We start from the raw sequence: 57671 nt of genomic DNA, 5'->3' as shown, positions 1-57671 counted from the left end.
GCAGTCCGTACCCCTTGCGTGATCGAGTCACCCAGAAAAACCAGCTTCTTCGTTCCATCCTTCTTGTAGCCCAGGAAGCTTGGAAGCACCTGCAGCTTATCCGATTCGCTGAACCCGGCGGCCGACTCCTGGGCGGCTAACGTGCCCGGCACATCGTAGCCGGAGACCAGCATTCCCTCCACATTGAAGGGGAATGACTTGCCTGCGCCAGCCGTCTTCAAGGTCCAGGTGAAGGCCAGCATATGGCCCTCCGGCAGCTCCAGAAGCGCTTCGTCGCTCCAGAACTGCTCACCCGGCTCCACTCGCCGCGACAATTCGCCGCCAAAGGTAACCGGCACCTGCGAGCCCGGCACAATGCTGCCATCCGGCGCGGCTCCGCCATCGGCAACATATGCCGCTTCGATGCTCCACTCGCCGCCCGGTTCACTGGCTATCGCATCCGCGCCCAGGTCCCAGGTCGAATCCACCGCATTGCTGTGCCAGAACTTCAGCGTCAGGCTCCCGTTCTCCCGCAGCCGGATATAGGTGCGGTACGTATGGGTGAACAGCTCCGGCGCGTTCATAATATAGTTGGCGGCTGTAGACAGCGCGGTGGCCGAGCTGAACTCCGGCTGGCTCAGTACTCCGTTTGGCCTGTTCTCCTTGTTCTCCATAGTGCAGCCCGCCTTCCCGATACTCTCTTCCCCACTATCCACCTTCCCCCAGTCCTCCTCTCCAATATTCACTGTCCCTCTACCCTCAATATTGTTCATAGTCATCGACTCCTTTATTCTGGTGCTTCTTCTATGGCTGATGGGCTGGCGGGCTTGTGGGTTGGTGCGGCTGATGCTGTACAGTAACTTAACTCGACAGTAACTTGGCAACCCTTCCAGCATTCCTTCAGCATTCCTTCAGCACTCCATTGGCGGCACTCCTTTAGCACTTCTTCAGCACTCGTTCGAAACCTCTAATGTTGCACTATCTGCAACACTGCTGCCTGTGAAACTCGCTATTTCGGTGCAATGTTGCACCAAATGCAGGAATTTCGCCGCTTATTCGCCCAAGGAAGCTGAAATGCTGCATTTTTGACAACAATTCGCCATAGCCCTGCTCCTGCTGCGGGGATTGTTGCATTTCTGGCAGCAATTAGCCCGTTGTGGCTCATCGTGTGCGCCATTGCACTCCCCATCGCCGCCAATCCCCAAAAAGCTCCCCGATCCAGGAGACTAATGTCCCCTGTCATCAGAGAGCTTGGTTACTTAAGGGCCGCCATAGGCTAAGCCAGCGTGCAGGTGTGTTAATTCGGTCTATAGTTGTGTTAATTCAGTCTTGCAGGTGTGTTAATTCGGCTATAGTTGTGTTAATTCAGTCTTGCGTGTGTGTTAATTCCGTCTATAGTTCACTTATTTCAGCGTAATCGTGAACGATACGGATTTCTCGCCCGCGCCCACGCTCACTGTAGTCTCATCTACCTGCTCCGCACCTTCCACGGAAGCGATAGCGCCGAGATCCTTCACCGCCAGGGTGAATGCTTTGCCGCTGCCTTCGGCAGTTACTTTTACAGCACTGCCGCTGCGAACCGCTTCCACCTTCAGCTCAGAAGCCCCGTGGATATCACGCACAGTCGCTGCAGCAGACTTCCCGTCCTCCAGGGAGTACAGGCCGAACTTCACGCCATCGGCAAAATCATAATCCGGACGGCTGTCCTCACTGCCCACAGCCAGCAAAGTGTTCGGCCGAACGAACAGTGGCAGGCTGAAGAAGTCATGCTTCTCCTTGCGCCATGCTCCGCCCTGTACGGTCTCACCGCTTAACAGGTGTGTCCAGCGTCCGGCCGGCAGGTAGTACTTCACTTCGCCGTTCTCCTGGAAGATCGGAGCGACCAGCAGGGAATCACCAAGCATGTACTGGCGGTCCAGCACCTCACAGGTCGGATCTTCCGGGAACTCCATCACCATGGCCCGCATCGAGGCCCAGCCTTGCTCATGTGCCTGTCCGGCTACATCATACAGGTACGGCATCAGGCTGCACTTGAGCTTGGTGAAGAAGCGGGTAACGTCCACGGCTTCATCGTCATACGCCCAAGGCACACGGTACGAGGTGCTGCCGTGCAGACGGCTGTGGCTGGAGAGCAGGCCGAAGGCCAGCCAGCGCTTGAAGACATGCGCCGGAGCGGTGTTCTCGAACCCGCCGATGTCATGGCTCCAAAAGCCGAAGCCGGACAGGCCGAGCGACAGGCCGCCGCGCAGGCTCTCTGCCATGGATTCATAGTCGGCATAGCAATCGCCGCCCCAGTGAACCGGGAACTGCTGGCCGCCAGCGGTAGCGGAGCGTGCGAACACGGCAGCTTCATTTTTGCCGAGCTTCTCTTCCAGCACCTCGAATACAACCTTGTTATACAACTGGGTATAATAGTTATGCATCTTGTAAGGGTCGGAGCCGTCAAAGTATACCACATCCGTCGGAATCCGCTCGCCGAAGTCCGTCTTGAAGCTGTCTACGCCCATATCCACCAGGTCGCGCAGGTAACCGGCATACCATTCACAAGCCGCAGGGTTCGTGAAGTCGACCAGTCCCATTCCCGCTTGCCAGAGGTCCGTCTGATAGACGTCACCGTTGGCTTTTTTGAGCAGATAACCGTTCTTCCGGCCTTCTTCAAACAGCGGGGAGCGCTGTCCGATATAGGAGTTGATCCATACGCAGATCTTCAGCCCCTTGTCGTGCAGACGCTTCAGCATCCCCACCGGGTCCGGGAACACACGGGAATCCCACTGGAAATCCGTCCATTGATATTCGCGCATCCAGAAGCAGTCAAAGTGGAACACATGCAGCGGCAGATCGCGCTCCGCCATCCCTTCCACGAAGGAGTTCACCGTAGCTTCATCGTAATCTGTAGTGAACGAAGTCGTCAGCCACAGGCCGAAGGTCCAGGCCGGAGGCAGCGCAGGCTTGCCGGTCAGGGAGGTGTATTTCGTGATGACCTCTTTAATCGTCGGTCCTTCAATCACGAAGTATTCCAGGCTCTCTCCGGCTACGCTGAACTGGGCCTTCTTCACCTTCTCAGACGCAATCTCATACGATACCAGCTCCGGCTGATTCACAAATACACCGTACCCCTTGCTCGTCACATAGAACGGAACGTTCTTGTACGCCTGCTCGGAGCTTGTACCGCCGTCTTTGTTCCACAGATCCACCACCTGGCCATTTTTGACAAAAGCCGTAAAGCGTTCGCCCAGACCATACACGAATTCGCCGACGCCTAAGTCCAGCTCTTCACGCATGAAGGTGTTGCCGTCCTGATCCGTGATGTAGGCCATCGACTTGTAACCGCTGCCGGTAATTCGCTCGTCCCCGCGGTAGAAGTCCACCGACCAGTGGGTGCCCTTGTTAATGACCACACGGAGTCCGCCGCTGATCAGCACTGTCTGCGTCTCTGTCTCCTCGATCTCCACATGATCGCCGGTTCCCTCAGTCAGCTCGAACGAAGGTCCGCGTGGAATCACGCCGTCGTTATGAATAATTTTGACTCCTACCACGCCCGGAAGCGGGGAGTGGAATTTCACCGTCAGCAGTGTGGAGTTGAGTGTCGCCGAACGTCCCGTGATGGGTGTAGTCTGCGTGATGGCGGTCAGGCCTTCCTCTGTTTTCTCTACAACATAGTTCTGCACTGCACCATTGATTGTAATTCCGTCACGAACCAGCCATAAGCCGTCTGTAAATTTCATATGTGCACTTGCCACCCTTCGATTTGGTGTATATAGTTGCATTATACCGATAATAAAAGCTCAAAACTAATAATATATAGCTTATTTATAACACTATTTTGACGTCATCAGACAAGGAGGCCCCTAATGGACCGTACCTCGCAGCGCTTGCTCAAAGAAGACCGCGAACACGGGGATGTCATGTTCCCCCTGGCTGCCTACTGGATCGACCTTCCCGCCGGAGCGCATGTCCTGGACACCCACTGGCATGAGGAAGCCGAGTTCTTCCTGCTGCTGGAAGGCGAGATTCTGTTTCAGGTAGACACCGACTATTTCACGCTTCGCCCGGGTGAGGCCGTGTTCATTGAATCAGGGGATATCCATGCCTCATACGCGCTTACGGAGACCCCCTGCCGCTTCTGCGCCCTTGTCTTCCACCCCGACCTGCTGGCCAGCGCCCAATATGATACTATCCAGCAGAGTGTTATTCTGCCGCTTCAGGAGAAACGCCAGAGCTTTCCGCGCCACCTCACCCCTTCTGTTCCCTGGCAGGCGGAGCTGCTGGTGCATCTGAACCGGATGATGAACGCGTATGAGCAACAAATGCCCGGATTCGAAGCTTTTATGAAAGGAACCCTGCTGATTATGCTCTCGCAGATTGCGCAGCCGGGGCGCTTCGTCAACCACAGCCAGTCCGAAGGCGCGGAGCCCACGAAGATTGACCGCCTGAAGCGGGTAATTCTCTATATCCAAGACAACTACCAGGAGCCGATCCGCACCCGAGACCTGTCGGGGCTGATTCCGATGAGCGAAGGGCAATTTTGCCGTTTTTTCAAAAGCATGACCCGCAAGACGCCCGTCGATTACATCAACTCCTACCGGGTCCGCCAGGCCGCAGCCCTGCTGAAGCAGGGAGACCGCAAAATCTCCGATATTGCCATGGATGTCGGCTTCGACAACGTCAGCTACTTCATCAAAGTGTTCCGCAAAGTCATGAACTGCTCGCCCTCAGAATTCCGAAAGGACGCCAGTCCCTTCACCGGGCAGAACCAGCTTTATCCGTAGGCTGGACCCCGCCCCATTCTTTTTTCCTGCTTACGGTTGCCCGGATACGTTTAAGTTAGGGTATGGATGACCACGGCACCTGCCGCTTCAGCGGTGGCCTAATGGCTCATTCCGGTGGACATGCCGTTCCCCACTAATCTACTTACAGGAGGCAGATATTCATGAATCAGCATGTAACCTTGCCAATTGAGGTACAGGACTTCTACAATGCAGTGAACCAATACCAGCCTGACGCTCTGATCGAATTGTTCGCACCCGGCGCTACCGTGAAGGATAACGGGAAGTCGGCCGAAGGCACAGAGGCTATAGCGGCTTGGGCAGAATCCGAGCTATTCTCTGCTAAGGTCCGCTTTACTATTATGGAAATTGAAGAAATCCAGGGCCGCATTGCAGTGACCGCTGAGATGGAGGGGGAGTTCAATAAGAACCGTGTTCCCGCCCCGCAGCAGTTCACCCATGAATTCAAGGTACAAGGCGGCAAAATCAGCGAGCTGATCATCACGCTTAAATAACGCCGAGCAAGTTCAAAGTATAACCATACTTTATAACTCAAAAGGCTGTCCCATAAGTCATGAATATGACTACGCGGGACAGCCTTTTAATTACATAAGATGGGTTTCAGCACTGGAGTGGACGCGGCGATGGCCACTCCGTTGTGTTCTTGTGTTCCCTGATTGCATTTTCTGCAATAGATTCCGCTCTATATTGCCCTAGAACGCATTCTATTGTATTTCATACAGTAGATTACTGGATTTAGGCTCCAGAAGGCCATTTCCGGCGAATTCTATTGTATAGAGTGCAATAGAAGCTACTTTCCCGTCGATTTCAGAGACATCTATTGCACAAAGTGCAATAGCCAAACGTTGAGCATTAGAGTATAGGCAAGTTACTTAACACTACATCCCCATTACCTGCCAGCAAGCACGGAATTCCTCCCACCGTCTTTACGAATTACAATAAAGCAGGTGCTGTCCGGCAAAGGCACCGCCTGCCCGTTATCGTCCATCATAACCACTCTGTTCTCCAGCGCCTCCGTGTAGCCCTCCTGCAGGTAATGACGCAAGACCTCTATCTTGGCCCGGTCCCCCAGCGTCTGCTGAATGAATGCGGTGTACTGCGAAGGTGTGAAGTAGCCGAACTGTTCCTGAACCTCATGAATGTAGGCTTCCTCCCCCCAGGTGTAGGTATAGAGGAATTCCATCGCATCGTTTACCGGCATCAGAACCTCGTATTCGCCCAGCTGTTCATAACGGATATTCCGTCCGGCAAAATCCTTCGCGTACCGCTCCAGCCACGCCATCCCGTCCGCCTCCAGGAACCGCACTCTGCGCCGCTCCTCCTCCGGCTCGCTCATAATCCCGTCGCGGATAATGATCGTCCCGCCATCTGCCAGTACATCGAAGGCACTGGTCAGCGCTGCCGCCACCGTGCCATGATTGAACTTCCGGCCGTCCAGCGGCACATAGGAGTATAGCTCATGCAGAATCGATGAGAAAATCACCGTGTCCACCGTGCCCGGCTCCACGTAATCCTTCAGGTTCAGCGCATCGCCCTGGAGCACCTCCCAGCGGCGGTCCTCCCGCTGCTTGCGCTGCCGCAGCGCTTCGATCACATTGCTTGCGATATCAATCCCCACTGGCACCACCTCCGGCATCCGCTCCTCAATCAGATCGAGCAGCACCCCGCCGCCGGGGCCGATGTCCAGCACCTTCCCTCCGGTAACGTAGTCCAGAATCACTGCCTTATAGTCAGCCGTATCATTCATCTGGCTTAAGTACGTATCCTCATTGTGGAAGCGGTCGAAAGCGTCCCGCCGCAGATCGAACAGGTCGAACAGCAGCAGGACCGCCCGTTCATACAGCGCTGACTTCTCGGCCTCCATACAGAACTCAATTAGCTTCTCCGCTGCTGCTGAGAACTCGAACTGGAAGAACAGCGTATCCGGCAGATGCTCCTTACCCCGCAGCCTGTGCGTAAGATGCGGGTTGCTGCCGGAAGGCTTCACGCCGCTGTAGATCTCCTCCCAGCTCAGCTCCGAGAGATACTTCTCAATAATCCGTTTCTTATAGACGTTGATCTTCTTGCTGCCCTTATAGTCATAATGAATACTGTTCATGACCGCCTCGAAGCTCAGATGGCTCAGATGGCTTAGCTGAAGCGGGCCGCTGCCGGCCACCAGACTCATGACCTTCAGGAACTGCTCCAGCGAGAAGGTCTGGAGCGCCGATTCCACATACCAGAAGGTGGCAGGCTGCAGCGGCTCCAGCGCAGCTGGGAGGAAGCCCTCCTGCACCAACCCGTCCCACTCCGTCTCGTAATCCTCCCCCTGCGCAATGGACCCGGCGCGCATTCTCCGCAGACGTTCCTTCATCGGGACTTCAGGCTGCAGATTCCCTGAAGCAATTACAGCAATCAGCTCCATGACCTGCAGGCGGACCTCCTGCCACAGCTCCGGGGATACCGCAGCAATGATGCAGTGATTCAGTGCGAACAGCAGCCGCTCCAGCTCCTCTGCGCCCAGCAGTCCCTGCTCCACCAGTGCGGACAACGGAAGATTGACGGAAGGCGGAACCTCGCCGCGGATTTGCTGTCCAATCAGCCCATGCGTCTCGATCAGCGTATGTATGACCCGTCTCTTCTCCGCAGAGCCTGCCTCGTCCTGCTTCATCCCTTCTGCATACCTCCGGTACAATTCTGCGGAGCCGATATTATGAACGAAAATATTAATACCCTCTTCCTGCCAGCTCCGCCGCTGCCGGAGAGTCCCGCCCTTAGCCGTCTCCGACCAGATCAGCGTCTCCTCAGCCAGCTCCTTGATCCAATACGACAGCGGCAGACTGTCCAGCACCCGCAGACTCCGCTCTACATAATCCAGCACCGGATTCTGCTGCGCAAGCGACTGCAGCGATTCTACCCGCTCCAGGTTCACAATCGTCTGCTCTGCCTGCACGATGTACTCCAGCCACGGATAGCCTTCTCCGGCAGGCCATTCTCCTTCACGATACGCCTCTATAGCCCGTAATGATTTCAGCATTTGCATACCTCCCTATGTAATAGCAATCTATATACAATAGCCCATGTGCTTCAGGTTTGAATCAGAGTGTCCCCGGAATGGAACAAACCGCAAGCTTCTATTATAGAAGCCTGCGGCTGCGAAGAGCTCTTGTTCAATTGTATCAGATAGTTGGCCGGGAATCAGATTCCTCTCATTTCACACCTGCCATGAATTCTCTGTAATCCTTGGCAATCTCTTTGGACAGCGTATGATGCAGATAATGTCCGCCATTGAGCGGCACCAGCTTACCGTACACGGAATCCTTCACCTGTTCCTCATGCAGCTGCATCCAGCCCTCAACATCGGTATTATTTGACTGTACGAAGAGCAGCAGCGGAAGCTCTTTGGGGAAGGTCAGCGCCTGGGCTGCTGTGAAATTCTCCTTGAAATACTTACTCTCATTCACGACAGTGTCATTGTTTGAGTTCTTGGTGGCGATCATCTTCATCTGCTGCTTGGTATGCTCGTCGAACGAAAGCCCGGCATACGGGTCGCCGCCTATCTTTTGGAACAATCTCACAATGCCGGATTTGTCGAGGAACTTAAGCGTTCCCACCGGTATTTCATCGTCCAAGCCCCCTTGGTTCGGCACACTGCTGTCGATTCCCACAAAGGCCGTCACTTCATCCTTATACTTGTTCACATAATCCAGCCCGTAGATTCCGGCGATGGAATGCCCCATGAGGGTGTAACGCTTGATTCCAAGCTGCTGCAATGCTTCATGAATCTCACTGACGATATTGTCCGAGGTCCGTTCCTTATCGGTCCGGTCACTTAAGCCATAGCCGAACGGCTCCACCACGACTACTTTGTAGTTAGGAGATAGCTCGTCTACCAGCGGTTTGAAATCAAGCGCCGGTGCCCCGGTGCCATACCCCGTCAGCAACACCACAGTCTCCTCACCCGATCCCTGGATGAGTACATTCATCTTCTTGCCATCGACTGGCACAAGCTGCCCGTACTGATCAATCTTCTTCAGCTCCGCTTTGCTGCTGATGATATTGACCACAAATACTACGGCAAAAAACAATACGATCACAATCAACAATGCCGCTATAGACTTTAGCAGGATTCTGAGTCCTTTTTTCATTATACAATCACCTGTCCTTATGAATCGGATGTACTGCCTTGATGAAGTGCTAAGGATAGTATATATAATGAAAATGTACTCTCCGTGACGGTAATATGAACGGTGGATGAACGGTGTAATAATCTAATCTGCCGGTGTATTCAGCGGCAGCGTTACAATGAAGCTTGTGCCTGCGCCTAGCTCACTCTCGACCCGGATATCGCCTTGATGAAGCAGGACGATCTGCTTCACGATGGCCAGCCCCATCCCGCTGCCGTTATACTTGTTGCTGTGGGAGCGGTCCGCCTTGAAGAAGCGTTCGAAGATCCGCTTCTGGTCCTCGGGAGCGACCCCGATGCCGGTGTCGGATACACGAACGGTTACACTTTTATTATCTTGCTTCGTATGGACACTGATTACTCCCCCATCCCCGGAGAACTTAATGCTGTTGCCCAGCAGGTTCGTCCATACCTGGCTCAACAGGTCATAATCCGCCGTCAGCGTGGCAGCCGTCAGCTGAAGATCGAAGTTGATGCGCCGGGCCGACCATTGCGGCTGAAGAGCAACAATCACGCGCCGGATCTGTTCATCCAGGCTGAAGGTGGTGAACCGGAGCTGCTGGGACTGCGATTCAAGCAGACTCAGCTTCAGCAGGCTGTCGCTCATCTTGGACATCCGTTCGGCTTCCCCGATGATGATATCGATATAGCGGCCCCGTTCACTCTCAGGAATATTCATCTGCTTCAGCGCCAGGGCATAGCCGGAGATGGAGGTCAGCGGCGACTGCACCTCATGAGATACATTCGACACGAAGTCACGGCGCATCTGCTCCAGCTGCTGCAGATCATGCGTCATCTCCTCGAAGCTGCGCGCGAGGGCGCCCAGCTCTCCCTTTTGCTTGATATTCAGCTTCACGTTGAAGTCCCCGGCTGCGATCTTGCGCGTCGCGTTGGTCAGCTTCTTAATCGGCCGGACCACGAACATGGCCGCCACCAAGATCACGAGACTCCCGGAGACCAGCGAATACACCACGAAATTCACCAGCCATTTCAGCACAAAAGCGGAGGAGGGGGGACCGACCGGCTCTACGAACAATGCTTTTTTTCCCGTATCCGTAGTTAATTGCATCCCTAGCAGGCTGATGGAGATGCCTGACGGATTGACCTGCACAATTCCGCCTGCCAACACCTGCTGCACCTGCGCTTCAGTCACGGTCTCCAGCTTCATTCCTTCTGGACCGCCATAAGACTGAACCCCGCCGTTCGCATCGTAAATCCGCACATGATAGGTCTCAAGCTGCTTCATGCCGCTTACGAACTTGTCAGCTTCCGTCAGCGGAAAGGCATCATAGATCTGTACGACATCTTGTGCGAAGCGCAGCAATTGAAACTGCAGGTTCTCGTTCAATTCATCTTTGTATATCCAGATTGCCAGATTGAAGGAGATCACTGTCCCCCCAATTACGGAGATCAGATAAGTCAGGACCACACGGGTATATAAGGACTTGATCATTCAGTAACCTCAATCCGGTATCCCAGACCGCGGACAGTCTCGATCCGAAAATCCGGCGAAGCCGCAAACCGTTCACGCAGGCGCTTGATATGTACATCTATCGTCCGGTCATCCCCCGAGTAATCAATGCCCCAGATCTGGTCGATCAGCTGCTCGCGGGTATAGACCTGCCCCGGTGTTCCGGCCAGCTTATACAGCAGCTCGAACTCTTTAAGCGGCAGGGACAGCGCTTCTGTCCCGTTCATCACCTTGTAGGTCTGCCGGTCCAGCGTTACCTCTCCGATACGGATCGTATGCGACTTGCCGATTCCCGAGCGCTTCAGCAAGGCTCTGACCCGGACCGTCAGCTCCAGCGGATCAAAGGGCTTAGTCAGATAATCATCGGTTCCCAGCTCGAATCCCTTCACCTTCTCCCAGGTCTCCCCCTTCGCCGTCAGCATTAACAGCGGCAGCTCCGGGTCTGCTCTGCGAAGCTCCTTGCATAGCGCCCAGCCGTCCATCACCGGCATCATAATATCCAGGATGACCAGATCCACATGCGTTCTGGCATAGACCGCCAGCGCCTCTTGCCCGTCTGCCGCTTCAGCGGTATCGAATCCGTCATTGCGCAGAAATAGGCAGACAAGCTCGCGGATATTCGCATCGTCGTCTGCAACAAGTATAGTAGGCATCTATTCCCTCTTTTCGTATGATCCGGCCTTATAAATATTTCTGTCTTCCCAGTAGCATCACCCTGCTGCTTTGCCGGTATGCACCGACACCATCCCCCACTCCGGCTCCGCGCTCCGGCTAGGTGCCGAACCGCTGCCGGTAGCCGCATTTACGGCACAGCTCCTCAACAGCTTCCCGGCGCGAGAAGCCATAGAACAGATTATTCGCCCGTTCCCCCTCGACAATCTCGGAGAACGGCTGCTCATGAATATTGCCGAGGTTGATCACCCCTTCGCCATCCAGACAGCACGGCACAACGGTGCCGTCTACCAGGACCGCCGCCTGGCTGCGCAGCGCATGGCAGAAGCCCTTCCCGTCATCCTCCGGCTCATGCAGCGCCGGCCACCTGAACTCGTGGTCCTGGTTCAGGTACACACGCGGGGCGATCTTCACGCCGCTGCCGGGGACGACCTTCTCCTCGATCCTGTAGCCCAGTCCAAAAGCCTCCTCCAGCAGAGCCAGCGTCTCACGGTTGCGCTCCTTCTCCAGATTCGTCCGGTTGTCCTCCGTCAGATTCCAGAGCCGGAACGAGACAATGACACCTTGGGCGGAGATCTCCCGGACGAACTGGATGATCTCTGTAAGATAACCTTCACGGTTCTCCGAGCCTGCATGGCCGTCGAAGCTGTGCAGCGAGAAGTTCATCTGCCGCAGTGCCGGCTTGCCGAGCAGCTTCGGCCCCGCTTTACGGATCAGCGTGCCGTTGGTCGTAATATTGACCTTGAAGTCCTTGGCATGTGCGGCATCCAGCAGCTCGCCCAGCTTCGGATGCAGCAGTGGCTCGCCTTTGACATGCAGATAGATATGATTGCTATGCGGTTTGATCTCATCAAGAATGGTGTTGAACGTCTCCAGCTTCATGAAATTCTTCTGCCGCTCCGTGGGCGGACAGAAGCTGCAGGCCAGGTTGCAGACGCTTGTGATCTCGATGTATACCTTTTTGAACGTCTTCAAGTTCCGCTCCCCATTTCAATATATAATGCAGGCCAGGCTGCCCGTTACGTTAGAGATCCGAAGCATACCGCAGGCCAATCTGGGCTCTCGCCTCTTCCATCAGCTCTGCCACCGCCAGGGAATTGGCGTGGCTGTTGGTCGCGCTCTCCCGCTGCCCGCTCTTCAGCAGATGAATGAACTCCTCAATCTCATAGTACATCGCCTCATACACCTGCGGGAGCGTAAGCTCCTCGACGGTTCCGTCGCGGTAGTGGATTTTGACCTGATAGGGCTGGTTAATCTTGTCGATCACCATCGTTCCATTCTCGCCCTGAATCTCAGCAGGCAGATAGGAATCGGCAATCTTGGAATGCATAACCACCGCGTCCATGTCCGGGTAACGCATGACCATACTGCCTTCCCCGTCCACCCCTGAAGCGAGCATCAGCCCAACGGCCTTGACCGAATCCGGCTTGCCGAACAACGCCACCATCGGATATAAGCAATAGATCCCCAGATCCATCAGAGAGCCGTTGGAATATTCAGGATTGAACGCGTTCAGCACCGTCCCCTGCCGGTAAGCATCATATCTCGAAGAGTATTGACAATAACCTGCGAAGTAGCGCCGGACTTGACCCAGCTTATATAAGTTATCCCGGATCACGCCAAAATTCGGCATGAACGTGGATTTCATCGCTTCCATGAACAGCACATCATTGCTGCGCGCTGCTTCAATCATCGCCTTCAGCTCCCGGCTGTTGGAGGCCGCCGGCTTCTCACAGATCACATGCTTGCCGTGGTTCAGACAGATCAATGAATGCTCCGCATGCATCGAGTTGGGGCTGGCGATATAGACCGCGTCCACCTCTGCGCTTGATACCATCGCCTCCAGATCCGTATAGATCGAAGCCCCGGCATACTTGGCGGCAAAAGCCTGTCCCTTCTCCTCTGTGCGGGAATACACGGCCGTGAGCAGAAACTCCTCATTCTCAAGTCCCGCCTGCACAAAGCGGTCTGTAATCCAGTTAGTCCCTACAACCCCGAAACGAATAGTCATGAATGATCCCGTCCTTTTTTAAATATATAAGCTATAACTGCTATTTTCTCATTCCATGATAGGTATGTCCACTTATATACCGTAATTTCCGACAAATTCCGCTAGATTTCGATTGTGAAAAAAAGCACCTGAGAATAGGCACAGGATTCACCTTCATTCGGCAACACCGCCCATCAGAGCATGGGGCCATTCGTCCAGCCTTTACCTCTGGGGGCCATGCATTATCTCACACAGAGCCACTCCACTCTAACCTACCTTGCATCCCACACAGATCCACTCTACTCTAACTTACCTTGCATCCCACACAGAGACATTCACTCCAACTTAGCCTTGCATTTCCCACAACCCAGCCTGCAATTGTACTTCGTACAATAGAATCCGGTGTAAAGCTCCCATTTTGCCATTCTGCTGTATTTCGTACAACAGAATTTGGAGTTTGCGCCTGTAGCAGGCCTCCCCCCATAAATCTGCTGTATCAAATACAACAGAATTGATTTTAGAGGTGTTTTGGGGACTTTCTATTGTACATAATGCAATCACCCGACTGGCGGAGGCAGGTTAGGCGCAGTAGCGGTGAGCAGCGCGCAATGGCAGTTAGCACTGGGCAGTTGGCAGTAGGGCATTGGGCAGTTGGCAGTTAGCACTGGGCAGTTAGGTACATGTACTATCCAGTGTCCCACATTTCGAGCGACAGCAAACAGCCCCCGCTTATCCCGGCGGGGGCTGTCTTCATCCTGCGCGGGCCCCACTGGACACGCACCTATTTTACCCGTAAAAAGCTACAAGCTGGCGCACGATCTCCGCCTTATCATGATCGACCACGACCTGATGCTGCGGCTGCTCGAACAGGGCCGAGATCTGAGCCGGGAACTCCTGCTTGATGCCGGTCAAGGCAATCGCCTCGTCGAACTTGGCCGGATGCGCTGTAGCGTAAGCAATGCTAACTTCATCAGGCGCGCTGAACTTTTCGTAGGCCGCTACGCCGCACGCCGTATGCGGGTCGAGCAGATAGCCGGATTCCTGCTGGTACTTGCTGATGATCTCCAGACACTGTGCATTCTTCACGCCCAGCGCGGAGAAATCCGCCTGTACCCGGGCCAGCAGCTCGCCGTCCACCTTAATCGCGCCCTCGCTCTGCAAGGCTGCCATGTACCCGGACAGCTTATCCGCATCCTCGTCCAGCAGATAATACAGATAGCGTTCGAAGTTGCTCGCCACCTGGATATCCATCGACGGGCTGTAGGTGCCCGTGAAGCTGCCTGGTTTGTATTCGCCGGTGACCACGAACCGTTCGAGGATGTTATTCTCATTGGTGGCGATGATCAGCTTGTGGATCGGCAGGCCCATTCGCTGCGCCAGGTAGCCTGAGAAAATATTGCCGAAGTTACCCGAAGGCACGCTGATATTGACCTTCTTCTGATCGCTTCCCGGAAGCTGCAGATAAGCATGGAAATAATAGACCGTCTGCGCCAGAATGCGCACGAAGTTAATGGAGTTAATCGCCCGCAGGTGATACCGTCCCTTGAAGTCGAGATCGGCGAACAGTTCCTTGATAATCTTCTGGCAGTCGTCGAAGTTACCCTCTACGGACAGGTTCAGCACATTGCTGTCATCTACGGTAGTCATCTGTAGCTCCTGCACCTTGCTGACCTTGCCGTGCGGATGAAGGATACAGATCTTGATGCCTTCCTTGCCGCGCACACCCTGAATCGCAGCCGCTCCGGTATCGCCGGAGGTAGCCCCGAGAATATGGATAATCTCGCCCCGCACCTTGGCAATGTAGGAATACAGCTCGCCCATGAACTGCAGCGCCACATCCTTGAAGGCAAACGTCGGCCCGTGGAACAGCTCCAGCACGTATAGAGAATCGTTTACCCGATGCAGCGGGGTGACTTCCGGAGCGCGGAAGCTGCCATAGCTGGTGTAGACCATCGAGCGCAGATCTTCATAAGGAATTTCGTCATTGGTGTAGTAGGAGAAAATCTCAAGGAACAGCTCCTGAAAGCTCAGGCTTCTCCATTCCTCCAGCTTCTCCGGGGAAATCACCGGAATCTCAGCCGGCACCATCAACCCGCCGTCATCCGCCAGCCCCATCAGAACCGTATCAATAAAGCCTCTGGCCGCTACCTTGCCTCTTGTGCTTATATACTCCATACCCGTCTCATCCTCCTGAACCCCTCTTTATTTACTGTACATAGTACCACGTTTACGCGTTAAAGTCCGCTGATTCTATAAGATTAAGGCTCACCGGGGCTATTTGCCCTGAAGCTCTTTCCAGACGGTTTTGTTGCTGTACTTCTTCTCTGTGCTGACATCCAGGCCGAACCATTCCGGGGCTATAAAGCCTTCCGCCTCCTCCAGCGAATCGAACTCAACCTCAAGCACGGTAAGCTCCAGCTGGGTATAGAGATCAATCTCCACCGTTGTACCGTTCCATACGCCTGTAATGCGGGTTTTGACCAGCGGGATCGCCTTCACAGCCTCAATCATCTGGTTATACAAGCCTGCGGAAATGAAATATTCAATCTCCTGGCGGCTGATGCCCTTGCCATCCTTGAACGTGTGCGTGTAAGTAACCTCGCCTGTGTCCAGATCCGTGATCTTCCGCACCCGCAGCTCCTGCCCGTCCTCAATCGCAAGATACGTCTGGTCAATACTGTGACGGGTCAGCACCTTCAGCTGTCCTTCTTCAATCAGCCGCTCCGGGTATTCCGGCAGCAGGAATTTGCGTTCAATCTCCATAGCCATGCTGTTTCTCTCCTCTGTGTGCGAGCTTTATGCGAGCGTTAATGTTACATATTATTTATCATCATAGGGGCGGGTCATACGCAAGTCAACCGGAGGGAACGGATTCACCGGGAAAAAAATCCTATACCTTCTGTCCGCCTAAGGCATGAATGTTATTCGCTCCCCAAGCCACGATCTCTTCAATTAACGGAACCAATTCCTGCCCGGAGGGGGTAAGGGAATACTCGACGCGCGGAGGCACCTCAGGATATTGCTCACGGTGGATAATCCCGTAGTCGATAAGATCCTTGAGACAGTTCGTTAGCGTTGTTCCGGTGATGCCGTTCAGCCTTCTTTTTAGTTCGTTATACCGGATCGGCCCCTCTTCGCTCAGTAAAGCGAGGATGGGCAGATTCCACTTCCCGCCGATGACATGAAAGGCAAAGGTGGCTGGGCACATCTGCGTTAAGTCAGCCTCATAATTCATAGGTGATCCCTCCATTAGTATATTTTATATACCAGGTATTAAAAACAATAGTACTTGTTAATCTGATGCCAGATATTATAATCATACTACAAGTAGAAACGGAGGAGGTAACCCCTTATTATGAATACAAATCCTATGATCTGTGATCTGAAGACAGGTGTATGCGGGGTAAGCGACGAGGAGCATACACAAATTATAGATTTCAATCCGCAGCAGCAGCCCAAAGTTACTCTCTATTATGCGACTGATCCGATCTGTTCACACTGCTGGGCCATCGAGCCTACCCTGAACCGGTTTATGCAACAATATGGAAAGTACTTTGATTTACAGCCTCTGATGGGCGGATTATTAGCCGGCTGGAATGGCTTCGCTGACAAGGCAAATGGAATACAGCAGCCAGCCGATGTAGCGGGTCACTGGAAGGAAGTCGGAGCGCATTACCGCATGCCCATTGACGGCACCCTATGGCTGAACAATCCGGTCATGTCCTCTTATCCGCCCTCCAGAGTATTCAAGGTGATCCAGCAGAGACATCCGGGGAAGGAACTGGCCTACTTGCGGAGCGCCAGAGAAGCCGTCTTCGTCTTCAACCGGAATATCGGAGAAGACGAGGTCCTCGCGGATATTGTGAATAGTCTGGGATTACCCGGTGATGACATCGTTCAGGCCGCAGGACTGGAAGCGGCACAGGAGCTGCTGGAGGAAGATTTCCAGAAGGTGGCCCAGCTCGGCGTACGCGGCTTCCCGACCCTTGTCATGGTCAATGAAGAGAACCAAGGCATCAAGCTCGTCGGGTCCCGTACGCTGCAAAACTACGTAGATGCCTTGCAGCAGCTTATTCCTGAGCCGCTTGCTCCTGCTGCTCTCCCGGCTATGCCTGAGCTGCTTGCGGAAGGACAACTTCTCTTCTCCAGAGAAATTGAAGCCATGTACGATATCAAGCCAGAGGATGTGGCGGCCTTCACCGCCGCTGCGCTTCCCGAGCATGCATATCGCACCGGGCAGATCCTGGGTGAGATGTTCATCGAACCGGCCTGAAAGCGGCCGTATTCAACAAAAAGCGATCCTCCGATGACGGGGGACCGCTCTTTGTTGGATTATACCGAAACATGATGCCCATATACCGAATCATGCTGCCAATGCGGACTGAGAATCCGCTATTCCGCATAAATAGCCGCTTTGGCCCTGTCATCCGGACTCAGTGGCCCCTATTCGTGCGATTTCGCCTTGAAACGGCCAGCCCGGAAGACAATAAAGTCTTCTGAGTCCGCAAGAACAGAAATCAGGTTAGTTTATGAGCAAATAAGGTCATGTCAGTCCGCAAACCGGCTGTGGGTCAGGGGAGCCACGACTCCAGAGGTGAATTCATGCTACTGCGGGATCCCCGCTGCGACGGAATCACAGTTGCGGCGGAATCACAGTTGCGGCAGAATCACAGTTGCGGCGGAATCACAGTTGCAGGCAAGTCCACGGTTACGGAAGTATCCTCATCTGCGTGAGAGTTCGTGATTAGATATAATCCGCCATCGAGCGGACTACGAGTCCTGTCGGCGCGGCAGGGGTGAAGTCTGCCCCTCCGCCGCTGCTCCCGCCCCGAATCGAGAACTCCACCGTCTTCGGCTCACCCGGCAGCAGATCGAAGTAATTATCCGAGAAGATACCCTCTTCTTCCACCGTCAGGTGCACGCCCCGCGCCAGCACATCGCTGCTTAGCGTGAAGCTCTGACCGCCGCTTCCCGGTGCCTCTGTCACCGTGATGACCGGCTTGCTCAGCGGAATATCCTTCGCCCGGGCGAAGTAATGCTCCTTGCGCTCCAGCACTTTCCGTGTCTCAGACTCCAATACCTGTCTTGTCTCCGGCTCCAGCACTTGCCTTGTCCCCGGCCCCTGCTCCACCGCCTGCCCACTCTCCAGGAGCGAAGCCGCCAGCAGCACACTGGCCGGTTCACGGCCCTCTAACACTTCGGCCAGCGGCAGTGTGAAGACCACAGCCGATGAATCCGCAGCAAGGGTTACCGGCTGTGACCATTCGCGCAGCAATAGGCCGCTGATATCATGCAGCCGCAGAACCAGCTCTGCGTCCAATGCCTCCCGCCGGTCAGACACCCCATAGACCTTGACGCTCTCCCCATCCGTGCTGTCTACAGACAGCAGCACCTCTTGGAAGCTGCGGCGCACCGTATATTGCAGCGCCTTCCAGCGCCCGTAATAATCCATGCCCGCCCAGGAGGCTACCGGCCAACAGTCATTCATCTGCCAGTACAGCGTGCCCATGCAATAAGGCTTGTTACGGCGGTGACTCTCCATAGCCATGCGGATCGCCTCGGCCTGAAGCACCTGGCTCATGTACAGGAAGCCCCGGAAATCCTTCGGCTGCGGCAGATACATATCCATATACTCCTTAATCAGCTGATTGCCCGCTCCATTCTTCTGATGGGCCAGCATGACCTTCGATTCCAGCGCCAGCTCCTCTTCCTCTGCATAGCTCAGCACCGACTTCAGCTCCGGGAAGGACTGGAAGCCGTATTCGCTCATGAAGCGGCCTACCTTGAGATTATAGTTCTCGAACGGCTCCTTGGCGTGCCAGACGCCCCAGTAGTGGATATCTCCGTCACCCATAATCCGCGTGGCATGCTGATCCTGACCACCTGTGAGTTCGCGCAGCGGCGAGGACGGCCAGTAATCCATACCCGGATGGTTCGCGGCCACAGCTTCCGGCAGAATCCGGTGGAAGATTTCCTCATAGGCAGTCCATAAGCTCTGGCGAATCTCAGCATTCAGCTTCTCCTTCCAGCCCCAGCCCATGTACTCCTCATGCTGCGACCAGGCCGAGTCAATCTCATTGTTCCCGCACCAGAGCGCGATACAAGGGTGGTTACGCAATCTGCGGACATTATATACCGCTTCTGCGCGGACATTATTCAGGAACGCCTCATCGCCCGGATACATGCTGCAGGCGAACATGAAGTCCTGCCAGACCAGCAGCCCGTATTCATCACACAGCCGGTAGAACACTTCTTCTTCATAGAAGCCGCCGCCCCACACCCGCAGCATATTCATATTGGATTCCACGGCCGTGGCAATCTCATGGCGGTAACGTTCTTCCGTAACCTCCGTAATGAAGCTGTCGTTCGGAATATGATTGGCACCCTTGGCGAAGACCGGCACCCCATTCAGCTCAAAATGGAACGACGCCCCCTGCGCATCCGGCTTACGCACCAGCTTAATGTCCCGAAGCCCCGTCGTTACCTCCGATACTGCTACAGCCTCCGCTCCTTGCAGCAGCTCTGCACGGAAAAGGTACAGCTCCGGCGTGCCCAGGCCGTTGCACCACCACAGGCGCGGGCGGTCAATCACCAGCTCAAGCTCTAGCGTCTGCTTGCCCGGAGTGAGCGTAACCGCCTTCATCCATTCCTGCCCTTCGGCACTTAACCGCAGCATCCCGCTCCACGTTTCCGGTGCGTCCGCTTCAATCACGGCTGTCAGCCGGGCCTCCTGCTCATTCACCGCATGCTGGCGAATGTACAAATCCTCAATCGCCGCAACGTTACGGCCTGTCAGCACAGCTTCCCGCCAGATCCCGCTGGTCAGGAATCGGGGACCCCAGTCCCAGCCGTAGTGATACGGCGCTTTGCGGGCAAATACGCTGATCCGCTGCTCTTGAAGACCACCTAACTCAGACTGGTCATTCGGCGCAGGCAGATTGTAGCCCAGTGCCGCCAGCTTTGGCAGATCCTCGGTCACCACCGAGCGGAAGACGATGCGGATCTCATTCTCACCCGCCCGCAGCAGCCCCTTCACATTCACGGTCCAGGACAGGAACATATTATCTGCGGACAAGGCGTGAACGCCGTTCACATACACATCGGCATACGTATCCAGCCCGGCGAACACCAGCTCCGTAACCGCCAGCGTCTGCCATATCTCTTCTAATACAAATCCGGTTCTGTATTCCCAGTCCTTTTTATCAATCCATTGCAGCTCATGTTCATTCGTTCCATAGAAGGGCTGATCGATAACGCCATTGCGCAGCAGATCCGTATGCACCGTTCCCGGTACAACAGCCGTAAGCCATTCTTCATCTCCGCAGGCTCTGAATTCCCAGTGGTTCAAGTTCTTTTGCTGTTGATTCATAAATCCTCCTAAAAGTTTTGTTTTAGCTGCCATCATTGTATTTTGTTATTTTATTGTTAGCAATAACTTAATTATAATCGGAGAAACAGAACAAATAAAGACAATAAATAATAATTGAATACATTTCTACATCAATAAATTAGCGCTATAATATTGATGTAAACGCTAACATTTTAACGAAAAGGGGACAAAACAATGAGGAATAAGTTATTATCGTTATTTTTCGTTATTATCATGATTTTCTCTTTATCCCTGACCGGCTGCGGCTCCAACAATAAAGGCAATGCCGCAAAAGCCACAGATGAACCGGCAGCAGCCACCGCCGCTCCGGAGAGCACCGGCGGAGATGCAGCGGCTGCAACCGCGGAGCCGGCAGCCCCGGGCGGAGCCGACATCAGCGGCAAGATCATCTTCCTGACCAACAGAACCGACATGATCGGCAAAGAGTATGACGAATATGTGAAACGCTTTAATGAGAAATATCCCAATATCAAAGTAGAATTTGAAGCCTCCCAGACGGACTACAACCAGCAAGCCAAGGTCCGCATGGCCAGCGGCGAGCTGCCTGACGTCATGTTCGTTCCCAATATTCCCAACTCCGACCTGCCGAAATATTTCGCCCCGCTGGATGATCTGGGACTGAACGACCAGCTCACCTTCAAAGACTTCAAGGCCTTTGACGGCCAGCTCTACGGAATCACTACCGGGAACTCCACCTCCGGTATTGTATACAACAAGAAGGCATTCTCCGATGCCGGAATTACAGAGGTTCCGAAGACCTGGGATGAATTCCTGGCTGCCTGCGAGAAGCTCAAAGCCAAAGGCGTGGTACCGCTCGCCTCCAACTTCAAGGACAAATGGCCGCTTAACGACTGGGTATACGCAGTCCCCCGCGTTATTGCCGGCAACCCTGACTTTCCTAACCAGAAGCTGACAGAGGATGCACCGTTCACCATGGACAACGGATACGGCAAATCGCTCAGCCTGCTCAGAGAGCTGAATGAGAAGGGCTATCTGGAGAAAGACATCAACTCCACCAACTGGGAGCAATCGAAGAAGGATATCGCCTCCGGCAAGTTCGCTATGTACTTCCTGGGCAACTGGGTCATCAATCAGGTGATCGGCGCCGGAACCACCTCCGACAACGTAGGCTTCTTCCCGCTTCCCTATGACAACTCAGGTACATTGACGGCTCCGCTCAGTCCTGACTTCTTTTATGCCGTAGCCAAGAACAGCAAGAATGTCGATGCCGCCAAAGCGTTCGTCAAATGGATGATTGAAGATTCCGGGTATGAGGATTTCGCCGGCTTCATCTCTCCGCTTAAGGGCAGGGAATCCAAGCTGACCCAGCTTAAGGAATTCCAGTCCACCGGCGTAGTACTGCAGGAAGGCACGGTAGACAACGCCCAGGTTACAGAAATCACCAACAAGGCGCAGCTTGACCTGCCGGCTATGGCCCAGGAATTCGTCCTGGCCAAGGACCCGCAGACGGTCTTCGACAAATGGAACAAAGCCTGGGCCAAGGCCAAGAAAGACCTCGGCTACTAAAACAATTCACCCTGCTTCCACAGGCAGCCGGACGTACCCTCTGACGTACAAATGGATTATCGCCTTCCCGGATAATCCATTTTGTCGTCAATCCCGCCGAGCTCACATGAAAGAAGGTCAACCTATTGTTCGGAACCCTATCCTACAACAAGCAGAAGACGATTATCATTGTCTCCTTCCTGCTGATTCCGCTGATCCTCCTTGGCACTTTCACATATTATCCGGCGCTCAAGCTGATCTATTACAGCTTCACGAACTGGGACGGCTACAGCCCCGAGAAGCCTTGGGTCGGCCTCGCCAATTACCGTGAGGTATTCAGTACGCCCGATATTTTCAAAGTATTCACCCATAACTTCGCTTATTTCGTCATGGGTATTCTGCAGAATCTCGCAGCGATCTATTTCGCGGTGGTCCTGAACAGCAGGCTGCGGGGCCGAAATGCTTTTCGCATCCTGCTCTTCCTGCCTTACATTATGAACGGTGTGGCCGTCGCCTTCATGTTCGGATATGTGTTCGACACGACTAACGGCTCGCTGAACTTATTCCTGAACAGCATCGGCCTGAGCGGCCTGGGACAGACCAGCTGGCTCGGCACCGAAGGACTGGTGAACTATTCGCTCGCCTCCACCGGCTTCTGGCGGTTCATGGGCTACAATATGGTCATCTACATCGCCTCGCTGCAAGCCATCCCGCGCGATATCTACGAAGCGGCCAAGATTGACGGAGCCGGCTCTCTGCAGACGCTCTGGAGAATTACCCTGCCGAATATGAAAGCCGTCATTCAGCTCAATCTGTTCCTGACCGTTACTGGTGCGCTTGAAGTGTTCGATCTGCCGTTCGTGCTGACCAAAGGCGGCCCTGCAGGCGCCAGCCAGACCTATGTACAGCGTGTGGTCGATACGGCATTTGCCTTCAATAACTACGGCCTGGCTTCGGCAATGAGCATCATCCTGCTCTTCTTCGTAGTCATTGTGCTGCTAGTCCAACAACTTGTTCTCAGCCGGGGAGGAGATAAATAGCCATGGAACCCTTCAGATTCCGTCCTAAAGACCTGTTCAAATACTTCACACTGCTGATCGGGGTATTCGTGGTATTGTTCCCGCCCTATGTCGTCATCGTCAACGCCTTCAAATCCACGGACGAGTTCAACAGCAGCAGCTCCATGGCTCTGCCGCACAGCTTCCTTAACTTTGACAACTTCATTGCTGTGTTCCAGCGCGGCGGCCTGCTCAGCGGCTTCGGCAATGTGCTCATTATCATTATAATTACATTGACCCTGAACATTCTGTTTGGCACAATGGTGGCATATGTACTCGGCCGGTTCTCCTTCAAGCTGAAGCCAGTCGTGTTCGGCGCTTATCTGATCGCCACCATCATACCGAGCATCACTACCCAGGTCGCCACCTTCGGCATCATCAAAAACATGGGTCTCTACAACACACTCGGCGCTCCCATTGTGCTCTATATCGGGGCCGATGTGATTCAAATTATTCTCTATCTGCAGTTCATCCGCAATATTCCGTTTGATCTCGACGAGAATGCCATGGTCGAAGGCGCTTCCCTGTTCAAAATCTACCGTTCGATCATCTTCCCGCTGCTCACACCGGCTACCGCTACGCTGGTTATCCTGAAAACAATCAGCATTTATAATGACATGTACATCCCATACCTCTATATGCCCAAGCAAAGTCTGGGTGTCGTTACGACGATCCTCATGCGTTTTCAGGGGGTGAATTCCGGCGAGTGGAATCTGATCTGTGCGGCGATTCTGCTGATTCTGCTGCCCACAGTCATTCTCTACTTCTTCCTGCAGCGTTATATCTTTGAAGGTGTAACGAGCGGCGCGGTAAAGTAGGGCTGTACGGAAAGGAACAACAACCGTGTTATCCTATATCCGGAGATCTCCGCGGACACTTTGGCTGTTTCTGGCCAACCTGCCCATGGAGCGCAAGCTGATTGTAGTATTTATATTTCTGATCTCCTTGCCGATCACCTATGTCAGCTACCTGTCGTCCCGCTCCACCTTCCATTCCGTACTGGTTAATGCTACCTCAAGCGCCGGGCAGGTGGCCGGCAGCGCCTCGGACACTATTGACCGGTATGTGGCTGACCTTAAGCGCTATACCGCACTTCCGCTATATAACACGGATGTCCAGTTCTATCTGGAGCAGCAGGATACCGACTGGGACAAGAATACCGGTATGTCGATGTTCCTGAGTTATTTGAGCCATACGAAGGAAGAGATCGTTGCCGTCTACCTGGTGGACAAATACGGATCGGTCTACTATGACAAGGCTTCGGGGATCAGCGAGCTGTTCCCGGCTGAACGGCTGGCGCAGTGGCAGAGCCTGACCCGGGAGGGGGTAACCCCCGTGATTCAGGGCAGGCATACGATCCGTGTGAATGCCGGTGACAGCCGCGAGGTATTCAGCGTTCTGCGGAATGTCAGCTCGGTCAGCTCCCTGCAGAAGATCGGCATCATTGTCTTCGATATTAGCATCAGCCTGTTCAAAGGCATCGTCGATCCCGTCAATGCCGTTACCCTGGGAAGCACGATGATTGTCGATGACCGGGGCGGAGTCATGTATGCCAGCCCGCAGGCAGATGGCAGCAGCCGGCTGCTGGAGGACTACACCGACCAGTTCCTGCAGAAGGTGAAGGGTCCCGAAGGGCATTTTCAGCTCTCGCTGGAGGGCAAGGAATACCTTGCGGTATACACCGTATCGCGCAGAACAGGCTGGACCACGCTGGTGTCCATTCCGCTGGAGAGGATTCTTTCTCCCGTAGCGAAGACCCGGAATGCTCAGATGCTTACGACGCTGGTCATCATTGCCTTCGCCCTGATTGTCGCCACCTTCATCTCCCACGCGCTGACGAAGCCGCTGAAATCTCTGGTCCGCCTGATGAAGCAGGTGCAGCACGGCAATCTGGATGTCTGGGTAAATCCCCGGTTCAATGATGAGATCGGCATGCTGGGCAGTCATTTTAACCGCATGATCATCCGGGTCAAAGGCCTGCTTGAGGAGGTGACACTGACGGAGAAGCGCAAGCAAAAAGCCGATATGCGTACCCTGCAGAACCAGATCAACCCGCATTTCATCTACAACACCCTGGAATCCATCCGCATGCTGGCCGAGGGCAGCGATGATCCGCGCGTGGCGAAGCTGACTTACCTGCTGGGCATACAAATGCGGTACGGGGTTGTCCGCAGCGAAGAACTAGTAACCATCCGGCAAGAGCTGGATCATACACGCAATTATCTGGATATGCTGCAGATCCGCTTCCCCGACAAGTTCAGCCTGGAGATTGAGGTGCCGGACAACCTGCTGCCCTTGCCTGTGATTAAGCTGGTCTTCCAGCCGATTGTGGAGAATGCCGTCTTTCACGGCCTGGAGCCCAAGGAAGGTCCGGGCACGATCCGAGTCACCGGCCGGGCCGAGGGGAATCAGGCTGTATTTTGCGTAGAGGATGATGGGGTAGGCATGAATAAGCATACGCTGCATACGCTGAACGACAGCTTGGCCTGCGGAGCGGACGGGGAGCGGTTCGGCATTGGCCTCAGCAATGTGAACGAGCGGCTCCGCATGGATTATGGCAGCCCGTTCGGACTGCGCGTGGAGAGCGAGGCCGGCCGGGGCACGCGGGTCATTCTGCGGATTGAGATTTTTCCCGGCCTGCATAAGGAAGAGTAACCGGAAACGGGATCTTGTAGCACACAATTTCGGGGAAAGGGGAGAGCGGCTTGCTGCGTATAATAATCGTAGATGATGAGGTCCTGATCCGCGAGGGGCTGGCCCGGATGATCAGCAGGGAGAGCCCTGAATTTCATATCATCCGTACATATGCCGACGGCAGGCATCTGCTGGATGAGCTGCCTTCCCTCCAGTTCGATGTTGTAATTACCGATATCCGCATGCCGCAGACCGGGGGCCTGGAGCTGATCCGGCTGCTTAGAGTCAGCCGCCCCCAGGTCCGTTCCCTCTTGATGAGCGGATTCGTGGAATTTGATTATGCCCGCGAAGCAATCCGCAGCTCAGCGGTCGATTATCTGCTGAAGCCGATCAATAAAGAGCAGCTGTTCGAGATTTTGTACCAGCTGGACAAGGAGCGCACGCTGCTGCGTGAGCAGGAGGAACGGCAGCGCACCGGAATGCTGCTCTCTATCCTGCATATGGCGGAGCCCCCGGGGCTGCTGCTCGCCAGCCTTCATTTGCCCGCACCTTATTTCTCGGTGCTGCTGCTTAAGGGAGACTCGCCCGAAGCCGTCCGGGCCTGTGCAGAGCATCTGCGGCAGCACAAGCCGGAGTGCTTCGATGTGCTGGAGCTGCGCCGGGGACTCCAGGCCTGGGTCTGGTACGCTGCGCAGCCGCTGACACCGGATCAGCTGCAGGAGATCCGGGAGCATCTGCACACTGCCGCCTCAGGGCATATCCTTCATGTGGGGATCAGCCGCCCCTATGCGGACGCTGCCCGGCTCGGGGATGCCTATCTGGAGGCCAGGATGGCCTGTGATCAGGGAATGTATCAATCCGGGCTGCTGTATTACGCTACGGTGGACGAGCTGATGCTGCCGGAGAAGACTAAGGCTGAGCCGGTTGCCGCTTACCGCGATCTGCTGGTCCATGATTTGCAAATCCTGAATATCGAAGGCATCCAGGCAGGACTGCACCAGCTGTTCTCGGGGCTTGCGGAAGAGCGTGTATCGCCCGCGCAGATTCCCGGCATTTGCCGGGAGATTGAAGCGCTGGCCCGCAAGGAGCTGCCGGAATTCGAGGCGGTCTACCGCAAGGGCGCTGCGCTGAGTCTGGAAGAGCAGATTGCGGACTGTATGCGGTTTGCAGATATGGAGACGCTGTTCGCAGCCTCCTTCTCAGCCGCCCTGATCAGTATCCGCGCCCAGCGTCTCGAGCTGTCCGGCACCGCTATTGAGACGGTCAAGCGCTGGATCTCGGCCCACTACAACCAGCACGCAGATCTGAATACCCTGGCGGGGATGGTCTATCTTACACCCAGCTATCTAAGCAAGCTGTTCAAGCAGGTAACCGGCCTCACGCTGACCGATTACATGATCGAAATCCGTATCCGCAAGGCCAAGCAACTGCTGAAGAATGCACCGGACCTCAAAATCCATGAAATCGGCGTTGAAGTCGGCTATCCCGATCCCGCTTATTTCAACAAGCTGTTCAAGAAGGTTGTCGGTGTAACACCGAATGAATTCAAACGAATCTCACCGGTAGAATGAGGGTGACTCCTTGGAGCCTCCAACCCGGGCTGGCAATATGTTATTTGTTATCTATATCATTGTTTGATTTTGTCGTTAAGTGTTCTTCCGTGTTCCATGCTCATGCTCCTTAATCACCTGCTCCGTCCCAAGCAGAATCAGCCTCAGGCCGAATTCAAAAGCCCCATCGGTCCCCAGCAGCTCGAACAGTCCATTCTTGAACATCCTGCGGAATAACCCAACCTCCTTCTCGTTCATGGAGTCCATCAGGCGGAGCAGTTCCTCGCCCGGAGGCTCCTGCTGTTCCTTAGCCATCATGGAGACATTACGCTCATGCTCATAATCATCCAGCACGAAGAAGAACACGAAGTTCACAAGTGTAGTGACCACCTGCACCTTCTGCGCCTCCTCAAGCGGCGTGGATTCCACGCAGTGCAGCATCCGGTTGTTAAACCGGATAATATCCGGCTCGTGGGGCAGTGTCATCATCATAAGCTGTGTGGAGCAGGAATACCGGCTGAGTACACTCCGTACCGTTACCGCAAATTCTGTCAGCTGTTCCTTCCAGTCGCCCTCCGGGCGGTGCTCCTCCAGGATGACTCTGGAGATGTGGTTGGCCAGCCGCTGGTAGAGGTTCTGTTTGCTCTTGAAATACCAATACAGCGAGGGAGCCTGAATCCCCAGCCGGTCAGCCAGACGCCGCATACTGAATTTTTCGATTCCCCCCTCCCTGAGAAGCTCCCATGAAGCTTCCAGAATCCGGTCTTCCGAGATTTGAGGTTGTGCTTTTTTCATCGCTATCCGCCCTTTTATCTAACAGTGTAAGTTTATGCTTTACAGTCTCTTAGGTTCATGATATCATCTAACACTGTAAGATTCAATCTAACGCCGTTAGATTGACAAAAATCAGTGAAAGAAGTGATCCCTAATGGATACCGAAAACCTTTATTATTTTGAAAAAGCACCCATCACCAAAGCCGTCGCCCATTTCGCCGTGCCCATGATGTTAGGCACATCCATGAACGTCATCTATTCGATTCTGAATGCCTATTTCCTGGGCACTCTCCACAATACGGCCATGCTGACCGCACTCGCCTTGACCCTGCCGCTGTTCGCCATCATCATGGCGCTGGGCAATCTGGTGGGCATAGGCAGCGGAACATATATCTCGCGGCTGCTGGGTGAGCACAAATATGACGAAGTGAAGCAAGTGTCTTCCTTCGCCTTTTACAGCAGTCTCGTGCTTGGCCTCCTCGTGATGGCCGTGGGCCTGCCGCTGATCGGCCCCATCCTGCACAGTCTGGGGGCAACGCCGGATTCCTATGGATTCACGAAGGATTATGTCACAGTCATGCTGATTGGCGCGCCGTTTGTCGTATTGTTCTTTACGCTGGAGAATATGGTCCGCTCCGAGGGTGCAGCTATCGTCTCCATGATCGGTATGATGCTCAGCGTGGTGGTTAATATCCTGCTCGATGCACTGGTTATCTTCGTGCTCCACTGGGGTGTAATTGGCGTAGCGTCGGCAACGGTTGTGGCCAACATGGTTGCGAGTGCCTACTATGCCTTCCATATGGGCTACAAAAGCCAATTCCTCACAGTCTCCTTCAAATGGTTCAAGGCCACCAAGGATATTCTCAGCAATGTGTTCAAAATCGGCGTTCCGGTCTTCATCATGAGTGTCTTTCTGGGAGCCATGTCGCTGATCTTCAATCTGTTCCTGATCGAATATGGGGATGCGGCTGTAGCCGCTTACGGGATATCCTCAAGATTGCTGCAATTCCCCGAGTTTATTCTGATGGGCTTGTGCGAGGGAGTCGTGCCGCTCATTGCCTTCTCATTCACAGCGGATAAGCTGCGCATGAAGCATACCATCGGATTCACGGTAAAAGCGATGGCCGCCATGGCTGCCGTATTCGGCATCGTCGTCTATCTGATCTCCGACCATCTGATCGGTCTGTTCACCAGAGATCCGCAAATGATTCAAATGGGCAGCTACATTCTGCATGTCACCTTCTTGTCCTTATTCATATCAGGGCTGACCACCTTATTCATGGGGATCTTCCAGGCTACCGCGCAGGGAACGGCCGCATTCGTAATGTCGATTATTCAAGGGGTCACACTGATTCCTGTGCTCTTCTTCGCCAACCGGACGAATGGCTTCCATGGAGTGGTGTGGTCGCTGGTCATTGCCGATGCCGCTGCCTTCCTGGTCGGTGCCGCCATGCTGTACGCCCTGCGGCACAAGCTCCAGCCCGAACTGGAGAGTTTGGTTCATTAAGGGGGCTTAAGCCCCTTTTGAGAAATACAAGCAGCCACAGGAAGCCCTTCCTGCGGCTGCTTTATGTTACTATGAAGGTTGTACCGAACGAATCCCATCTGCAGAAGGAGTCTGATCCGCTTGCACGCACCATCCCATCCTAACCACGACTCTCAGGACATCGAGGTCTACGATACAACCGAGCTATATGGTGAGACCGGACGGTTCCGGGTACTGCAATTCTCGGGGGAAGCTGTTCAGGGCGCACTGGATCTGGACCATCCGCGCCGGGTGATCTTCGAGTATCCCCGGGCGATGATTCATCTGATGGAGGCGGGCAATCCGCATTTCGAGCGTGTCTTCCTGATCGGACACGGGATTGGTACGATTGCCGGTTATTTCGCAGAGAAGCATTTTACGGTGGCTGAGGTGAATGCGAAGGTGGTGGAATACAGCAGAACCCGCTTTGGCTACACGCAGGATAACATCCTGATCGGTGACGGCCGCAGCCTGCTGGAAGCCGCGCCGGAACGCGGCCATGACTATATCCTGCTGGATGCCTTCACCGCTGCCGGGACGCCGCCTCATTTCACCACGCTGGAGTTCTTCCGCCTAACCCGTGCCAAGCTGAACGGACACGGCCAGATCATCATGAATCTGATGGGCCGCAGCGGCAATGACCGCTTCATCAGTGCTATTCATACCACACTCCGTGAAGTATATCCATATACCAGAACCTTCGCCCTCCCGGCAGAAGGGACCGCCGATCTGCGCAATATCCTCATGACCGCCAGCGCCCGGCCGATTCCCTATCAGTCCCGCCACATGGCCGGCTTCAGCGAGATCACTCCGGGGATCGGTCATGTGATACGGGACCGGTAATGCAGCAGGTGTGCAGGTCCAGCAGGTTCTCCAAATTCAGCAAGTGAATAAACTGATGGTTGTCTTTATAGACGGCATCCAGCACCTCTGGATGCTGGAGAATGTGATCCGGCGCCTCATCCATGTGCTCCCTTGCGAGCAGTTGCACCGCTGACACCTGATCCACCCATATCCCTACCTCCTGTCCGGATACCTCGCAGATCAGAATCCGGGAGCCGGCCGTCTGTTCACCGCTGTCCATTTCGAGCTTGGGCCGTATGTCATAGACCGGGAACAGCAATCCGCGCAGATTGATCATTCCCAGGACATGAGCCGGGGCAGACACCAGCGAATGAATCTCAGGAACAGGTACAATCTCCTTCATTTGGCGGATCGGAATCCCGAAATCCAGCTTCTCCAGCTTGAAGGTGATATATTTCTCGCTCTGACTATCCTGATCCCCTGCCGTAACTGTGTTCTCTTGGAGCAGTGCATCGTGGGCCGAGCCTGTTTCCCTTGCAATCGAGCCTATATCCAGGATATGGGCCACTCGGCCGTCGCCAAGTATGGTTGAGCCTGCGATATAAGAAACGTTGCCTATGTAACTTCCCAGTGACTTGATGACAATCTCCTGGTTGCCGATCGTCTGATCTACTACCAGACAGACCCGCTTATCCGCGAAGCCGACGATGACAACGAACAGCCGGCCGTTCACCGTATGCTCGCCTTCCTCCACTTGCAGCATATGGTGCAGACGGACAAGCGGAAGCACCTGATCGCGGAACTGGCAGACCTCCCGCCCCTGAATGGTAACAATATCCTCCGCCTTCATTCTGAATATTTCAATGACATTAATCAGCGGAATGGCAAAGGTACTGCTCCCCAGCTTAACCAGCAGGGAACGGATGATGGCAAGCGTCAGCGGGACCTTGATCGTGAATATACTCCCCTGATCAGGAACCGTCTCAATATCTATAATGCCATTTAATTTCTCTATATGTGCTTTGACAATATCCATGCCCACTCCGCGGCCGGATAAATCTGTGACCGTACGGGCTGTTGAGATGCCAGAGCGGAAAATGAGCATCACCAGCTCTTTGTCCGTCATACGCTTCACTTCATCAGTGGTGACGAAGCCTTTACGCACAGCGGCTTCTTTGACCTTGCCGGTATCAATGCCCCTGCCGTCATCGGATACCGTAATGACAATCATGTTCCCTTGATGACTTGCCCGCAGAGTAATGGTCCCTTTCCGCGGCTTGCAGAGAGCTGCACGTTCTTCCGGCAGCTCCAGCCCATGGTCCACGGCGTTGCGCAGAATATGGATCAGAGGATCGCTGATCTCCTCAATGAGGCTGCGGTCCAGCTCGGTCTCATTGCCCTCAATGATGAACTCGATCTCCTTGTTCGACTTCTGCGCCAAATCCCGGATCATCCTGGGGAAGCGGCCGAACAGATGCTCCATCGGCAGCATCCGGGTCTTCATCATCCCCTCCTGAAGATCGCTGATGACCATATTCAAATGTCCTGCGATATCATTAAGCAGATGAACATCACTGTTGTTCTTGAACTGCTCACTCAATCTGGAACGGACACTGTGCAGCCTGGTATTATCTATAATCAGCTCTCCTACCAGATTCAGCAGTCCCTCCAGCCGCTCCACATCCACACGGACAGTCTGGGCCGCATAGCCGTTATTTTTCTGAGCCTCTTTTCCTTCGGTGAAGGTGTCGAGGTTTGCTTTCGTAATAGGATCTGTATGTATAATTTCAATCTGTGAGATTTCCTGCAGACAGGCCATCATATCCTGCCGGGACTGCTGCGTAAGCAGAATATATGCAATAGTACCGGAGAACTGCGCATCCCTCTCGAGGGCTTCCAGCTCGGGGAAGGTGGCAATAACCTCGCCCGTTTCCCGCAGCTTGGCTTCTACGAGCTTCGCGCGGACATATTTCATCGGCTCCTCAGCAGCAAGTTGAATATGAACCGCCATTGCCGCAGAGCCTTGATCTATAGCTGCCTGGATCTGCTCTTTGCGGATATCATCGAAGATCATATCCGGCACAGGCCCCGCTTCTCCCTGCGGAAGCCCCTCTGCAGCAGGAGCGGGAGACTCGGCTGCTGTCTTCCGCAACTCTTTTAACCGGCGCAACAGCTCTGAGATGTCCCCTTCCTCCAGCGCACCGCTCAGAATGGATTGACGAAGCTCCTTAATGAAATCTACACAATCAAAGAGAATGTTCAATAACTCGGAGGTTACGTCCAGCTGTCTGCCCCTGAGCAGCTCTAGCACACTTTCCATCTGATGCGTCAGCCGGTTAAGCTGCTTGAAGCCCATGACTGCTGATGAGCCCTTGAGCGTATGTGCGACCCGGAAGAGCCTCTGAATAAGGTCATTCTGATACCCTTTGCTCTCCAGCATGAGCAGGGCCTCATCCAAATACCGCAGCTGCTCGTCCATTTCATCCAGAAAAACGCCCAAATACACCATATTATGAAACTCGTTCATCTCAGTTCTCCTCCCCGCCTTCATGCGTTGGCCTTCACCCTTCACCCGTCACTTAACAGACGCCCGATGTTCAGAATGCTGATCAGCTCCCCGGCACACATGCCGATCCCGTCCATGTACTGCACGCCCTGCACTTCATGCGATTCCAGAGGCGGCTCTACCTCATGAAAGGAAGCCACCTTTTCTACAGAATCCACCATAATCCCTATGGCCTCCTGCCGGTAATGCACCACAACGATCCTAGACCGGGTATCCGGTATAGATTCTGCCAGGCCAAACCGCCTGCACAGACTGACCACCGGTATAATTTTGCCGCGTAAATTAATCACGCCCTTAATAAAAGACTTGCTGTTAGGCACGGCTGTGATAGGCTCCATCTTGATAATCTCGTTAATCTCCCGGATATCGATGGCCAGCTTCTCCTGGACCAGCCGGAAGATGATGTACTGCTCCGTTCGTGCAGCCAGCATGGCTTACTCCCCCTCTACAATCTGAACACCGACACCGAGCTATTCAGTTCATCCGCCAAGGAGGCGAGCATTTGCGAGGAGGAGGCCGTCTCCTCGGCTGCTGCGGCGGATTCCTGGCTTCCGGCCGCAATGGATTCAATCGAGAGCAGCACCTCGTTCGTCTGCGCCGCCTGTTCCTCACAAGCCGCAGCGATGCCTGTAATCTGCTGGGTAGTATCATTGACGCGGGTAACGATACCATCGATCAGCCGCTCTGTACGCTCGGACAGGGCCGATACGTCACTGACAGCCTGCACACTCAGAACCGTATTCTTCTGCATCACCCGGATGATCAGGGCAATCTGTTTGGTCGCTTCACTGCTCCGTTCAGCCAGCTTGCGGACCTCATCGGCGACAACGGCGAAGCCCCGTCCCTGCTCACCGGCACGCGCTGCCTCAATCGCTGCATTGAGCGCCAGCAGATTGGTCTGCTCGGCAATCTCATCAATCACCTCGATTATTTCGCCGATCTTCTGGGAATCCTGCTCAAGCAGTTCCATCTTCTCCGACAGATTACTCATACCAAGGCCGGATTCTCTTACCGCAGTGCTTCCCTCCTCAGCACCCTGACGCGTCAGCAGCGACAGCTCCGATGCCTGCTCGGCATTCTTCGCAACCTCATCGATGCCCCGGGTCAGATCCTGAACCAGCTGATTGATATTTTGCGCCGCCTGGGCCTGGGATTGGCTGCCGCTGGCGATTTCTTCGGTGGTTGCCGATATTTCCTCAGAGGAGGCCGCGACACTTTGCGCCGCTTCGACCGTCCCGCCGATCAGCTTGCGCAGGCTGGTAATCATCTCATTGGCTGCTGCGGCCAGCCGGCCGAACTCATCCCGGTTCTTGATCGCAATCTCCTCCCTGAGGTCACCATCTGCCATGCGGACCATCGCAGCGAGCAGCTTGGACACCGGACCCACAATTCCCTGCGAGATCACGATGCCCAGCACAATGGCTGCAAGTGCCGCAAAGATGGAGATGATCAGGATCATCAATCTTCCCGTGGTATAGCTGGCAACCGTAGAGTCGATCCGTTCATCTGCACCTTCGATTACATTACTGGCGGCCAGATCGGCGGTATCCTGAGCCTTCTGCAAATCAGGCAGTGCGTCGATTAAGACGCCGTAGGCCTGCGTATTCTGATCTTTATCCAGCAGGTCATTGACTTTGGGTACGGATTGGTTATAGTTATCCACGCTCTGCTTAATGATCTCTAACGCAGCCCGTTGATCCGCATTCAGTGCGAGCTCTCCATAGACCTTCATCCGGTCAGCAATTTTGTCCTGATCCGCTTTAATAACTGCCTGAATCTCCTCCTTCACCGAATCATCGGTTTCGAGGATAAGCTTGAACAGATCACCGCGCAGCTTGTACAGCTCGGTCCGGATCTCAGCAATATTGACGAGCGCGGGGAAGTTGTAGCTCTGCATCTGTACAGAGTTACTGTTCATGCCCGCCATTTTCATAATCGATAGCCCGCTGATAAATATAAGCAACGCTACAATAACCAGAAAGCCTCCCAACAATTTGGTGCGGATGTTTAGTTTCAAATGAAGCACTCCTCAATATGTATTTTGTCGAGCCTACAAAGCTTCCCCTATTATGTATAACGTAAGGCCTCTGCGCCTATCGCCATTGGTTCCTAAGTTTCGACATAATCTTCCTGTTTTCTACAGGCCTTCTTTCCTTTATCAAGTGGAAACGGCTTTGCCGTCCTTTTAAAGGACGGTACCGTTTCAGCGAGGAATAGAAGGATAATGTATAGCGTGAAACCCATAAATTCTTATATTTGCACAAAAAAAGCAATGTACGCTTACATGCTGCGTAATCATTGCTTTTATAAAGAATCTTTTTTGCCGGTAGCTTGATATATTTGCGAGATCGCCTGTGATCTGCTATGCACACCAAGCTTCTCGTAGATTTTGGTTATGTGATTCTTGACAGTATGCGTACTGATAAACAGTTTCTCCGCAATTTGCTTGTTATTGAGGCCTGTCAGCAGACCATCCAGGATATCGTTTTCCCGGGTAGTAAAACGTACGCCTCCCTCTTGCTGCACTGCAACCGGCGGAGGAGCTATCAGTTGCTCAAAGGAACGCATAAGTGGCTCGGGCACGGGTATAGGAAGTGTTTCCTTCCATTGCCTGCCGCCCTGCTCCGTATACTTCGTGAGCATAAGCAAGACCTTCGCCAAGTACAGATGGGAACTTTCTCCTACATCCTCTTGCCCATTGTAATCCGTCAGGTAATAGTGCATATGGCGCAAAACACATACAGCAGGAATATCACCCAGGTATTTGATCAGCAGCCCTATAGGATATGGAGCAAGGAGCGCGGCCTGGCCAATCCATTCCATCTCTTCCGCAGAGTGACTTAACGGCTCCAACAAGTCCTGTGCAAGCCTTCGGATATCTGCAGCTCTGCTATGTACTACCGGCTGCTGTATCAGCAGATTATCCTGGAGCAGCCGCATGAAGTCAGTTCCGGAGGGCGTGTTCTGAGGCTGCTGGGCAAGCAGCTTGGTCACTAGCAGCACATTGGTCATATGAAAAATCGTTTCATATTCCCGCCGCTGCCCCTCATCACTGAACTGGACCGTGAATAACCCCAGCAGCCTTTGTTCAAATACCATAGGATGCTCTACCAGCTGCCAGCTCTTCCATTCCCGCCGGATCGGCTTGTTCAGCAGGTTGAACCCCGGTATCCCGTCAGCGAAATAGATCTGTTCAGCATCTTCTGCGTAGACGGTGTACAGTTCATTTGGAGCAGAAGAGGAAGAATAGATCCTCAGTCCGGCCTCGTCAGGCGTATGTAATAACAAGCACATGAACGGACTGCCTAGCTGCTGCTGGAAAAACTCAATGAACAGCTGCAGGTAATCCTCCTTATCCTGAGTAACCAGAATCCCTTGGACAATTTCTTTATAGGCATCATGCCTCTTCCTTTGACGTTCATACAGCGCTTCGCTCTCCATATGATACATGGAAGCAGCGAGCTGATGGGCCACCAGCATACCCATATCAGCCTGCTCCTCCGTCAGCTCCGGGCGGACCGGGTCTCCGGCATACAATAATCCATACAGCTTGTCCTTGTATTTGATGGGATAGCAGATTAGCACCTTTGGCCTTACCCCATGCGCAGCAAAAAAAGAAATCCGCAGATCGCGGTCAGCATTCCTCCAGTACCCCATTTGCTTGGAGAGCCCCACCTGTCCCAGAAATCCCTCACCGTAAAAAAAAGAAGCCCCCTGCAGGGAGTTATCCTTCGGCATACCGGTTGTCTCCACCACTGTGAATTGGTCCCCGTCTGCAGCATTACTGGCATAGCCCGCAAATTCCACTCCCAGAATACGTACCACAATGCCCAGTATTCCTTGCAGCCACTCCGGGCTCGCCGGGTCCAGCAGATAAATCAGATTCATAAGCTGCAGGTCATACGCAGAATATTCTCCGCCCTGCTCCCGTTCAAGCAGAGCCTGCACGGTATCAGCCAGTATATCCAATTGGCTGATAATCCTGGCGACGCCCTCCTGATCCAATACCGGTACCTTATCCAGAGCCTGAATCCAGTCCTCGCATTCTCCGGGGGGAACGGTTTCATGAATCCTGCCGGTAATCAGCTCTTTCGTACAACCGTCCACCCAGACGCCTGTCAGAATATAATAGGGCCTTTGCTTACAGATCCCGATGGAGGTAATCAGCATTTTCAGCCCGGAGCGGGTTTCATAGACAATAGTTTTCGATACATTCCTGACCTTCTCCAGCAGGTTCGCAATTGCATGTTCAGCGGTTGCACAAGGAGAACCGAACAACAGAGATGCCATCTCGGTTAAGCCGGAGGGTTCTGTTATTCGTTTGTCCGCTTGATCGGTAATAATAATTGTCAATCCGCATAATGATGCGTATGCGTCTTGCAAAGACTGCAGATTTCGGCGGAGCTTGTTCTTCATTGCTTATTCCTCGCTTTCCCCTCCAAAATTCGCCATTGCAGGACCCATTCCCTGCTTTTCCCGCTTTCCATTCTACAAACGCAGTATTATTGACCGGGAATCCGGGCAAAAATATGCGCGAATGCGAAATTAATAATCTGCTCAACTCGCCCGCCGCTCTCTGATCTCCATTCAACTGCCTTCCCGCGATATCTAGCGTGACCCAGATTATGCGGCCGCCCAATGTGATCGGTTTTTCGATTTCATTTGGTCCACGCACCCCTCGCCAGCCAAATGTAATCGGTTTTTCGATTACATTCCGCTCTCGCACCCCCCACCAGCAAAATGTGTTCGGTTTTTCGATTACATTCCGCCCACGCATCCCCGTCTAGCCATAAGAGGCAGCTTCACCTTCCTCCTCCCGCGACAAAAACACCGGCGCTGAAATTCAGCACCGGTGCCTGTGGCATTGCTCTATATACGGCTGCGGTAAGCCGTGTCCCGTCCGTGCACAATCCGTTCCCCCACCCGCGCAGCCGCTCATCTGCTCAGCTGTACCAGAATCTGCGGGTCTTTGATCTTCGTATCATCAGCGAGCAGCACGACCTTGGAGAGTACCTCCGCTGTACGCGGGTCCTCGTCCAGGAAGGGCAGGAACAACCGCCCCCGGTGCTGCGAATGCACCGGAATAATGGACAGGGCGCCCGCGGCCTGCTTGTACGCCTGGCCGCTGCCCAGATGCACAGCATACTCGCCCAGTGTACCGTCAATCCGTGCATAATTGCCGTCCAGTCGGACGTTCTCAATCTTCAGCAGCCGCAGCGATTCGCTGACGATGACCCGGCGCATCTCTACAGTCGTCAGGCTCGCTTCCGGATCGACGCCGCCGACATGGGCCACGCTAACGACCAGATCCACATCCCGCATAACCTCCGAGAACAGCACTGGCGGCACCTGATCGAGCGGCACGCCCTTGTACGTCTTCCGGTCGAAGAACTGCACTGTCTCCAATGTCGGCGCTTCGGTATCGGCCGGTGAGAACCAGTCCGCCATGGCATAGAGCCGGACGATCAGGTTCTCGGCATAGAACACCTTCTGCAGCCCTTCCTCATAGCTGACCGTCCACTGCCGCCCCTTCAGAAGGGCGACCGTCTTGCTCGGCTGCACCTGATGGCCCGCATAACGGCGGGACAGCACGCCATGGGCCAGCTCATCCTCATTCGGCAGATACAGCTCGCGGAAGACCTGCTTGAACGGCTGGCGGAGCTGACGGTCGAACAGATCCTTCTGGTACAGGCTCCATTGTCCGCTGCGGTATAGATCCAGCGGATGGGCTATCCGCAGCACAGTCTCCCCGCTCAGGGCCGTGGATTCACCCGCAGGACTTACCAGCGCCCCCTGATCCGCATCGTAATATCCCAACGCATCGCCGCTCATCAGCACCAGCTTGCTAATCAGCGGTGCCAGCACCGGATTCCGGCTCAGCCCGGCAATCTCTGCCGGCGTGAAGCCGCTGCCGGACTCCATCGACCGCTCCAGTTCAGCCCGGGCGCGCCGGAACTGCCCGGTAAGCTCGCTCTTGGCCTCCTTCAGCGCTTCAATCCACTCATGCTTCTTGAAGCGTGCGGGCACCGACTTCAGCGCCTTCCCCTTGCTGGTCACCACATAATCGCTTTGCCCTTCTTCGTCGATACTAAGCGAGACGAAGGTCTCTGCGTCCAGCTCATACGGCTCGAAGTACGCAGCATAATCATCCAGCTTGCGCGCCTCCATATCCCAGATCAGGCGGGTGACATCGGCATATCCGGCATTGCGCGCCAGGTTGCCAAGAGCAATCTGTACGGCCTGGCCTTCGCTGGCGCGGCGCTGTGCGCCGAACTTCTTGCTCTCCGCCAGGAAGCGCTGGATGAACTCATAACGCACGCGGATATCCTGCTCGCGGTCTTCTCCCAGCGGAATCAGACTATAGCTGAGCAGATGATCCTTGCCCCGCTTCTGCTCCACAGACTGCTTCATCTCTTCCAGGTTCAGCTTGCCGAGCGTGGCGTCGGCGAACAGCTGGGAACGGCGGTGGTTCGCACCGGCAGAGATGTACTTGGCACAGTCATAGAGCAGCTCGAACCGCTCTTGTCCAAGCTCCTTGTAGGCGGACTGGAACCAGTTCACATCGAAGGCGCCGTCGTTGAACTCCTGCGGCGTGATCGGCGAGTAATGCGCCACCACCGTCTCTTTTTCGGCCGAGAAGCTCTCGTTAATGTGGGCGTGGAAGTACCAGGCCCCGCTGCGAAGCCCTTCCCAGCCCAGGTATTCGGCAATGATCTCGATCCACTGCGGGGCGTACATGGCGGCTTCCAGCAGCTTTTGATCGGACAGCTTGTACTCCTGCAGCAAGGTCTTCAGGAGCTCCGCATTATCGCCCTCACGCGGATAACATACCTTGAGCAGATGGCTGAAGGACTCCTTCTTCGTAATATTGTTGCCATAGCCATACACGTACCCGCGCACGAAGGTATCCTTGTTCAGCCCTGACAGGATACGGATACAATACTCCAGGCCCTCTATCCGCTGCAGCCCCATCGTCATGCCGGTCACCTCAGTCGGCAGGTCGCCGCGTCCCAGCTCAACCGCCAGCAGACGGTCGATGATCCGTGTGCGTAGTGCAACCATCTGTGGACTGTCTTCGATCCAATCATATCTGCGTGAACTGATCCAGCTCATATGGTTGCGTGCATCCTTACTCAGCAGCAGCTCCTTAAGCAGCGTCTCTTCGCGGATGATTCCACTGGTGAAGGCCTCAACGTAGTGCTTCAGTCCGATGATGCTGTCCCGCTCTTCGCCTCCGCTGATCCCCTCGAACCGGTAGCAGGTACGGAACATCTCCTTGAACTCCTCTGCTCCGTTCCATAGCTTCTGCACCATATCGACCCACGGCTCAGCCAGCACAGACAGGAAAGGCCAGTCCGCCCCAAGCTTCTCCTCCGGGAACGCAGCCATCAGCGCATTCACCGCACCATTCACTTGGCGGAAGCCCTCCGGGCTCTTGTGGTCCGCGCGGTACGCATCCAGCAGCGTCTCTACCTGCCATCTGTACTTCAGCTTGTCCACTAGCTTCAGCACAGCCTCGATCTGCTCCAGCGGGTAGACCTCTGACGCGAACTCCTTGCGCCACCCGGACAGCAGCTTCTGCTTGCTAAGTTCCTTATCATCAATTCCTAAGGTGTCGTAACCGTCATAGTTATCCAGGGTCTCATCCAGCTCTTCCAGGCTGATATAGAAGTTCAACTCTATCAGATCCCGGGCGCTCCAGCCGCTCTTGTCCCAATATTCAGCCCATGCTTCATGCAGCGGGTACTGTTCGAGGGCGGATTTGCCACTCTCCTCATCGTTAAGTAAGTACCCCTGCAACGGTCTGAGGTTAGTGCCGATCAGCACCGTGTCCTTATACCCGCTGTAATACTCAACCTCGTACTCTACGTCGCGGTGCTTGTGGATCGTGTTGTCCAGTCCCTTAAGGAATGTCTTGATCTGCTCCAAGGACAGCTTGAACACCTGATCCCAGGCGAATCCGTCAAGTACAGGCCCCTGAGTCAGCCACTCCTCCGTCTGCTGCGGATCGAACAAGCCGAAGCCATTAGCCTTCGTATACTCATTCTTCTGGCTCAGCCTCGCGATCAGCTCGCGCTCCTGGTCGGAAGGCTTCTCCAGCGCCTCCGCCAGCGGACGGACCGCTTCAAAGAGTGCCTGCCGCTCTTCATCCTGGAACAACACGGTCATAATCTCCAGCCCTGCCTGCCGCTGCAGGGCATTCTTGCCCTGCACCAGTCTGTGGACGGACTCCTTCAGCGCTTCATCCGGCTGATTCAGCAGCATCCGGGTCACGCTCTGCCGTAGCGTACCGGTCTTAAGCTTCAGCAGCCCTTCGGCCATCAGCAGCTCATCCTCCGCCAGGGTCAGCCCCTGCGCCAGGTCCAGCGCCAGCTCCCGGTTCTTGATACTCTTGTCGGAGAGGCTGGCGAAGATGAATTCGCGCTGTACGGTATCCTCCGTATGCTGCACGAAGTAATTCAGCAGCTCCCCCCGTATGTCCGTGCTGAGCTTGTCCTTCAGCGCCAGCAATTCATTCACCCAGGCCGGGTCCATATCATAGGAGATCAGATAAAGCATCTTTTGGACCGGCAGATCACGGGTGTAGCTGACCTGCAGGAAATCCAGCACCTTAGAGGTACCGGTCAGCTCCCGGCTGTCCGGATTCAGGAAGATATCCATCAGCAGGCTGAAGTCGCGCTGCCGCTCGCTTTTATCCTCAAGCTGCGGGCTCGTTACGACCTCGATCTTCGGCCCATTATCCTTCGGCCCTCTCCACATCCGGTTATAATCATAATTATAATTCGTCAGAATCCAGTACAGCAGCTCCGGCTCTTGCTCCTTCAGATACTTCCGGGCGCTGCTCAGGCGCACCTCCCGGTTCTGGCTGCCGGAAAGTACATACTCTGCTACAATCTTCTGGTAGGACTGGCCCTGTTCCATCAGGACATCCACCTTGCCGATCAGTTCATTCTCCTCATAGACAGCCGTCCCCCACAAGCTCAGGTAGACATGGTTGGCATTCTCGCTGGTCAGCCAGTCAGCCCGAAGCGCTTCATCCGTCAGCACCTGATAGGCTCCTTCAATCAACTGCTTCGCCACCCGCTGATTCTGGGCTTCCAGACCCATCCCCGTCCATACGCCCAGGGCACGCACCACCGAGCTGTAGTGCACGAGATCATTGTCCAGAATCACCTTCAGCATATACAGGTTGTTCTCTATCGTCCCCTCATCCATCGTCTCCATAATGGACTGGCGCAGTCCCTCCTGCAGCCGGGCAGCGAGCAGCAGCTCGCCAATCATCTGAACAGCAGCCTGGTTATGGCTGAGGAATGCACCTTTTATCATATTGCGGCTGAGCAGCGCCCCCTGGTTGTCCCCGTACACCGCATCCTTAAGCAGATCTTCCATTCCGCTGCCGCTGCGGTCCAGCTCATAGGCGATTACATCGGGAACGGCAACATCTACACGGTAAGAGATACTGTAATCCTTTTCATAATCCCCCTTCAGGTACTCCGGTAACGAGAATTCAATTAACTCCATATAGATCAGGGCATTGATTTTGCGGAGGATCTGCATCCGGTGCGCCTGAACCTCCCGGGTCCGGAACGGCCGGCGCAGATACCCTATGGAATAAGGGTACTCCACTACATGCTTAACTATGTAACGTGCAAGCTCAACGGTATGTGTGCTGTACAGCTGCTGCATGATCCCCATCAGCGGCTCCCAGTATCCCGTAAAATCAGCCTGAGCCGCCGCAGCGCGATCATCCATGATAACAAGGAAGCGGTCCAGCGAATCCTCCCCTTCATGAAGGTAGCGGTTCTTGCTGAACTCCGCGAGCAGGCCTGCCAGCTCCGCGCCTTCCCCCTTCAGCCCTTTGGCTTTGTTCTCAACATCCGCGTACCACTGAGTCTCCCACTCTGCATTTCCGATTTTCATCCTGTCATCTCCCTCACCATAGTCTTCCTGCCAGCATCGTGAACCGGATCAGCGTCAGCTCATCGCCCTCTTCGAGCCTCAGCGGCTCATCCAGCGCGGAACATTCCGCTTCCTGCACGAATACCTTGTACAATCCGTCTTCGTAAGCAAGCAGTGCTGCAGCCGTAGCCTGCTCTACCTCAGGCTTCGTCTCACCGTACACCGTACCGAATCCGACCTTGCCGTTATCACCCTGCTCCGCAATTTCATTTGCGGTCAGGTAAGGGATTAGATCTCCCCGCTCCTGCCGCTCCAGCATCGCCTGCACCTGCCCGGCTACAATCTCAGAAATCAACGCGCGCAGCGTCTGCGGACGGTCAGCAAGCAGCAGCTCCTTACGCTCCAGCACCGGCCTGCGTTTGCCCAGGCTTTTGACGGTTACATACAGCTTCATGGCCTTCCCTCCTTACCTCAATAGCTCTATTCGACAGATTATCTAGTTCATTACCCGATTTCCTAGAAATCAACCCGTTCCCCCGCCGAAAATTCAAATTTGTGCGGATACAGAGCATCCGGTATCTGTACAGCTCTTTTTTTGCTAAAATAGAAGGGTCGGCGCATTTCCGTGCAATCCTGGCGCCAGTCACTGAAACGGAGGCATTACCTGTGGATTATATTATTCTGGACATCGAATTCAACGGCCGCAAATTTGCCAGCGAGCATCCTATGGAGGTCATTGAGATCGGAGCGGTCCGGTTAGACGCTTCATTGCAGGTTAAGGATGAATTCTCAGCCTTAATCAGACCCATATACTTCTCCACCCTGAATTCATTCATCAAGAAAAAAACCGGCATCCCCCAGGAGGATATCGACGTCGCCAGCCGGTTCCCGAAGGTCATTACCGCCTTCAGAGCGTGGCTTGACCAGAGCGCTGACGGCGTGCTGCTCTTAACCTGGGGCGGCGAGGATATGAAGCGGATTATCCAGGATGTGCGGATGCACAAGATGGATGATGCCTACTGGATGGAGGCCACCTACTTCGATCTGCTCAAGGGCGTCCTGCGCGCCCGCGGCCTCAGTAACGACATCAGCGTCGAAGGGGCCATGGCCCTCTTCGGTCTGGAGCCTTCCGGCTCCGCCCACCGCGCGCTGGACGATGCCAAGATGACGGCGGAGATCTTCCACGCAGTCTTCAGCGAGCTGGACTTCGGCCGTTCCCAACACTATGTCGATACCTTCTCGAACGCAAGGGAACGCAAGACGGTTAAGATCGCCATCAAAGCCATGACCGCCCAAAAAATCGTCCCCACCTGGGAGCTGGTCGCCGAGCATTACTTCCCTGCGGAGGATGCCCTGGCGGACCCCCGGAAGCTGGCAGAGCTTAAGGCGTATTTCACCGCCCAGCTTAGCAAGAAATAACCCCATATGCCCGCGCAGCAGCGGCGATCTCCCGAGGCATAGCCTGGGCGGTTGCCGCTGTTTGCTTTTCCAGCACACGGTTACCCGCCCTGCTGTCTGGTTATTATACAAATTAAGAGTTGACCTTGCCGTTACGTCAAAGTATACAGTTAGATCTGTAAGCGGCCGCTTACCCGGCGGGAACGCCTTGAACCCGTTCTCTGCTGTATACACCAAGACAGATTGGAGGCAGATTGGACCATGGAATATACGGTGCAGAAGCTGGGGACACTCGCGGGGATCAGTGCACGGACCTTGCGGTATTACGATGAATTCGGCATTCTGAAGCCGTCCAGAATCAGCTCCTCGGGATACCGGATCTACGGCCAGGCTGAGGTAGACCTGTTGCAGCAGATTCTCTTCTACCGGGAACTGGGCCTAAGCCTTGCGGCGATCAGAGATATTGTCCATTCGCCCTCCTTCGACGGCGCCCGCGCCCTGCGTGAGCACCATGACCAGTTGCTTCAGCGGAGACAGCAGCTGGACCGGCTCATCGCGAACGTCGAGCAGACCATTGCACACACAGAAGGGAGAAGTCCAATGAGTAATCAGGAGAAATTCGCAGGCTTCAAGCAGAAGCTGATTGACGATAACGAGCAGAAGTACGGCCAGGAGATCCGGGAGAAATACGGCGCGGAAGCTGTGGAGCAGTCGAACCGCAAGCTCAGCCATATGACGGAGGAGCAGTACGCTGCCCTTCAACAGCTGGAGGCCGATATGTTCGCGTCACTGGAGCAGGCGATGGAGGAAGGCGACTCGGCAAGCGAACCGGCGCAAAAGGCCGCCGATCTGCACCGCCAGTGGCTCAGCTTCTATTGGGATACGTACACCAAGGAAGCCCATGCAGGCGTAGCCCAGATGTATGTCGATGATGAGCGCTTCACCGCTTATTACGACCAGCGCCGCCCCGGCATGGCCGCGTTCCTGCGGGATGCAGTGCATGTGTATACTGGAGCGAAGCAGTAGACGTAATCGTTTGGCATAGCAAAGAGGCAGCCGGATACGGCTGCCTCTTTTTTACATATCAATCATCATCCTCGTCCGAATCTGTATCGGTGTACACAACCTTGGCAGTATACGCATCGACACCTACTTCTGTCTTGACCTGCCCGTTCCTGACTTCAACCTCATAGACAGCTCCTCCATGGTCCCGGTCCAGATCAATCTCGGTGACCGTCCCCTTCACAGCAGCTTGAGCCACCTCAGCCGCCTTGCCTGCGGTAATCAGCTTGCCGCCTGAGGCCGGAGCTGCCTCATGAGAGTCATCATCGTCTGCATCCTTGCGCACGCTGATCACTTTTCCCGAATAAGCATCTACCCGGACATCTATCTCCTGCTTGGTCTGCTGAATTTCGATATCGTAAAACGTGCCGCTGGCCTTCTTCTCCAGATCGATGCTCTCCACCTGTCCCGGAGCTGCCTTCAAGGCAATCTGCTCGGCTTTGCTTACACTAATTAACGTTTTGCTCTGACTCTTCACTGCTGCGGCTGCATCTGCCGTACTGCCCTTCAGCTCGCCTATACCATAAGCGCCTCCGAGAATAAGTGCTGCCGCCGTGATACTGCTCCATATCTTTGTCTTCAATGTTAACGCCTCCTAAGTTCATTCTTCGCTGCTTCATGTAGTAACTATAACGCTACAATCTGAGAGAACAGCGGGAGTAACATTAGAATTCGCTGAGAAAAAAACAGATACCCTAGGAATCGTCCCCATCCGGCTCTTCCCAGGTCACAGACATAATATGGCCCGAGATGGCATTCACCTGGACTACGGCCTCCCGCCCGTCTGAAGTATGAATCTCCACCAGATAATAAGCACCTGCCGCATCAATTCCCGTATCCACATCGTCCAGCTCCCCCGGTACCTCACGCAGAGCCAGCCTGACAGCCTCCGCTTCGGAGACTACGCTCTGCGCTGCCGGGGTAGGTGCTGGTGACGGGGTAGCATCAGCTCCGCCAGATGGAGCTGGAGTAGCGGCAGACGTAGGCTGCACCGCCGGTTCGTCCACGCGCTTCAGCAGCACGATGGAGAGAATCTCGCCGGTAACTCCGTCCAGCTTCAGCTCATACCGTCCTTGCTCCGTCTGAAGCACCGCTATATAAGCTCCGGCTTGCAGCTTGAGACTGTCTACCTTACCGGGATATTCGCTCAGCACAGCCAGCGTAGCCTGATCTCTGGATAACAGCGGCTCCGAATTTTTCCCGAATATCCGGAAGGCAACCCAAGCCAACAGCAGGAAGACCACCATAGCTATGACTACCTTGTACATTTTGCTCTTATTCCTTGGATGCTGCTTCATTGTCCACCTCCCCTGCGGTCCGCAGCCATGCGGATCGTCACCGAGGTTCCCAGGCCTACCGTACTATCCATGGACAGCTCCGCTCCGATCGCCCCCGCGATCTCTGCGGCTAGCGACAGCCCCAGGCCTGCCCCTCCGTTCTCACGGGTTCTCGCCTCATCCACTCTATAGAAACGGTCGAATATCTTCGGCAGCTCCTCCGGCGGAATTCCAATGCCGCGGTCGGTAATCACAATCATCCGTTCCTGCCCGGCAGCCTCAATACGCACGGTTATCTGCTCATCGCTGTATTTGCGGGCATTGTCCAGGAAGATGAACAGCAGCTGCCGGAGCTTCGCTTCATCGCTGTAGCCTTCGGGTGACCCCTTGACCTGAACCGTGACCTCTCTCCCGTACGCATTATGAAAAGCCTTCGCCGAAGAACGCACCAGCTCCTCCAGATCCATCACCTTCAGCTCCAGATCCCACTGCTCCGGGTGCTTCGCCAGCAGCAGGAGCTGCTCCGTCATTTCCTTCATCCGCACAGCTTCGGAATGGATGGCCTCAACCGATTCATCGAACAGCTCCGGGTGATCCCGCCCTCTGCGCTTCAGCAGACTGGCATAGCTCTCAATAACCGTCAGCGGTGTGCGCAGCTCATGGGAGGCATCCGACACGAATTTCTCCTGCTTCACATAATTGCTCTCTAAGAGGCCTATCATGTCGTTGAAGGTATGCCCCATCTCCACCAGCTCATCCTTCGAGTGTGCTTTCAGCGGAAGCCTGCGGAATTTCCCGCTGCGCTGAATCTCCCGCATAGTCGCCGTCATTTGGACGATGGGCCGCATAATCAGGCCCGACAACAGGCGGCCGGAGAGCAGCAGCGGAAGCAGCACCGCAAGCGTAGCGCCTGCAAGGACCAGCCGCAGCACCCGCAAGGTATCCATCGTGCCCTCCAGACTTTTGGTCATCTGGACATTCAGGACGTTCCCGTCCGTCCAGATGACGGGAACGCTCACGAACGCATACAAGCGTCCGTCCACCCGGACCCGCTCCGCCTGCTTCCCGGGATGGTAGACCGGCTTCAGCCGGCTGATCTCCTGCCCCGAGGCTGAGGTGACCGGCGCCGGTCCGCCTCCGTCCACAGTGAGCAGCCGCAGCATTCCCTCCACCGGCACATATGCCCGGAGCAGCTCCGGTGCCGTTACCCCGTCTCCCGCTTTTCTCATCGCGGCAGCAATTCTGGCTGTCTCGGCAGATGCCTGCCCGAGCTGGCTGTCTAGTGACATCCGGCTGAACACGGCGTAGATGAACAGATTCATGAGGATAAGCAGCACGGCGAACAGCACGCTGGAATACAGATGAATGGTGCTCCGCAGCTTCATGGGGCATCCTTCAGCACATAACCAACGCCCCGCACGGTATGAATCAATTCAGGCTGGTGGTCCAGCGTAATTTTTTTGCGGACATAGCGGATATAGACATCCACAATGTTCGTATCGCCGTAATAATCGTATCCCCAGACGGCAGCCATGATCTGTTCCCTGTTCAGCACCTGGCGCTTATTCTTCAGCAGGTAGACCAGCAGGTCGAACTCTCGGGGAGTCAGCTCGATGCTCCGGCCTGCCCGTTTCACCTCCCGCGTAGTTTCGTTCAGCTCCAGATCCTCTGCCATCAGCAGGTTGACGGCTTCCTCTCTCCTCCGCCCCGAGGCCAGCCGCAGCGCAGCACGGACACGCGCCAGCAGCTCCTCAATTTGAAACGGCTTCGTAATATAATCATTGGCCCCAAGGTCCAGGCCTGATACTTTATCCTCTACCGAGCTTTTGGCTGTAAGCAGCAGCACCGGCGTATCGGGATCACCCGCCCGGATTCGCCGCAGCAGCTCTATGCCGCTGAATCCAGGCAGCATCACATCCAGCAATAACAGATCCGGCTGCTGCTCCTGGTACATCTCCAGCCCCTGATGGCCGCTCCCGGCAATGGACACACGGTATCCCTCGCATTCCAGCTCAATCTGCAGCAGACGGGCAATTCTCACCTCATCCTCCACCACCAGAATCAATTCTGTCATCGGCGCTCCGCCCCTTCTACTTGGTTGCCTCCATTGTAGGGCATGGGCAGCTACAGTTTCAAACTCCGCCCGCTATTTGCTACCTCTCTCTATATGCAAAAGGGTGCTTCCACCGTAATACCGGCCGGAAACACCCCTGTCAATCTTCATTCCTGCTGCGTCTGAACCGGCAGCCGCTACAAGCTGCGGTGCAGCAGCTCCAGCACACCGCGCAGCTCGGCGACTGCCACCTGCCCCGGTGCCGAAGGCTTATGCGCCGCACCGAAGGTCAGCGCCGAGCCGAAGATCTCCCCCGCCAGCCGGCTGATCACGCCCTCCCCGGCCATCGACATCGTAATGATCGGACGGTCCGCATACTGCTCCTGCATCCGGTTCGTCGCCGCCAGCAGGGTCAGCACATCGGCTGGACCCTGCGGCATTACGGCAATCTTGGGCAGATCGCCGCCCAGCTCCTGCGCCCGGCGCAGCCGGGATACGATCTCCTCCTCGGACGGTGTCCCGTGGAAATCATGATTCGAGACAATCACGAACACCGCCTGCCCATGCGCTGCGGCAATCAGCTTGCGGACTTCCGCTTCCTCATGGAACAGCTCCACATCCACAATATCCACCAGTCCGCTCTCTACCGCAGCCAGGTTCAACTCGAAGTAATAGGCGGTGGAGATTTCCTTCTCCCCGCCCTCCTTGGTGCTGCGGAAGGTGAAGATCAGCGGAATCTCCGGCAGCAGACGCTGAATGTCCTCCAGCACCTGAGTTACGGCATTAATATCTTCCACCTCCGTGAAGAAATCACTGCGCCACTCCACCACATCCGGCGCCAGTGCGATTAGCGCCTCAGCTTCTTCACGCAGCTCCGTCCGCGTCGTTCCGACCAGCGGAACACAGATTTTGGGCATCCCTTCTCCGAGGGTTATATTCTTGACGGTTACTGTACCGCTCAAACGTGTCAGCTCCTTAGCGGACCCGGAGTCTCAGAGCTTCCTCTGACGCTCCCCGCTTAATTTGTCTGTTATATAAAACGCACTTAAGGTTTGAACTCGAAGCTTGGTCGTCGCTGCGGTGAACATTTGGACTTCCGGCCGCTGCCCGTCAACAGATTTCTTTGATTTAATCCGCTACTCGCGGTTGAAATCCGTTGATTAGCTGATGCTTACGATGCGAGCTTTCCTTCGGAAAGCTTTCAGGCGGACGCTACCGCTCCTACAGTTCCAAATTTCCCCTCCGCTTCTTTTTGCTTTTCGTTAATTTCTTTAGTGCGTCTTATATAGCAAGTGCTTCCTCTATCACACACACGGAATCTACTGGGATCTACAGGTCTTGTGGCTCTGCATTAGCAGCTGTCCGCAGGAACTGCTCCACCTCTTCCAGTCTGGGCAGAGAAGCAATCGCACCCGTCTTGCCCACCGCCAGCGCACCGACAGCATTGGCGAAGCGGACTGCTTCCTCCAGCGTCCTGCCGCAGGTCAGCTGCCAGGCCAGCGCCCCGTTGAAGGAATCTCCGGCTGCGACCGTATCTACCGCCTGCACCGGGAACCCCTGGACATGCCGGCTTCCGGCAGCATCCACGATTAGCGCCCCTTTGGAGCCCAGCGTTACAATGACATGCCGGACCCCTTTTGACAGCATCATCCGGGCCGCACGCTCTGCATCATCCACACTCTCCACAGCGATACCGGCCAGAATCCCCGCTTCTGTCTCATTCGGAGTCAGGTAGGTGATATGGTGCAGCAGTTCATCGCTCAGCGGCTGGGCCGGAGCCGGATTAAGAATCACCGGAATCCCATGCCGGAACGCCAGGACTGCCGCAGCCTCGCACATCGCCAGATCCGTCTCCAGCTGCATCACCACGATCCCGGCTCCGCTGATCACTGTCTCAAGTGCTTCAATATCCTCCGGCTTCATCTCCACATTCGCGCCAGGCACTACGATGATCCGGTTCTCACCGGACCCGTCGACCACAATGGAAGCCACCCCTGTAGCCTGGGATTCACTCAGCGAGATATACTCGGTATGAACCCGCTCCTGCTCCATAATCTCCAGCAGCCCGCTGCCAAAAGCATCCTTTCCCACTCTGCCGATCATCGTCACATCCGCGCCCAGCCTGGCCGCCGCAACGGCCTGATTCGCCCCTTTTCCGCCCGGAGACAGAGCGAAACCCTGACCGAACAGGGTCTCACCCGCCTCCGGCGCGCGCTCTGCCCGCACGACCATATCCATATTCAGACTTCCAATTACGACTATACTCAATCCTTTACACCACCACTTGGTTTATTGTTTGCTTTATGGTTTAGATGAAGCTTGTACATTTTTACTCCCCTTATCTTATGGCCTTCCGGCAGGTTTATCAAATTTTATTTATCGGCTCCGCAGGCAGCCAGTTGTCACCGAAACTCCGCTGTGCTTTTTAAGGATAAATATGCTAGAATGATGGTGCAATCGCTTCCAGAGCCCGTCCTGCCTTATTGAGCAAACGTTTGCATCTTAGATACAGCCTGCAGCAACTCGTTATTATCTAAATCGCACTTAGGAGGCTTATCACGTGAGCGAGAACCACTTACCGTCAGTAGCTTATTTCAGCATGGAGTATGGACTGCATTCCGATTTCAAAATGTACGCCGGAGGCCTCGGCATTCTGGCCGGAGATTACATCAAGGGCGCGCAGGATATCGGGGCACCCATCATCCCCATCGGACTCAAATGGAAACAGGGCTACACGGACCAGAAGATTGATGCGGACGGCAACCCCTACGACTCTTACCACAACTATGTGTACGACTTCCTGGAAGATACGGGTGTCAAGGTCACGGTAAAAGTCAGAAAGACCGATGTGGTCTGCAAAGTGTGGAGAACCGACCATTTCGGTAACCGTCCGCTCTATTTGCTCGACACCGATATCCCGGAGAACAGTGATGCCTGGATTACCGGCCAGCTCTACGGCTGGTTCGGGGAGGAGCGGATTGCCCAGGAGATCGTGCTGGGCATCGGCGGCGTCAAAGCCATGCGCGCTCTAGGAATTAAGATCGATGTCTATCACTTCAACGAGGGACATGCGGCGCTCGCTGCAATCGAGCTGATCCGGGAGAAGATGTCAGGCGGCAGTACCTTTGAAGAAGCCTGGAAGGCTACACGGGAAGAGGTTGTGTTCACTACACATACACCGATTAAGGAAGGCAACGAGACCCATCCGCTGGACCGGCTGGAGTACATGGGGGCCTTTAATGGCTTAACCCGGGCGCAGATGGAGCGGATCGGCGGGGAGCCGTTCAATATGACCGTCGCTGGTCTAAGGCTGTCGCGGATCTCGAATGCGGTCGCCCAGCTTCATGCCGATACTGCCAACAAGATGTGGAAGGAAGTCGCCGGCAGATCCGAGATCATCGGCATCACCAATGCGATTCACACCCCTACCTGGGTAGATGAGCGGATGACCCGTGCTTTTGAGGAGGGCGGCGACCTGTGGGCCGTCCACAAGGAGATCAAGCAGGAGCTGATCAGCTTCATCGAAGAACGCTCCAGGATCGCCCTGAATCCAGAGCATCTGCTGATCGGGTTCTCCCGCCGCGCCGCTCCCTACAAGCGCAGTGACTTGATCTTCTCCCGGCCGGATATTATAGAGCCGTACCTGGAGAGCGGCAAGATTCAGATTGTGTTCTCCGGCAAGGCGCACCCGCTGGACGACAACGGCAAGCGGATCGTCAGCAACCTTGTAGCCATGATGCGCAAATATCCGAAGAGCGTAGTCTTCCTGGAGAACTACGATATGACCATCGGAGCCCAGCTGACCCGCGGCTCTGACATCTGGCTGAACAATCCGCGCAGACCGCTCGAAGCCAGCGGAACCTCCGGAATGAAGGCCGCCATGAACGGCGTTCTGAACTGCTCCATCCTGGACGGCTGGTGGCCGGAGGCCTGCATCGACGGCGAGAACGGCTGGCAGATCGGTGACGGCTTCGAGACTACCGACTTTGCGGTGCTTGACCAGCATGACAGCGATGCACTGTACGAGACCCTTCTGAACCGCGTCCTCCCGGTCTTCTATGAGAATCAGGCCAAGTGGGTGCAGATGATGCACCGCAGCATCGAGACCACCCGCACCGAGTTCGCCACCAAGCGCATGCTGGATGAATACTATAACCGTATGTATATCCCAATCTAACTTACAGTAGTTTTTGCTCCTGTCACCCGCATCCAGTTGCTGCTGCTCCGTTACTGTTCACGAATCCCCCTCCTGTCCGCTGCTGCGGGCGGGAGTTTTTTAGGCCCTCCTGACATTTCCCATACCGCTACTTGTAGCTTCATCCGGCCTCATTCTGCCCATCTTCACGCTGCTCTTAATGGAGCTTTATTTCTCACCCGCAGACCATCGCTCATATCATGAATCTATCTTCTCCCGCATACACTTAATTATAATAATTATAAAAAAGGATTGATTTTATTTAAATTCTTGCTATTATAATATTTATACTTATTCTAAAATCAAATCCTATACGAGGTGATTGTGTTCATGACCACAAATAATAACAACAAGCTAACGACAAGCTGGGGCGCCCCCGTAGGTGACAACCAGAATTCAATGACCGCCGGTGCCCGTGGCCCCGTGCTGCTGCAGGATGTCCATCTGCTGGAGAAGCTGGCCCACTTCAACCGTGAGCGTGTTCCTGAGCGTGTCGTTCATGCCAAAGGCGCCGGTGCCCATGGTTATTTTGAAGTCACCAATGATCTCTCCCAATATACGAAGGCTGCCTTCTTGTCGGGCGTCGGCAAACGCACCCCGATGTTCATCCGTTTCTCTACCGTAGCCGGGGAGCTGGGTTCATCCGATACTGTGCGCGATCCGCGCGGCTTTGCTGTGAAATTCTACACTGAGGAAGGCAACTACGACCTGGTCGGCAATAACACGCCTGTCTTTTTCATCCGTGATGCCATCAAGTTCCCTGACTTTATCCATACCCAGAAGCGCCATCCGCAGACCCATCTGAAGAACCCGAATGCCGTCTGGGACTTCTGGTCCCTCTCCCCCGAGTCTCTGCACCAGGTGACGATTCTGATGTCCGACCGCGGCATCCCGGCTACTCTCCGCCATATGCATGGCTTCGGCAGCCATACGTTCAAGTGGGTGAATGCCGAAGGTGCAGCTGTCTGGGTGAAATATCACTTTAAGACAGAGCAGGGCGTCAAGAACCTCGATGTTAAGCTGGCAGCACAGCTAGCCGGGGAGAACCCGGATTATCATACAGAGGATTTGTTCAACGCCATTGATACTGGAGACTTCCCGGCCTGGAGGCTGCATGTGCAGATTATGCCTGTGGAGGATGCCGACACCTACCGCTTCGATCCATTTGATGTAACCAAGGTGTGGTCGCAGAAGGATTATCCGTTGATTGAGGTAGGCCGCATGGTGCTGGACCGCAATCCTGAGAATTACTTCGCCGAAGTGGAGCAGGCTACCTTTTCCCCCGGCTCGTTCGTTCCAGGCATAGAAGCTTCTCCAGATAAAATGCTTCAGGGCCGCCTGTTCGCATACGGGGATGCCCACCGCTACCGGGTAGGAGCGAACCATAACCACCTGCCGATTAACCGGCCTATCGCAGAGGTCAACAATAATCAGCGCGACGGCGCGATGAATGCTACGAATAACGGGGGAGGCTCCGTCTACTACGAGCCCAACAGCTCCGGCGGGGCAACCGAGTCAGCGCCGCATAAAGCGGCTGCTTTTGAAGTCTCCGGCCAGGCGGACAGCGTGTCTTATGACCATGACGATCACTACACTCAGCCGGGTGACCTGTACCGTCTGCTCAGTGAAGAGGAGCGTGCCCGGCTCGTGAGCAATATTGTCGGCGCGATGACTCCAGTGGAGTCCGAGGAGATCAAGCTCCGCCAGATTGGCCACTTCTACCGAGCCGATCCGGAGTTTGGCCGGCGAATTGCAGAAGGACTGGGTTTGGCTGTAACAGAGTAACCTCTATCCACAGCAAAGAAGGGATAAGCATCGTCGCTTACCCCTTTTTTGCATGATATGCAGCTTATATTTCCAGATTCATGAGACAGAGAGATTTTAGACTAGTGGCCTGCTCCGTGATTGTTAATAGAGATATTGCCAGAGGATGCGGATAAGTGGCCGCCTGCGCTTGCCGTTGTTACCACTACGCTTGCACTAATCAGCAATACGGCTGTTAATAACGAGATCGCCTTTTTCATCTTTTAAAAACTCCCTCTCTAAGATATTTTTCATTACATTTTGATAAGATTCTTGTTGTTCTGCGGTCGCATGGCTTCGGATATGTTCATAAAACGACACAATCTTCCTAAAGCCTGTCCCGTCATAAAGTTTACTACTTATTACCAAAATATAGAGAGTCAGATTAATTGCATCATGAATTTTCTCCCTTTTATACAAATAAATTGCACTAAGATGCATGTAGTCTATGTAGTATCTGATATCTTCCTGCTTCTCTCTGCAGCTTAGTTCCTTCAATGGCTCATTGAATTCATCCAGTACCCAGTCGATAGAAAAGTTGTACTTAATGGCCGATTCCAGCACAGTAATCAAGCAGGCAAGCAGTTCCTCCTGGTCCCCTGTACGAATGAATTCAACATAATCAGGGAGAACTTCTACCTTTCCTTCCAGCAGATCAATGACGAAGGTGTTGGCAATCGCAATGTTCCTGTAGTATTCCACTTCTACGGCAGCTTCCTGATCCACATCCGTGATCCAGCTCAAATCCGAATACAAGCCTATACACTTTCTTGATTCAGCGAGGTTACCGAGCTTTTGATAGGCAATCCCCTTCATGCACGCACTGTAGCCGAGATAATACGCTATATTTTTTTTCAAATAATACTTCTTTGCACCCTGTCGATGGGAGCCGTAGGTTAGAACTGCAAGTTCAAAGAGCTTGTCTGAAATCTCGAGAATTGCCGTCCAGTTCTCCCATGAGAACGAGACTTTAAGCATGTCTGTCAAAGAGTCTTCATTCATCCCATCCAGTTCCAGCAATTTCTATCTTGCCTCCTATCATTCCATTATATTCCAATAATAACCTGCTTCACCGCTCCGGTCAATTCATTCCCGACATATATATCTCTAAAAAAGCCTTTATTCTCCAGTTGAGCTATTCAATCTAACCTTTTCGACATTTTTATTCCATATTATGTAATATTGTAGTCTGCGGCTACTGCTGATACACATCCAGCCACTGCTCCAGCTGCTCCTTCAAGCGCTCCCTGGCCGACTCCGGCTCCAGAATCTCAGCATTCGGGCCATACTGCAGAATCCACTTGATGAACTCCTTCTCATTATTAACGGTGACTTCGAACAGCAGCGTTCCATCGCATTCTTCGCTCATCCGCGGCTGTACGAACAGCTCCTCTTCCTTAATGTAACGCGCCACCTCCGGATCGAACCGTACCTTGAACGTGACATTCCGGGTCCCCCGGTTGATCGACCAGGTATTTTTCAGATATTTTTTAATATTGAAATTTCCCTTATCAAAAGTGGAAGCCGTCATCTCGACCTGCTCAAACCGGCTGATCCGGAACGTACGAATTGCGCCCTTCAGATGGCAATAGCCAATCAGATAAAAGCGCTGATCCCGCGGGATCAGATAATAAGGATCAATCTTCCGCGCTGTAGTGGCGTTGCGTGACTGCGAGTGGTATACCGTCCGGATGCTGCGCTGCTCCAGAATGGCTCCAATAAGCGGCTGCAGGAAGTTCCGGCTCTCCTTGCGGTAGGCAGGGGTACCCATTTGAATAATATCCGCGATATTCTCCAGCAGGCCATTCTGCCGCGATTTCTCCTTCAGATGAGTCCCCATCACCTTGTCATAAGCAGAATGAAAACCCGGCGGAATTCTATCCGGATTCAGCACAGAAGGCAGCAAAGAGAACGCCAGCGACTCCTGCTCCGAGAAATCCAGCGGATATAAAAAGAATTTGCCCATGAACCGGTAGCCCGTGCCTCTTCCCTCATTCGTAACCGGTGCAAAGTGGCTGATCACCTCAAGATCCCTGTAGATCGTTCTAATATTCACCTCGCACCTAAAGGCCAAGTCTGCTGCGGTAATCCCCGGGTTCGACTGAATGGCGTTAATAATTCTGAAAATCCGTATTACTTTGTCTGTCATAACAAATGCTCCTCAGCTTCCAAGTAAGTGTTGCCTATGATCCAATAGTCCAATAGTTATACTATATCAGTTCTATAGAAACATAACGCCCTCCCATACTATTGCAACATTCCAGCCCTTACAACAAATCACCCTAGCGGCTGAATGATACTGCTGCCTCTATACCACTCGTATACGAAGCTCACTTTTCTCCATCTCTCTGCCTTCTGACGGCCATTTGACAACTACAGCCCTTAGCGCTCTGGCTCACAGATACTCTGAGTTCTATGTGTTCGGTTTTTCGATTACATTCGGTCATTGACCACGTTCTGATTTGCTTCTTACTTTAATGGCGATAATGGCGATGCTTCCACTTCCTATCTCTTACCAATTCTAAGCATTTTCTCTCACCGACCGGTTGAATAGCCGCATTGTTGCATATCTTGCAGGATTTCTCCAAAAATGTTACGGGCTACGCTATATTGTTGCATCAATTGCAGGAATTCCGGTGATTAGAGCAACTTAGCGCTGGCTTTGTTGCATTTCTTGCAGGATTTCAGCATCGGTCGCTTCTATTGGGCAGTATTGCTGCATTTCTTGCAGGAATTCTAAACAATGTTACGAGCTGTGGAGCATGGGGCCCCATCCTTTCATCGCAAAGGAGCGATTGTATTCGGACTTTCGCATACAATGGGACACGCGCACTTATATCAGCCCAATGTGTTCTGTTTTTCGCATACATTTCCAAATAGCAAAAAAAGTCCGCCTTCCCCATAGGGATGACGGACTCATGTGATACAGATATAAGCGGGTGATGGGAATCGAACCCACGCTATCAGCTTGGAAGGCTGAAGTTCTACCATTGAACTACACCCGCACAGGTGAAATGAAATATCGGGATGACACGATTTGAACATGCGACCCCCTGGTCCCAAACCAGGTGCTCTACCAAGCTGAGCTACATCCCGTTAATAAAAAAGTTAA

41 protein-coding genes and 2 tRNA genes (1 of these 43 cut by a window edge) are annotated in these 57671 nt (G+C 54.3%); 14 read left to right on the top strand and 29 right to left on the bottom strand.

The genetic code is table 11. The annotated features are described in order from the left end of the window. Positions 1-752 carry the 5' portion of an SGNH/GDSL hydrolase family protein gene (locus MKY12_RS02875; protein ID WP_339312836.1) on the bottom strand. 523 nt of this gene lie to the left of the window's left edge, so the window shows 752 of its 1275 coding nt (coding positions 1-752); its start codon is at positions 750-752; its stop codon lies beyond the left edge, outside the window. A gap of 630 nt (positions 753-1382) precedes the next feature. Beyond that, positions 1383-3704, bottom strand: coding sequence for an alpha-xylosidase (gene yicI, locus MKY12_RS02870; protein ID WP_339253743.1), 2322 nt, complete (start codon positions 3702-3704; stop codon positions 1383-1385). Positions 3705-3830: 126 nt separating this feature from the next. Between yicI and MKY12_RS02865 the strand changes: the two genes are divergently transcribed. Beyond that, the gene (locus tag MKY12_RS02865; RefSeq protein WP_339312834.1) at positions 3831-4748 is read left to right on the top strand and encodes an AraC family transcriptional regulator; all 918 of its coding nucleotides are present in this window, start codon (positions 3831-3833) and stop codon (positions 4746-4748) included. 161 nt (positions 4749-4909) lie between these two features. Then, complete coding sequence (locus MKY12_RS02860; protein WP_339253739.1) at positions 4910-5260, top strand: nuclear transport factor 2 family protein; 351 nt, start codon at positions 4910-4912, stop codon at positions 5258-5260. Between the two features lie 395 nt (positions 5261-5655). On the opposite strand, the gene MKY12_RS02855 is transcribed toward MKY12_RS02860, so the two are convergent. From MKY12_RS02855 to MKY12_RS02815, 9 genes are all read right to left on the bottom strand, one after another. Then, on the bottom strand, positions 5656-7782 hold the full coding sequence (locus tag MKY12_RS02855; protein WP_339253737.1) for a class I SAM-dependent methyltransferase: 2127 nt from the start codon (positions 7780-7782) through the stop codon (positions 5656-5658). A 172-nt stretch (positions 7783-7954) separates the two neighbouring features. After that, complete coding sequence (locus tag MKY12_RS02850; RefSeq protein ID WP_339253735.1) at positions 7955-8893, bottom strand: alpha/beta hydrolase; 939 nt, start codon at positions 8891-8893, stop codon at positions 7955-7957. A gap of 123 nt (positions 8894-9016) precedes the next feature. After that, positions 9017-10384 (bottom strand): HAMP domain-containing sensor histidine kinase, encoded by a 1368-nt coding sequence (locus tag MKY12_RS02845; protein ID WP_339253734.1) that lies wholly within the window; start codon positions 10382-10384, stop codon positions 9017-9019. Then, on the bottom strand, positions 10381-11055 hold the full coding sequence (locus MKY12_RS02840; protein WP_036731256.1) for a response regulator transcription factor: 675 nt from the start codon (positions 11053-11055) through the stop codon (positions 10381-10383). Before MKY12_RS02840 ends, MKY12_RS02845 begins: the two co-directional genes overlap by 4 nt. A gap of 118 nt (positions 11056-11173) precedes the next feature. Continuing rightward, positions 11174-12049, bottom strand: a complete 876-nt coding sequence (locus tag MKY12_RS02835) for a radical SAM/SPASM domain-containing protein (RefSeq protein ID WP_339253732.1) — start codon at positions 12047-12049, stop codon at positions 11174-11176. A gap of 49 nt (positions 12050-12098) precedes the next feature. Beyond that, on the bottom strand, positions 12099-13085 hold the full coding sequence (locus MKY12_RS02830) for a Gfo/Idh/MocA family oxidoreductase (protein WP_036731252.1): 987 nt from the start codon (positions 13083-13085) through the stop codon (positions 12099-12101). Between the two features lie 765 nt (positions 13086-13850). Beyond that, positions 13851-15239, bottom strand: coding sequence for a threonine synthase (thrC, locus tag MKY12_RS02825; protein ID WP_339253729.1), 1389 nt, complete (start codon positions 15237-15239; stop codon positions 13851-13853). Positions 15240-15338: 99 nt separating this feature from the next. Continuing rightward, the gene (locus tag MKY12_RS02820) at positions 15339-15833 is read right to left on the bottom strand and encodes a CYTH domain-containing protein (protein ID WP_339253727.1); all 495 of its coding nucleotides are present in this window, start codon (positions 15831-15833) and stop codon (positions 15339-15341) included. Positions 15834-15954: 121 nt separating this feature from the next. Further along, positions 15955-16299, bottom strand: coding sequence for a helix-turn-helix domain-containing protein (locus MKY12_RS02815; RefSeq protein ID WP_339253725.1), 345 nt, complete (start codon positions 16297-16299; stop codon positions 15955-15957). 120 nt (positions 16300-16419) lie between these two features. Between MKY12_RS02815 and MKY12_RS02810 the strand changes: the two genes are divergently transcribed. Further along, positions 16420-17337 (top strand): DsbA family protein, encoded by a 918-nt coding sequence (locus MKY12_RS02810; RefSeq protein ID WP_339253723.1) that lies wholly within the window; start codon positions 16420-16422, stop codon positions 17335-17337. Between the two features lie 471 nt (positions 17338-17808). Here the strand turns inward: MKY12_RS02810 and MKY12_RS02805 are convergent, their stop codons facing one another. Beyond that, on the bottom strand, positions 17809-20433 hold the full coding sequence (locus tag MKY12_RS02805) for a glycoside hydrolase family 2 protein (RefSeq protein ID WP_339253719.1): 2625 nt from the start codon (positions 20431-20433) through the stop codon (positions 17809-17811). 195 nt (positions 20434-20628) lie between these two features. Between MKY12_RS02805 and MKY12_RS02800 the strand changes: the two genes are divergently transcribed. The 5 genes from MKY12_RS02800 (at position 20629) to MKY12_RS02780 (ending at position 27223) form a co-directional block, all read left to right on the top strand. Beyond that, positions 20629-21981, top strand: coding sequence for an extracellular solute-binding protein (locus MKY12_RS02800; RefSeq protein WP_339253717.1), 1353 nt, complete (start codon positions 20629-20631; stop codon positions 21979-21981). A gap of 125 nt (positions 21982-22106) precedes the next feature. Next, positions 22107-23000: a sugar ABC transporter permease gene (locus MKY12_RS02795; protein WP_339253715.1), complete on the top strand. Its 894-nt coding sequence runs from the start codon at positions 22107-22109 to the stop codon at positions 22998-23000. Between the two features lie 2 nt (positions 23001-23002). Further along, entirely contained in the window at positions 23003-23836 is an 834-nt protein-coding gene (locus MKY12_RS02790; RefSeq protein WP_339253713.1) for a carbohydrate ABC transporter permease, read from the top strand. An 85-nt stretch (positions 23837-23921) separates the two neighbouring features. Continuing rightward, positions 23922-25673 (top strand): sensor histidine kinase, encoded by a 1752-nt coding sequence (locus tag MKY12_RS02785; RefSeq protein WP_339253711.1) that lies wholly within the window; start codon positions 23922-23924, stop codon positions 25671-25673. A gap of 50 nt (positions 25674-25723) precedes the next feature. Beyond that, the gene (locus tag MKY12_RS02780) at positions 25724-27223 is read left to right on the top strand and encodes a response regulator (RefSeq protein WP_339312832.1); all 1500 of its coding nucleotides are present in this window, start codon (positions 25724-25726) and stop codon (positions 27221-27223) included. Positions 27224-27298: 75 nt separating this feature from the next. Here the strand turns inward: MKY12_RS02780 and MKY12_RS02775 are convergent, their stop codons facing one another. Then, positions 27299-27997 (bottom strand): TetR/AcrR family transcriptional regulator C-terminal domain-containing protein, encoded by a 699-nt coding sequence (locus MKY12_RS02775; RefSeq protein ID WP_339253707.1) that lies wholly within the window; start codon positions 27995-27997, stop codon positions 27299-27301. A gap of 133 nt (positions 27998-28130) precedes the next feature. Between MKY12_RS02775 and MKY12_RS02770 the strand changes: the two genes are divergently transcribed. Further along, entirely contained in the window at positions 28131-29483 is a 1353-nt protein-coding gene (locus tag MKY12_RS02770) for an MATE family efflux transporter (protein WP_036731234.1), read from the top strand. A 120-nt stretch (positions 29484-29603) separates the two neighbouring features. Further along, positions 29604-30344, top strand: a complete 741-nt coding sequence (locus tag MKY12_RS02765) for a fused MFS/spermidine synthase (RefSeq protein WP_339253705.1) — start codon at positions 29604-29606, stop codon at positions 30342-30344. On the opposite strand, the gene MKY12_RS02760 is transcribed toward MKY12_RS02765, so the two are convergent. From MKY12_RS02760 to MKY12_RS02735, 6 genes are all read right to left on the bottom strand, one after another. Beyond that, positions 30307-32832, bottom strand: a complete 2526-nt coding sequence (locus tag MKY12_RS02760) for a chemotaxis protein CheW (protein ID WP_339253703.1) — start codon at positions 32830-32832, stop codon at positions 30307-30309. The genes MKY12_RS02765 and MKY12_RS02760 overlap by 38 nt on opposite strands. Positions 32833-32873: 41 nt before the next feature. After that, positions 32874-33302, bottom strand: coding sequence for a chemotaxis protein CheW (locus MKY12_RS02755; RefSeq protein ID WP_339253701.1), 429 nt, complete (start codon positions 33300-33302; stop codon positions 32874-32876). Between the two features lie 14 nt (positions 33303-33316). Continuing rightward, positions 33317-34888, bottom strand: a complete 1572-nt coding sequence (locus MKY12_RS02750; protein WP_339253699.1) for a methyl-accepting chemotaxis protein — start codon at positions 34886-34888, stop codon at positions 33317-33319. A 287-nt stretch (positions 34889-35175) separates the two neighbouring features. Continuing rightward, a complete protein-coding gene (locus MKY12_RS02745) occupies positions 35176-37287 on the bottom strand; it encodes a LuxR C-terminal-related transcriptional regulator (RefSeq protein ID WP_339253697.1) in 2112 nt (703 codons plus the stop codon). A 519-nt stretch (positions 37288-37806) separates the two neighbouring features. Beyond that, a complete protein-coding gene (locus tag MKY12_RS02740) occupies positions 37807-42792 on the bottom strand; it encodes a DUF4132 domain-containing protein (RefSeq protein WP_339312830.1) in 4986 nt (1661 codons plus the stop codon). A 13-nt stretch (positions 42793-42805) separates the two neighbouring features. Then, positions 42806-43225, bottom strand: coding sequence for a hypothetical protein (locus tag MKY12_RS02735; RefSeq protein WP_036731220.1), 420 nt, complete (start codon positions 43223-43225; stop codon positions 42806-42808). A 212-nt stretch (positions 43226-43437) separates the two neighbouring features. Between MKY12_RS02735 and MKY12_RS02730 the strand changes: the two genes are divergently transcribed. Then, a complete protein-coding gene (locus tag MKY12_RS02730) occupies positions 43438-44190 on the top strand; it encodes a 3'-5' exonuclease (protein WP_339312828.1) in 753 nt (250 codons plus the stop codon). 240 nt (positions 44191-44430) lie between these two features. Next, positions 44431-45195, top strand: coding sequence for a MerR family transcriptional regulator (locus MKY12_RS02725; protein ID WP_339312826.1), 765 nt, complete (start codon positions 44431-44433; stop codon positions 45193-45195). A 58-nt stretch (positions 45196-45253) separates the two neighbouring features. Here the strand turns inward: MKY12_RS02725 and MKY12_RS02720 are convergent, their stop codons facing one another. The 6 genes from MKY12_RS02720 to rbsK form a co-directional block, all read right to left on the bottom strand. Beyond that, on the bottom strand, positions 45254-45814 hold the full coding sequence (locus MKY12_RS02720; RefSeq protein WP_339312824.1) for a PepSY domain-containing protein: 561 nt from the start codon (positions 45812-45814) through the stop codon (positions 45254-45256). Between the two features lie 112 nt (positions 45815-45926). Continuing rightward, entirely contained in the window at positions 45927-46529 is a 603-nt protein-coding gene (locus MKY12_RS02715) for a PepSY domain-containing protein (RefSeq protein ID WP_339312823.1), read from the bottom strand. After that, positions 46526-47893: a HAMP domain-containing sensor histidine kinase gene (locus MKY12_RS02710; protein ID WP_209877062.1), complete on the bottom strand. Its 1368-nt coding sequence runs from the start codon at positions 47891-47893 to the stop codon at positions 46526-46528. Before MKY12_RS02710 ends, MKY12_RS02715 begins: the two co-directional genes overlap by 4 nt. Further along, positions 47890-48582: a response regulator transcription factor gene (locus MKY12_RS02705; protein WP_036731210.1), complete on the bottom strand. Its 693-nt coding sequence runs from the start codon at positions 48580-48582 to the stop codon at positions 47890-47892. The genes MKY12_RS02710 and MKY12_RS02705 overlap by 4 nt, the downstream gene beginning before the upstream one ends. A gap of 176 nt (positions 48583-48758) precedes the next feature. Then, entirely contained in the window at positions 48759-49523 is a 765-nt protein-coding gene (gene aroD / locus MKY12_RS02700; RefSeq protein WP_339312820.1) for a type I 3-dehydroquinate dehydratase, read from the bottom strand. A 367-nt stretch (positions 49524-49890) separates the two neighbouring features. After that, entirely contained in the window at positions 49891-50829 is a 939-nt protein-coding gene (gene rbsK, locus MKY12_RS02695) for a ribokinase (protein WP_339312818.1), read from the bottom strand. A 292-nt stretch (positions 50830-51121) separates the two neighbouring features. Here rbsK and glgP point away from each other — a divergent pair, with 292 nt between their 5' ends. Then, the gene (gene glgP / locus MKY12_RS02690; RefSeq protein WP_339312817.1) at positions 51122-52738 is read left to right on the top strand and encodes an alpha-glucan family phosphorylase; all 1617 of its coding nucleotides are present in this window, start codon (positions 51122-51124) and stop codon (positions 52736-52738) included. 348 nt (positions 52739-53086) lie between these two features. Further along, positions 53087-54541 (top strand): catalase KatA, encoded by a 1455-nt coding sequence (gene katA, locus MKY12_RS02685; RefSeq protein WP_036731199.1) that lies wholly within the window; start codon positions 53087-53089, stop codon positions 54539-54541. Positions 54542-54736: 195 nt separating this feature from the next. Here katA and MKY12_RS02680 read toward each other — a convergent pair whose 3' ends face one another. From MKY12_RS02680 to MKY12_RS02665, 4 genes are all read right to left on the bottom strand, one after another. After that, the gene (locus MKY12_RS02680; RefSeq protein WP_051478491.1) at positions 54737-55579 is read right to left on the bottom strand and encodes a hypothetical protein; all 843 of its coding nucleotides are present in this window, start codon (positions 55577-55579) and stop codon (positions 54737-54739) included. 175 nt (positions 55580-55754) lie between these two features. Next, entirely contained in the window at positions 55755-56708 is a 954-nt protein-coding gene (locus MKY12_RS02675; protein WP_036731198.1) for a WYL domain-containing protein, read from the bottom strand. Positions 56709-57493: 785 nt separating this feature from the next. After that, a tRNA-Gly gene (locus MKY12_RS02670) sits at positions 57494-57564 on the bottom strand. Between the two features lie 17 nt (positions 57565-57581). Then, positions 57582-57655: transfer RNA gene (locus MKY12_RS02665), tRNA-Pro, on the bottom strand. Between the last annotated feature and the right edge of the window lie 16 nt (positions 57656-57671).

This window comes from Paenibacillus sp. FSL M7-0896 (genome assembly GCF_037975415.1).
Taxonomy (GTDB): Bacteria; Bacillota; Bacilli; order Paenibacillales; family Paenibacillaceae; genus Paenibacillus_AQ; species Paenibacillus_AQ silagei.
The sequence above is the reverse complement of the archived record's forward strand: the minus strand, read 5'-3'. Positions and strand labels throughout refer to the sequence as shown.

What these genes read in the sequence shown, in the direction of transcription:
- yicI (WP_339253743.1), bottom strand. Translation starts at nt 3,704, where the DNA reads ATGAAATTTACAGACGGCTTATGGCTGGTTCGTGACGGAATTACAATC.
- MKY12_RS02865 (WP_339312834.1), top strand. Translation starts at nt 3,831, where the DNA reads ATGGACCGTACCTCGCAGCGCTTGCTCAAAGAAGACCGCGAACACGGG.
- MKY12_RS02860 (WP_339253739.1), top strand. Translation starts at nt 4,910, where the DNA reads ATGAATCAGCATGTAACCTTGCCAATTGAGGTACAGGACTTCTACAAT.
- MKY12_RS02855 (WP_339253737.1), bottom strand. Translation starts at nt 7,782, where the DNA reads ATGCTGAAATCATTACGGGCTATAGAGGCGTATCGTGAAGGAGAATGG.
- MKY12_RS02850 (WP_339253735.1), bottom strand. Translation starts at nt 8,893, where the DNA reads ATGAAAAAAGGACTCAGAATCCTGCTAAAGTCTATAGCGGCATTGTTG.
- MKY12_RS02845 (WP_339253734.1), bottom strand. Translation starts at nt 10,384, where the DNA reads ATGATCAAGTCCTTATATACCCGTGTGGTCCTGACTTATCTGATCTCC.
- MKY12_RS02840 (WP_036731256.1), bottom strand. Translation starts at nt 11,055, where the DNA reads ATGCCTACTATACTTGTTGCAGACGACGATGCGAATATCCGCGAGCTT.
- MKY12_RS02830 (WP_036731252.1), bottom strand. Translation starts at nt 13,085, where the DNA reads ATGACTATTCGTTTCGGGGTTGTAGGGACTAACTGGATTACAGACCGC.
- thrC (WP_339253729.1), bottom strand. Translation starts at nt 15,239, where the DNA reads ATGGAGTATATAAGCACAAGAGGCAAGGTAGCGGCCAGAGGCTTTATT.
- MKY12_RS02820 (WP_339253727.1), bottom strand. Translation starts at nt 15,833, where the DNA reads ATGGCTATGGAGATTGAACGCAAATTCCTGCTGCCGGAATACCCGGAG.
- MKY12_RS02815 (WP_339253725.1), bottom strand. Translation starts at nt 16,299, where the DNA reads ATGAATTATGAGGCTGACTTAACGCAGATGTGCCCAGCCACCTTTGCC.
- MKY12_RS02810 (WP_339253723.1), top strand. Translation starts at nt 16,420, where the DNA reads ATGAATACAAATCCTATGATCTGTGATCTGAAGACAGGTGTATGCGGG.
- MKY12_RS02805 (WP_339253719.1), bottom strand. Translation starts at nt 20,433, where the DNA reads ATGAATCAACAGCAAAAGAACTTGAACCACTGGGAATTCAGAGCCTGC.
- MKY12_RS02800 (WP_339253717.1), top strand. Translation starts at nt 20,629, where the DNA reads ATGAGGAATAAGTTATTATCGTTATTTTTCGTTATTATCATGATTTTC.
- MKY12_RS02790 (WP_339253713.1), top strand. Translation starts at nt 23,003, where the DNA reads ATGGAACCCTTCAGATTCCGTCCTAAAGACCTGTTCAAATACTTCACA.
- MKY12_RS02785 (WP_339253711.1), top strand. Translation starts at nt 23,922, where the DNA reads ATGGAGCGCAAGCTGATTGTAGTATTTATATTTCTGATCTCCTTGCCG.
- MKY12_RS02775 (WP_339253707.1), bottom strand. Translation starts at nt 27,997, where the DNA reads ATGAAAAAAGCACAACCTCAAATCTCGGAAGACCGGATTCTGGAAGCT.
- MKY12_RS02770 (WP_036731234.1), top strand. Translation starts at nt 28,131, where the DNA reads ATGGATACCGAAAACCTTTATTATTTTGAAAAAGCACCCATCACCAAA.
- MKY12_RS02760 (WP_339253703.1), bottom strand. Translation starts at nt 32,832, where the DNA reads ATGAACGAGTTTCATAATATGGTGTATTTGGGCGTTTTTCTGGATGAA.
- MKY12_RS02755 (WP_339253701.1), bottom strand. Translation starts at nt 33,302, where the DNA reads ATGCTGGCTGCACGAACGGAGCAGTACATCATCTTCCGGCTGGTCCAG.
- MKY12_RS02745 (WP_339253697.1), bottom strand. Translation starts at nt 37,287, where the DNA reads ATGAAGAACAAGCTCCGCCGAAATCTGCAGTCTTTGCAAGACGCATAC.
- MKY12_RS02740 (WP_339312830.1), bottom strand. Translation starts at nt 42,792, where the DNA reads ATGAAAATCGGAAATGCAGAGTGGGAGACTCAGTGGTACGCGGATGTT.
- MKY12_RS02735 (WP_036731220.1), bottom strand. Translation starts at nt 43,225, where the DNA reads ATGAAGCTGTATGTAACCGTCAAAAGCCTGGGCAAACGCAGGCCGGTG.
- MKY12_RS02725 (WP_339312826.1), top strand. Translation starts at nt 44,431, where the DNA reads ATGGAATATACGGTGCAGAAGCTGGGGACACTCGCGGGGATCAGTGCA.
- MKY12_RS02715 (WP_339312823.1), bottom strand. Translation starts at nt 46,529, where the DNA reads ATGAAGCAGCATCCAAGGAATAAGAGCAAAATGTACAAGGTAGTCATA.
- MKY12_RS02710 (WP_209877062.1), bottom strand. Translation starts at nt 47,893, where the DNA reads ATGAAGCTGCGGAGCACCATTCATCTGTATTCCAGCGTGCTGTTCGCC.
- MKY12_RS02705 (WP_036731210.1), bottom strand. Translation starts at nt 48,582, where the DNA reads ATGACAGAATTGATTCTGGTGGTGGAGGATGAGGTGAGAATTGCCCGT.
- katA (WP_036731199.1), top strand. Translation starts at nt 53,087, where the DNA reads ATGACCACAAATAATAACAACAAGCTAACGACAAGCTGGGGCGCCCCC.
- MKY12_RS02675 (WP_036731198.1), bottom strand. Translation starts at nt 56,708, where the DNA reads ATGACAGACAAAGTAATACGGATTTTCAGAATTATTAACGCCATTCAG.